Origin of the sequence: Candidatus Nitrosopumilus sp. (assembly GCF_028278985.1) — an archaeon.
In the GTDB taxonomy this organism is placed as follows: domain Archaea; phylum Thermoproteota; class Nitrososphaeria; order Nitrososphaerales; family Nitrosopumilaceae; genus Nitrosopumilus.
Map to the genome: position 1 here is coordinate 56,118 of NZ_JANQTA010000022.1, position 44,077 is coordinate 100,194.

Annotated in this window: 57 protein-coding genes (1 of these 57 running past the window's edge); 29 read left to right on the top strand and 28 right to left on the bottom strand. The window is 33.5% G+C overall.

The features are described from left to right. On the bottom strand, positions 1–434 hold the 5' portion of the coding sequence (gene cbiE / locus Q0941_RS07835) for a precorrin-6y C5,15-methyltransferase (decarboxylating) subunit CbiE (RefSeq protein ID WP_299292737.1). Its footprint begins 283 nt before the window's first position; 434 of the gene's 717 nt are visible here — the first part of the coding sequence; its start codon is at positions 432–434; the stop codon falls past the left edge of the window. A gap of 2 nt (positions 435–436) precedes the next feature. Beyond that, positions 437–928, bottom strand: a complete 492-nt coding sequence (locus Q0941_RS07840; RefSeq protein WP_299292739.1) for a hypothetical protein — start codon at positions 926–928, stop codon at positions 437–439. A gap of 75 nt (positions 929–1,003) precedes the next feature. Here Q0941_RS07840 and Q0941_RS07845 point away from each other — a divergent pair, with 75 nt between their 5' ends. After that, the gene (locus Q0941_RS07845) at positions 1,004–2,572 is read left to right on the top strand and encodes a peptidylprolyl isomerase (RefSeq protein ID WP_299292741.1); all 1,569 of its coding nucleotides are present in this window, start codon (positions 1,004–1,006) and stop codon (positions 2,570–2,572) included. A 9-nt stretch (positions 2,573–2,581) separates the two neighbouring features. Here the strand turns inward: Q0941_RS07845 and Q0941_RS07850 are convergent, their stop codons facing one another. Together Q0941_RS07850 and Q0941_RS07855 are read right to left on the bottom strand one after the other, a co-directional pair. Next, positions 2,582–3,940 (bottom strand): NAD(P)/FAD-dependent oxidoreductase, encoded by a 1,359-nt coding sequence (locus tag Q0941_RS07850; protein WP_299292743.1) that lies wholly within the window; start codon positions 3,938–3,940, stop codon positions 2,582–2,584. A gap of 67 nt (positions 3,941–4,007) precedes the next feature. Further along, a complete protein-coding gene (locus Q0941_RS07855; protein WP_299292745.1) occupies positions 4,008–4,673 on the bottom strand; it encodes an ACT domain-containing protein in 666 nt (221 codons plus the stop codon). A 104-nt stretch (positions 4,674–4,777) separates the two neighbouring features. Here Q0941_RS07855 and hsp20 point away from each other — a divergent pair, with 104 nt between their 5' ends. The 4 genes from hsp20 (at position 4,778) to Q0941_RS07875 (ending at position 8,202) form a co-directional block, all read left to right on the top strand. Then, complete coding sequence (hsp20, locus tag Q0941_RS07860) at positions 4,778–5,275, top strand: archaeal heat shock protein Hsp20 (protein WP_299292747.1); 498 nt, start codon at positions 4,778–4,780, stop codon at positions 5,273–5,275. Between the two features lie 28 nt (positions 5,276–5,303). Continuing rightward, complete coding sequence (locus Q0941_RS07865; RefSeq protein ID WP_299292749.1) at positions 5,304–7,445, top strand: CDC48 family AAA ATPase; 2,142 nt, start codon at positions 5,304–5,306, stop codon at positions 7,443–7,445. Positions 7,446–7,474: 29 nt separating this feature from the next. Further along, complete coding sequence (locus Q0941_RS07870) at positions 7,475–7,693, top strand: hypothetical protein (RefSeq protein WP_299292751.1); 219 nt, start codon at positions 7,475–7,477, stop codon at positions 7,691–7,693. A gap of 77 nt (positions 7,694–7,770) precedes the next feature. Continuing rightward, on the top strand, positions 7,771–8,202 hold the full coding sequence (locus Q0941_RS07875) for a hypothetical protein (protein WP_299292753.1): 432 nt from the start codon (positions 7,771–7,773) through the stop codon (positions 8,200–8,202). Between the two features lie 16 nt (positions 8,203–8,218). On the opposite strand, the gene Q0941_RS07880 is transcribed toward Q0941_RS07875, so the two are convergent. Both Q0941_RS07880 and Q0941_RS07885 read right to left on the bottom strand, forming a co-directional pair. Next, the gene (locus Q0941_RS07880; RefSeq protein ID WP_299292755.1) at positions 8,219–9,139 is read right to left on the bottom strand and encodes a transcription initiation factor TFIIIB; all 921 of its coding nucleotides are present in this window, start codon (positions 9,137–9,139) and stop codon (positions 8,219–8,221) included. Positions 9,140–9,316: 177 nt separating this feature from the next. Next, the gene (locus tag Q0941_RS07885) at positions 9,317–9,505 is read right to left on the bottom strand and encodes a hypothetical protein (protein ID WP_299292757.1); all 189 of its coding nucleotides are present in this window, start codon (positions 9,503–9,505) and stop codon (positions 9,317–9,319) included. A 128-nt stretch (positions 9,506–9,633) separates the two neighbouring features. Between Q0941_RS07885 and crcB the strand changes: the two genes are divergently transcribed. Both crcB and Q0941_RS07895 read left to right on the top strand, forming a co-directional pair. Then, on the top strand, positions 9,634–10,014 hold the full coding sequence (gene crcB / locus Q0941_RS07890) for a fluoride efflux transporter CrcB (protein WP_299292759.1): 381 nt from the start codon (positions 9,634–9,636) through the stop codon (positions 10,012–10,014). A 6-nt stretch (positions 10,015–10,020) separates the two neighbouring features. Then, positions 10,021–10,251: a hypothetical protein gene (locus Q0941_RS07895; protein ID WP_299292761.1), complete on the top strand. Its 231-nt coding sequence runs from the start codon at positions 10,021–10,023 to the stop codon at positions 10,249–10,251. Here the strand turns inward: Q0941_RS07895 and Q0941_RS07900 are convergent, their stop codons facing one another. After that, the gene (locus tag Q0941_RS07900) at positions 10,252–10,524 is read right to left on the bottom strand and encodes a hypothetical protein (RefSeq protein WP_299292763.1); all 273 of its coding nucleotides are present in this window, start codon (positions 10,522–10,524) and stop codon (positions 10,252–10,254) included. A gap of 39 nt (positions 10,525–10,563) precedes the next feature. After that, positions 10,564–10,773 carry a hypothetical protein gene (locus Q0941_RS07905; RefSeq protein WP_299292765.1) on the bottom strand — a complete coding sequence of 70 codons (210 nt, stop codon included), beginning with the start codon at positions 10,771–10,773 and terminating at the stop codon, positions 10,564–10,566. Positions 10,774–10,879: 106 nt separating this feature from the next. Here Q0941_RS07905 and Q0941_RS07910 point away from each other — a divergent pair, with 106 nt between their 5' ends. Then, the gene (locus Q0941_RS07910; RefSeq protein WP_299292767.1) at positions 10,880–11,179 is read left to right on the top strand and encodes a hypothetical protein; all 300 of its coding nucleotides are present in this window, start codon (positions 10,880–10,882) and stop codon (positions 11,177–11,179) included. Here the strand turns inward: Q0941_RS07910 and Q0941_RS07915 are convergent. After that, positions 11,176–12,126 carry a hypothetical protein gene (locus Q0941_RS07915; protein ID WP_299292769.1) on the bottom strand — a complete coding sequence of 317 codons (951 nt, stop codon included), beginning with the start codon at positions 12,124–12,126 and terminating at the stop codon, positions 11,176–11,178. The two genes, Q0941_RS07910 and Q0941_RS07915, sit on opposite strands and share 4 nt — an antisense overlap. A 128-nt stretch (positions 12,127–12,254) precedes the next feature. Between Q0941_RS07915 and Q0941_RS07920 the strand changes: the two genes are divergently transcribed. After that, complete coding sequence (locus tag Q0941_RS07920) at positions 12,255–13,160, top strand: TFIIB-type zinc ribbon-containing protein (RefSeq protein ID WP_299292771.1); 906 nt, start codon at positions 12,255–12,257, stop codon at positions 13,158–13,160. A 185-nt stretch (positions 13,161–13,345) separates the two neighbouring features. On the opposite strand, the gene Q0941_RS07925 is transcribed toward Q0941_RS07920, so the two are convergent. After that, on the bottom strand, positions 13,346–14,803 hold the full coding sequence (locus Q0941_RS07925) for a cation:proton antiporter (protein WP_367277484.1): 1,458 nt from the start codon (positions 14,801–14,803) through the stop codon (positions 13,346–13,348). Positions 14,804–14,908: 105 nt separating this feature from the next. On the opposite strand from Q0941_RS07925, the gene Q0941_RS07930 reads away from it, so the two are divergent. Both Q0941_RS07930 and cysC read left to right on the top strand, forming a co-directional pair. Further along, positions 14,909–15,451 carry a hemerythrin domain-containing protein gene (locus tag Q0941_RS07930; RefSeq protein ID WP_299292775.1) on the top strand — a complete coding sequence of 181 codons (543 nt, stop codon included), beginning with the start codon at positions 14,909–14,911 and terminating at the stop codon, positions 15,449–15,451. 37 nt (positions 15,452–15,488) lie between these two features. After that, positions 15,489–16,004, top strand: a complete 516-nt coding sequence (gene cysC, locus Q0941_RS07935; protein WP_299292776.1) for an adenylyl-sulfate kinase — start codon at positions 15,489–15,491, stop codon at positions 16,002–16,004. Here cysC and Q0941_RS07940 read toward each other — a convergent pair. The 5 genes from Q0941_RS07940 to Q0941_RS07960 all read right to left on the bottom strand — a co-directional run bounded on the left by Q0941_RS07940 (position 15,996) and on the right by Q0941_RS07960 (position 19,097). Next, a complete protein-coding gene (locus Q0941_RS07940) occupies positions 15,996–16,811 on the bottom strand; it encodes a 3'(2'),5'-bisphosphate nucleotidase CysQ (RefSeq protein ID WP_299292778.1) in 816 nt (271 codons plus the stop codon). The genes cysC and Q0941_RS07940 overlap by 9 nt on opposite strands. Before the next feature lie 8 nt (positions 16,812–16,819). Further along, positions 16,820–17,026 (bottom strand): hypothetical protein, encoded by a 207-nt coding sequence (locus Q0941_RS07945; RefSeq protein WP_299292780.1) that lies wholly within the window; start codon positions 17,024–17,026, stop codon positions 16,820–16,822. A gap of 40 nt (positions 17,027–17,066) precedes the next feature. Beyond that, positions 17,067–17,810 carry an SDR family NAD(P)-dependent oxidoreductase gene (locus Q0941_RS07950; protein ID WP_299292782.1) on the bottom strand — a complete coding sequence of 248 codons (744 nt, stop codon included), beginning with the start codon at positions 17,808–17,810 and terminating at the stop codon, positions 17,067–17,069. A 267-nt stretch (positions 17,811–18,077) separates the two neighbouring features. Continuing rightward, positions 18,078–18,509 (bottom strand): hypothetical protein, encoded by a 432-nt coding sequence (locus tag Q0941_RS07955; protein ID WP_299292783.1) that lies wholly within the window; start codon positions 18,507–18,509, stop codon positions 18,078–18,080. A gap of 36 nt (positions 18,510–18,545) precedes the next feature. After that, positions 18,546–19,097, bottom strand: a complete 552-nt coding sequence (locus Q0941_RS07960; protein WP_299292785.1) for a hypothetical protein — start codon at positions 19,095–19,097, stop codon at positions 18,546–18,548. A 154-nt stretch (positions 19,098–19,251) separates the two neighbouring features. Between Q0941_RS07960 and Q0941_RS07965 the strand changes: the two genes are divergently transcribed. Next, entirely contained in the window at positions 19,252–19,896 is a 645-nt protein-coding gene (locus Q0941_RS07965) for a hypothetical protein (protein WP_299292787.1), read from the top strand. Between the two features lie 17 nt (positions 19,897–19,913). On the opposite strand, the gene Q0941_RS07970 is transcribed toward Q0941_RS07965, so the two are convergent. Then, entirely contained in the window at positions 19,914–20,387 is a 474-nt protein-coding gene (locus tag Q0941_RS07970) for a transcriptional regulator (protein WP_299292789.1), read from the bottom strand. Positions 20,388–20,481: 94 nt separating this feature from the next. Continuing rightward, positions 20,482–21,162: a hypothetical protein gene (locus Q0941_RS07975; RefSeq protein WP_299292791.1), complete on the bottom strand. Its 681-nt coding sequence runs from the start codon at positions 21,160–21,162 to the stop codon at positions 20,482–20,484. Between the two features lie 306 nt (positions 21,163–21,468). On the opposite strand from Q0941_RS07975, the gene Q0941_RS07980 reads away from it, so the two are divergent. From Q0941_RS07980 to Q0941_RS08010, 7 genes are all read left to right on the top strand, one after another. Then, positions 21,469–21,756: a winged helix-turn-helix domain-containing protein gene (locus Q0941_RS07980; protein WP_297594131.1), complete on the top strand. Its 288-nt coding sequence runs from the start codon at positions 21,469–21,471 to the stop codon at positions 21,754–21,756. Positions 21,757–21,760: 4 nt separating this feature from the next. Then, positions 21,761–22,795 (top strand): MarR family transcriptional regulator, encoded by a 1,035-nt coding sequence (locus Q0941_RS07985; protein WP_299292793.1) that lies wholly within the window; start codon positions 21,761–21,763, stop codon positions 22,793–22,795. Beyond that, the gene (locus tag Q0941_RS07990) at positions 22,792–23,802 is read left to right on the top strand and encodes a hypothetical protein (RefSeq protein ID WP_299292795.1); all 1,011 of its coding nucleotides are present in this window, start codon (positions 22,792–22,794) and stop codon (positions 23,800–23,802) included. Before Q0941_RS07985 ends, Q0941_RS07990 begins: the two co-directional genes overlap by 4 nt. A gap of 41 nt (positions 23,803–23,843) precedes the next feature. Beyond that, positions 23,844–24,038, top strand: a complete 195-nt coding sequence (locus tag Q0941_RS07995) for a hypothetical protein (protein ID WP_299292797.1) — start codon at positions 23,844–23,846, stop codon at positions 24,036–24,038. Positions 24,039–24,080: 42 nt separating this feature from the next. Beyond that, the gene (locus tag Q0941_RS08000) at positions 24,081–24,794 is read left to right on the top strand and encodes a 7-carboxy-7-deazaguanine synthase QueE (protein ID WP_299292799.1); all 714 of its coding nucleotides are present in this window, start codon (positions 24,081–24,083) and stop codon (positions 24,792–24,794) included. Positions 24,795–24,855: 61 nt separating this feature from the next. Further along, the gene (folE, locus tag Q0941_RS08005) at positions 24,856–25,410 is read left to right on the top strand and encodes a GTP cyclohydrolase I FolE (RefSeq protein ID WP_299292800.1); all 555 of its coding nucleotides are present in this window, start codon (positions 24,856–24,858) and stop codon (positions 25,408–25,410) included. Between the two features lie 40 nt (positions 25,411–25,450). Continuing rightward, positions 25,451–25,711 (top strand): hypothetical protein, encoded by a 261-nt coding sequence (locus Q0941_RS08010; protein WP_299292801.1) that lies wholly within the window; start codon positions 25,451–25,453, stop codon positions 25,709–25,711. Here the strand turns inward: Q0941_RS08010 and Q0941_RS08015 are convergent. Genes Q0941_RS08015 through Q0941_RS08025 form a run of 3 tightly spaced genes read right to left on the bottom strand, consistent with a single transcriptional unit; the run spans position 25,708 to position 28,071 of the window. After that, a complete protein-coding gene (locus Q0941_RS08015) occupies positions 25,708–26,382 on the bottom strand; it encodes a 7-cyano-7-deazaguanine synthase (RefSeq protein WP_299292803.1) in 675 nt (224 codons plus the stop codon). The genes Q0941_RS08010 and Q0941_RS08015 overlap by 4 nt on opposite strands. A gap of 6 nt (positions 26,383–26,388) precedes the next feature. Next, positions 26,389–27,312, bottom strand: a complete 924-nt coding sequence (locus tag Q0941_RS08020) for a homoserine kinase (protein ID WP_299292805.1) — start codon at positions 27,310–27,312, stop codon at positions 26,389–26,391. Continuing rightward, entirely contained in the window at positions 27,313–28,071 is a 759-nt protein-coding gene (locus tag Q0941_RS08025) for an ATP/GTP-binding protein (RefSeq protein WP_299292807.1), read from the bottom strand. A 142-nt stretch (positions 28,072–28,213) separates the two neighbouring features. On the opposite strand from Q0941_RS08025, the gene Q0941_RS08030 reads away from it, so the two are divergent. The 3 genes from Q0941_RS08030 (at position 28,214) to Q0941_RS08040 (ending at position 30,292) form a co-directional block, all read left to right on the top strand. After that, positions 28,214–28,351 (top strand): hypothetical protein, encoded by a 138-nt coding sequence (locus tag Q0941_RS08030; protein WP_299292809.1) that lies wholly within the window; start codon positions 28,214–28,216, stop codon positions 28,349–28,351. 92 nt (positions 28,352–28,443) lie between these two features. Beyond that, positions 28,444–29,460, top strand: coding sequence for a lysylphosphatidylglycerol synthase transmembrane domain-containing protein (locus tag Q0941_RS08035; protein ID WP_299292811.1), 1,017 nt, complete (start codon positions 28,444–28,446; stop codon positions 29,458–29,460). A gap of 34 nt (positions 29,461–29,494) precedes the next feature. After that, positions 29,495–30,292, top strand: coding sequence for an SDR family oxidoreductase (locus Q0941_RS08040; protein ID WP_299292813.1), 798 nt, complete (start codon positions 29,495–29,497; stop codon positions 30,290–30,292). On the opposite strand, the gene Q0941_RS08045 is transcribed toward Q0941_RS08040, so the two are convergent. The 4 genes from Q0941_RS08045 to Q0941_RS08060 form a co-directional block, all read right to left on the bottom strand. Further along, entirely contained in the window at positions 30,293–30,688 is a 396-nt protein-coding gene (locus tag Q0941_RS08045; protein WP_299292815.1) for a hypothetical protein, read from the bottom strand. 11 nt (positions 30,689–30,699) lie between these two features. Then, entirely contained in the window at positions 30,700–31,011 is a 312-nt protein-coding gene (locus tag Q0941_RS08050; protein ID WP_299292817.1) for a hypothetical protein, read from the bottom strand. Between the two features lie 156 nt (positions 31,012–31,167). Beyond that, positions 31,168–32,403, bottom strand: coding sequence for a glycosyltransferase (locus Q0941_RS08055; protein ID WP_299292818.1), 1,236 nt, complete (start codon positions 32,401–32,403; stop codon positions 31,168–31,170). Between the two features lie 30 nt (positions 32,404–32,433). Beyond that, positions 32,434–33,549, bottom strand: a complete 1,116-nt coding sequence (locus tag Q0941_RS08060; protein ID WP_299292820.1) for a thiamine biosynthesis protein — start codon at positions 33,547–33,549, stop codon at positions 32,434–32,436. Between the two features lie 84 nt (positions 33,550–33,633). On the opposite strand from Q0941_RS08060, the gene Q0941_RS08065 reads away from it, so the two are divergent. The 3 genes from Q0941_RS08065 to Q0941_RS08075 are packed head-to-tail and all read left to right on the top strand — an operon-like array spanning position 33,634 to position 36,202. After that, a complete protein-coding gene (locus tag Q0941_RS08065; protein ID WP_299292822.1) occupies positions 33,634–34,359 on the top strand; it encodes a phosphoadenylyl-sulfate reductase in 726 nt (241 codons plus the stop codon). 1 nt (position 34,360) lies between these two features. Further along, the gene (gene sat, locus Q0941_RS08070) at positions 34,361–35,503 is read left to right on the top strand and encodes a sulfate adenylyltransferase (RefSeq protein WP_299292824.1); all 1,143 of its coding nucleotides are present in this window, start codon (positions 34,361–34,363) and stop codon (positions 35,501–35,503) included. A gap of 30 nt (positions 35,504–35,533) precedes the next feature. Beyond that, positions 35,534–36,202 (top strand): hypothetical protein, encoded by a 669-nt coding sequence (locus tag Q0941_RS08075; RefSeq protein WP_299292826.1) that lies wholly within the window; start codon positions 35,534–35,536, stop codon positions 36,200–36,202. Here the strand turns inward: Q0941_RS08075 and Q0941_RS08080 are convergent. Both Q0941_RS08080 and Q0941_RS08085 read right to left on the bottom strand, forming a co-directional pair. Next, a complete protein-coding gene (locus Q0941_RS08080) occupies positions 36,199–36,588 on the bottom strand; it encodes a DUF126 domain-containing protein (RefSeq protein ID WP_299292828.1) in 390 nt (129 codons plus the stop codon). The two genes, Q0941_RS08075 and Q0941_RS08080, sit on opposite strands and share 4 nt — an antisense overlap. Further along, entirely contained in the window at positions 36,585–37,739 is a 1,155-nt protein-coding gene (locus Q0941_RS08085) for an aconitase X catalytic domain-containing protein (protein ID WP_299292830.1), read from the bottom strand. The genes Q0941_RS08080 and Q0941_RS08085 overlap by 4 nt, the downstream gene beginning before the upstream one ends. A 54-nt stretch (positions 37,740–37,793) precedes the next feature. On the opposite strand from Q0941_RS08085, the gene nth reads away from it, so the two are divergent. After that, positions 37,794–38,450 (top strand): endonuclease III, encoded by a 657-nt coding sequence (gene nth / locus Q0941_RS08090; protein ID WP_299292832.1) that lies wholly within the window; start codon positions 37,794–37,796, stop codon positions 38,448–38,450. Between the two features lie 45 nt (positions 38,451–38,495). Here the strand turns inward: nth and Q0941_RS08095 are convergent, their stop codons facing one another. Then, a complete protein-coding gene (locus Q0941_RS08095; protein ID WP_299292834.1) occupies positions 38,496–39,227 on the bottom strand; it encodes a hypothetical protein in 732 nt (243 codons plus the stop codon). 76 nt (positions 39,228–39,303) lie between these two features. Continuing rightward, entirely contained in the window at positions 39,304–39,504 is a 201-nt protein-coding gene (locus Q0941_RS08100) for a hypothetical protein (protein WP_299292836.1), read from the bottom strand. Positions 39,505–39,586: 82 nt separating this feature from the next. Between Q0941_RS08100 and Q0941_RS08105 the strand changes: the two genes are divergently transcribed. The 3 genes from Q0941_RS08105 to Q0941_RS08115 all read left to right on the top strand — a co-directional run. After that, positions 39,587–40,282 carry a hypothetical protein gene (locus tag Q0941_RS08105; RefSeq protein WP_299292837.1) on the top strand — a complete coding sequence of 232 codons (696 nt, stop codon included), beginning with the start codon at positions 39,587–39,589 and terminating at the stop codon, positions 40,280–40,282. A 135-nt stretch (positions 40,283–40,417) separates the two neighbouring features. Then, positions 40,418–41,572: a glycosyltransferase family 2 protein gene (locus Q0941_RS08110; protein WP_299292839.1), complete on the top strand. Its 1,155-nt coding sequence runs from the start codon at positions 40,418–40,420 to the stop codon at positions 41,570–41,572. Positions 41,573–41,684: 112 nt separating this feature from the next. Further along, positions 41,685–44,077: hypothetical protein (locus Q0941_RS08115; RefSeq protein WP_299292841.1), on the top strand; the 2,393-nt coding region annotated here is incomplete at its 3' end.

Genomic DNA, 44,077 nt, shown 5'->3' on the forward strand with positions numbered 1-44,077 from the left:
AATGCCTTTTGCAGCTCTAGTTTTTTGTCCTCAATTGGTGTTGTGACATGCATTGTAATTACTTTGGATTTATCCAATGGTACTTGAGCTCTAGAAGCTGCAACTTGGATAGAACTAATTCCTGGAATAACTTCTATTTCTCCAAAAATCTCAATTAACCTATCAACTACTTCTGATTCAGAAAAGTTCACATCTCCTGTAAATGGAATTACTAGAGTTCTGTCTCCAAGCTCTGGAAGAATTTTCTGGTATGACTTTTCTTGATCATTCATTGTAATTTCGTAGATCTCTTTACCATCAAGAAGATGCTCAATTGTCTTTAGAGTATACTTGTAACCAATTACAATATCGCAATTCTGAACTATCTCTTTTACAATTTCTGTTACATATTTTGGAGAACCTGGACCTACTCCAACAGCGAAAACTTTACCCAATTTTACTCTGTAAAATTCTGTCTGTCTTTAATATATTGCACAAACGGTGCCCAGTCCACTTTCATGTACTTTGTTGGCTCTTTTGCTGGATACTTTACCCAGTCTTGTGCTATTGAATACTGGAACTTTTCTTTTTTCCCATCTTTTTCATATTCTAAATACAAAATGCTTCCCCAACTCTTCTCTTCATGAGTAATTTTTGAGATATCATCAAATGATATCTCTACATTTTTTTCAATATCCAAATCATCCATCAATTCTTTTTCTGTATATCCATCATGGATGATCATTGTACTTTTTGATTTTATTAAATTAATAACTTGTCTTGATGTAATTGCCTTCCACCAATTGGGATTGGCATCAGTTTTATGAATAAACATCAAATGCCTATCAGTTAGAACCAACATTCCTTCTCTTCCACCAATTGAGAATGTCTTTTTTGATTCTCTCCAAACAGAAACTAGATGTGCCTGAATATTTTCATCTGAATCCATAGTCGGTGATTTGTCCGTCTTTGTTAAAAACTAATACTCAATTGGCTTTTAAGTAGGCTAATTAGAAATTTAACATTGAATAAAATTTTTCTTGGTTTAGTTTTTTCTATATTAGTAATTAGCATTGGAAACTATGCATATGCACAAACTGTAGAGTTTAATTCAGTTCATTTCACTGATCCTGTAGTAATTATCGAAACAAGTCTTGGAGACATTACAATAGAATTTTTCCCAACTGATGCACCAAAACATGTAGAGAACTTCTTGAAGCTTGCCTCATCTGGATTTTATGATGAAACACTTTTCCACAGAATTATTCCTGGATTTATGATTCAGGGTGGTGATCCAAATACAATATCTGGTGATCAAAACACTTGGGGAATGGGTGGTCCAGTTGACAAAGATGGGAATCGTGAAAGAGTTGATGCTGAATTCAATCCAATAAAACATAATCGTGGAATTGTTTCTATGGCAAGATCAGCTGATCCAAACAGTGGCGGCTCTCAATTTTTCATTGTACATCAAGATTCAAACTTTCTTGATGAACAATATACCGTATTTGGAAGAATTGTAACTCATGAAAGTTTTGATACTCTAGATAAAATTGCTAATGTCCCAACTGGTGATAGAGATATTCCAATAAATCATGAAGCAGTTAGAATTCTCTCAGCTCAAATTGCAAATCGTGCAGATGTTCCTGAAATTCTTGAATTACCAGAACCTGAAAGAACCTTGTCAACTACTCCTATGGCTGGCAGTCAGCAATTTGAAAGCCCAGAGCACAACATCTCATTGACTGTTCCTGATGGATGGTTACTTCAAACACCTGACAAAACCATGCCTGATTCACCTGATATTGTTGCAGTTGGCCCCAAAGTTGGTGTGATGAATCCGGTAATTTCATTAACTGTTCAAGAAACAAAACAGAGATCATTTGATGATTTGATTAGAGAAAAAGATTCAGCACTCAAAGAAGCCATTGACTCTGGAAATCTAAAAATTATCGGAAAACAAAAAAAGACAATTAATGGATTTGAAGCATACGAGCTTAATGCTCAAGGATATTTTTCATCAAATGGTGAAAATGTAAATGTCAAATTCAAAGAAGTCATGTTTTATGATTCTGAAAAATTTTACACATTATCATATGCTAATGGATTAGATGATTACAACTCTCAATTACCTCAATTTGAGGACACAATTTCCACTTTTGCAATTTTATCTGATGACATTATTCCAGTAGATAATCTTGATACTGAGGAACCTGATGAAAATGGTGGATGTCTAATAGCTACTGCAACATTTGGTTCTGAGTTAGCACCACAAGTTCAACAATTAAGAGAACTTAGAGACAACACTTTACTTTCAACTGCATCAGGCACTGCATTTATGACTGGATTTAACCAGATTTACTATTCATTTTCTCCAAGCATAGCTGATTATGAGAGAGAAAATCCAATATTCAAAGAATTTGTAAAAATTGCAATTACCCCAATGCTTTCAACATTATCAATTATGGAGTATGCTGAATCTGAATCACAAGTTCTAGGATATGGAATTGGAGTAATTTTGATGAATCTAGGAATGTATTTTGCAGCTCCTGCAATAGTTGTTTTTGCAATAAGAAATCAATTTAGAAAATAATTTTCTAATTTACCAAACATCATCTACTTCATCAAGAACTTTGTATTCTTTCTCTTCTTCTTTCTTCATCAACTTCAATCTTGAAATATCTCTATCAAAGAACAGATCAATTGTCCAATCAAGAAAAACTCTAGTTTTCTTTTCTAATGTTGCCATCTTTGAAAGATAGACATTTCTCCAAATCAACCAAGCCCAAAATCCTGAAATATTCATGCCTAAAAATGTGGCAATTCCAGTTCTTTTTCCAATAATTGCCATCTGACCCTTTGAATGATATTCAAATTCCTCTTTTTGTGAACTCTCAATTAATGCAGCCAAATTATTTGCAGCAGTCTTTGCTTGAGCTTCAGCAATTTGTGCAGTTGGTGCATATGGTCTCTGAGTTTCAGGATCTATGAATAATGCACAATCTCCAATTGCAAAGACTCCTGGAAATTCTGGAACTTCAAGATATTCATTTACTACCATCTTTCCTTTGTCAGTTTTGAACATTGATCTTTTGATTGTATTAACTGGAGTTACACCAGCAGTCCAAACCAATGTCTTTGTCCTAATAGAATCAACTACCGAATCATCCACAGGATCACTAGGAGTCTCATCAAGTGATTTTGTAGTAACTTCATTTCCATCAAAACTAGTAACTGCTGTCTTTAGTCTAATGTCAATTCCTCTTTCTGTCATCTTGTCTTTTGCAAATTCAGCTAGTTTTTCATTAAATCCTGGCAAAATCATTGGTAGTGCTTCTAGTACAACAACTTTGAGATCTTCTTCAAGAATTGTTGGATAATGCTTTCTTGCATCAAGTAACAAGTCCATTAATTCTCCAGCAGTTTCAATTCCTGCAAAACCTCCTCCTACTACTACAAAATTAAGAAAACTCTTTCTCAAAATAGGATTTGTCTCATTTTCTGCCTGTTCTAGCATATCAATTACCCTATTCCTAAGCATGACTGCATCATTGAGTGTCTTCATAGTGTAGGCATTTTTCTCAACATCGGCCATTCCAAAGAAATTGGTTTCACTTCCCAATGCAACTACAAGAAAATCATAATGAATTGAAATACTACGTTTGTCCCCAGTACCCCACAGATTTACCAATTTTCCATGAGGATCAATGTTTTTGATTCTTCCTTCGTAAAATTTTGTATTATGACAAATTGCCCTAATTGGCAAAACAATGTGTCTTGTTTCAATCATTCCTGATGCCACTTGGGGCAGCATTGGTGTAAACAGCAAGAAATTATCCTCACTTACCATTACCAGTTCAATTTCTGGATTATTTGCAAACTTTGTCTCTAATTGTCTGGCACATTCTACTCCGGCAAATCCCCCACCTAAAATTACAATTTTTTTCTTGTTTCGTGCCAATCGTGTTCTACCAACAAAACGGGTGAATATATGCTATAAGAACAATATCCAGAAAAATTCTCTAGTATTACGCTCTCATAATATCTGAATGTAAGATATCATATGCTCTAGAGGCATCTCTTTCATTTAGAATAATTACGATATTTTCCTGGCTGAAAAATGCATTAACCAATTCAATACCATTTGCGTGAAGTACTTCAGCAACATAGGATACAACATCTGACTGATTCTGAGATGATGGAATTGAGATTCTAATTTTTGCAAGTCCCGTATTGAACATTTCATCGCGATTTGAGACATTATTGAAAATCTGTCTAATGTCATCCATGTCCTCTGCAAGGAACCTAAAGGAATCTGATACCCTGAAAAATTCATAGTTGTTAGTAATCTTTGAGAACTTGTCCAAAATTGCCATTGGATCCATTTCATTTGAATCCTTTACTGAAAACTTGATATCCATAATTCCATCAGTTAATGCCAATCTAGCATTTTTCAAAACTGGTTCTTCTTTGACTTCTTCTTTGACTTCAAAACTGTCTGCATAGCGTTTGATTGCAACAACTATGGTATTGAGATTAACAGAGTTTCCTAGAATTTTTTCAATTTCCGGTTGAATCTTTACTGCCAGAGCAGTGTAATTGATCAAATCCATCTTCATACAATCATAAATTGAACGATTTCGAGTGATAATTTCTCGAACAACCTCAGGCACAGATACGCTAGAAACCCTCATCAAGATTATTATATTATGTCAGTTATAATAGCATTATGTAAGAAATCAAAGAAATTACAATAATCTTTATATAATGTCATAGATATTACATTAGATAGGTGAATATGACAATGTTCTTTGATAGTGAATTTGATAGAATTTTCAAAAGAATGTCAAACTCTTTTTTCAATATAGACGACATCTTTGAAGAATTCAAAGGAAAGGATTCCGGTTCTGGACCTTATTGTTACGGTTACACAATGACTGTGGGTCCTGATGGAAAACCTGTAGTGAAAGAGTACGGAAATGTCAAACCAGGCCTTTTGCCAAACTCTGACACAAGAGAACCAGTTGTTGATACAATTGTTGATGAAAAAGAAAAGGTTGTAAAACTCATAGCTGAGATGCCAGGAGTTGAGAAAACTGATGTCAAAATTGTTGTCGACAATAAAGTTGTAGATGTTTCTGCCGAACATGGAGAGAAAAAGTATCATGCAAAAGTTCCTCTAAAACACAAAGTTGATGAGAACTCTGCAAAGGCTTCTTACAAAAATGGAATTCTACAACTTGTCTTCGATTTAGTAGAAGACAAACCTACCGGCAAAACAGTGGAGGTTGAATAAACCCCACATATTTTTTTGAGGTGAAATGATGAGCGAAATAATTTTAAAAATTGAAGAAATTCCACAACAACACGTTGGTAGAGGAAGAGCAATTATTGATCCAAAAATTATTGAGGATCAAAAATGGAATACTGGACAAATTATAGAATTAACTTACAACAAAAAAACTCATGTAAAACTTTGGCCAGGTAGTCCAGAAGAATATGGCTCTGGAATTATCAAAATTGATGGAATTACAAGACAAAATATTGGCGCCGGTATCGGAGACAAAGTATCAATAAAATCAGTTGAAGCAGTAAACGCAGAACAAATCGTTTTGTCACCAACTGAAAAAATTGCAGCTGAAGGACTACAAGAATACATGAGCTACAACTATCTGAATCATGTGTTTACAACAGGCGATTCTGTTTCATTGAATACCCAAATGGGAGGAAGGGTTCAGTTTATTGTAACTAGTACCAAACCAGCAAAGCCAGTAATTGTTACAGAAACGACAGTCTTCAAACTTGGAAATATGACAAAGGCAGTTGATGCTTCTGTTCCAAGGGTAACATATGACGAATTGGGCGGTCTCAAAAACGAAGTTCAAAAGATTCGTGAGATGGTTGAATTACCAATGAGACATCCTGAATTGTTCGAGAAAATAGGCGTGGAAGCACCAAAAGGTGTCCTACTTTATGGTCCTCCAGGCACGGGAAAGACTCTGCTTGCAAAAGCAGTTGCAGGAGAAACTAATGCGCATTTTATCTCACTTTCTGGTCCAGAAATTATGGGCAAATATTATGGAGAAAGCGAAGAGAGAATCAGAGAAATCTTTACTCAAGCTGAAGAAAACTCCCCAAGCATAATCTTCATTGATGAGATTGACTCGATTGCTCCAAAACGAGATGAAGTATCAGGTGAAGTTGAAAAGAGAATTGTCTCGCAACTTTTGACCCTATTAGATGGAATGAAATCTCGTGGAAAGGTTGTTGTAATTGCTGCAACAAACAGACCTGATTCAATTGACCCGGCACTTCGAAGACCAGGAAGATTTGATAGAGAAATTGAAATTGGAATTCCTGATGATTATGGAAGATCCGAAATTCTTTCAATTCATACAAGAGGAATGCCAATTGATGAAAAAGTAGATCTTGAGCAAATCTCAAAAACAACACATGGTTTTGTTGGAGCAGATCTTGAGGTATTATCAAAGGAAGCTGCAATGCGTTCTTTGAGAAGAATCTTACCAGAAATTGATCTTGATGAGGACAAAATCTCAGCTGAAGTTCTTCAAAAGATTCAGATCACAAGTGAAGACTTTAGAGATGCATTAAAAGAAGTCCGACCAAGTGCATTACGAGAAGTACAAGTTCAGATTCCTAACATTAGTTGGGATGATGTTGGTGGTCTTGAATCCCTCAAAGAGGAACTCAAAGAGGCAGTTGAATGGCCAATCAAACACAAAGAAGCATTTGATTATGTTGATGTAGAAACCCCAAAGGGAATCTTATTGCATGGTCCACCTGGAACAGGTAAGACTTTGATTGCAAAAGCACTTGCAAAGATGACAGAGTCAAACTTTATCAGCATAAAGGGTCCTGAACTACTTTCAAAGTGGGTAGGAGAATCTGAAAAAGGAGTCAGAGAAATTTTTAGAAAAGCCAGACAAGCTGCACCATGTATCATCTTCTTAGATGAAGTAGATGCACTTGTTCCAAGACGTGGAAGTGGAGGTTCTAATTCACATGTTACTGAAAACGTGGTATCTCAAATCCTAACTGAGATTGATGGGTTAGAAGAACTCCACAATGTGTTGATAATTGGTGCCACCAATAGATTGGATATTGTAGATGAAGCACTTTTGCGACCAGGTAGATTTGATAGAGTCATAGAAGTTCCTAATCCTGATCAAAAAGGTAGAAAACACATCTTTGAAATCCATACCAAAAAGAAGCCTCTCTCAAGTGATGTCAAGATTGACAAGATTGTAGAGTTGACATCTGGATTCAGTGGTGCTGAAATTGCTGCAGTAGCAAATCGAGCTGCAACATCTGCACTAAAGAGATACGTTGGTGGAAAATCCCAAAACATCAAAGACATCAAGATCACGCAGCAGGATCTTGTTGATGCAGTGGACAAGGTAAAGCCTCGACAAAAAGAGGCTCCACTCACTCATTCCATAAAATAGTCTAAATACTGAAGATGATGATGCAAAACATGAAACTCTATCTGGACTTTGAACCATGTGCTGAATGTAAAGAAATGATGGCAGCATTAAGTAGTCCTGAAATGTTGTTTGCAGATGAGAAAACAAGAGCAGACGAATCTGCAAAGTTTCTCAGACATCTTACCTACAATCACACTGAGGTACTACAAGCTGTAATGGAAGATCTTCCAAAGCAAAAAAAAGACCAAGAACCTGATTTTTATCAGTAATTCCTCCTTTTCCTTCTTAGTAATCAATAATCATATTCAAATACAAAATTGTTCTAAATTATATCGTGAATTAGTAAATGAAAATTTCTCTAATCTTTACAGTGTTTTTAATTTCTCTAGTTGGCTTGCCATCATCTTTTGCAATTGAAGCAGAACAAGAACCAGAACCTCCTGCAATTCCTGGACCATCACCAGAACCTGAACCAATCAAAATGCCTGATCCAGAACCAACACCAGATCCCTTTCCAGGAGAAACCGAATCTGAAAAAATTAAACGTCTAACTGAAGAAAACGAAAAACTACAACAAAAAAACACAAATCTCCAAGGTGAGATCTCTTCTCTAAAAAAAGACAAGTCTAGACTGCAATCAGAGATAACTGAACTAAATGATACTATTGGTGGATTAAACGCAGTCATAATGGAACAAATTCGAGTAATTATGGATTTGACAAATAAACTAAAAGATATCTTATTTGAAAAAATTTTCAATCCTACATTTAGCATGTAGGATGATCTTGGAATTTTCACTCATCAAGCTTTAGGGTTTTCTTAATCAATACTGCTCTGTTTCTAATTGTAACATCGCTTACTCCAGATTCTACTGCAAATCTCTTTTGACTGATTTTCTCACCATTTAGTACACATGAAATGTACAAGGATGCAGCAGCTTGTGCTACAGGATGCTTTCCTGCAGTGATCTCTTTATTTTCACATTTTCTTAGAATCTCAAATGCATCTCGCTTTGTTTTTTCTTTGAGATTCATGTTGTTTGAAATTTTTGAGATAAACGATGCAGTATCGTATTGGTTAAGATTCAATCCTAGCTTTTTGATTATGGTTCTCAAATCTCTAGAAAGTATTCTTCTCTCTATATTACCTGCACTTGCAATATCATCCAAAGTTCTTGGGATGTTATTTTCTCTGCATGCAGCATACAATGAGGCTGACACCAATGATGCCATTGTTCTGCCTCTTGTGAGCCTAGCACTAGCAATTTTTCTGTAAATATAGGCTGCATTTTCAACTACATTATCAGGAATTCCAAGTTTAGTTTTCATTCCGTGTAGTAGCGTGAATGCCTTGCTTAGTGTTGCAGTTTTTCTTGATTTACTTCTTTGATCCCAAGTTCTTAGTCTGTTGAATTCATATTTTGTTTTACTTGGTAATGCATTTCCTGAAGAATCTCTATTAGCTCCAATAACAGTTGACAATCCCTTATCATGCATTGTCAATGATATTCCGGGACCTGTTCTTGCTAGCTTCATAAAGTCTTCTTGAGTGTAACCGTTGTTTTCAGATGATGTGTCAAGCATGTTTTGCACTAGAATAAGACCGCATCCCCCACAAAAAATTTCTCCTCGTTCAGAATCAGTAATTGCGGGGTAGGTTTTGCAAGCATGTGTTTCACACTTGACATCATAATCACTAGAAATATTCTCTACCACTATTAACTACTATAGGCAATTAAAAAATAAAAATAATTTGGTTCAGGCAATTTTGTAATCAGTTTTCAAGTTTGCAAACAAAAAATTCCTATTATTTTATGAAAAATATATTTTCTGAAACTAGTACAATACACATTGTATTAAATGTTAAAAATAAAAATAACAATTGTTAAAAAATTATTGTTTCATTGATTCTAATGAATGTCCACGATTTGTAAACATCTGGATTACTGCTTCTTTTGAGTAGTCAATTCCATGTTCTTCTTCCATGTGAGATCTGAATTTCTCAATTACTTCGTCTGCTTCTCCGGTAATTTCGAGATCATCTTCAAATCCATAGTCGCTGACTTTGATTTTGAGGGTCATCTGGCATGGACAAAAAATCAAAGATATAAAAATCATGTACCTTCTTTTCAGCATAAATTTCATTGAGCTTTTTGAGCCTAAATTGGCCCCAAATAGCACAAATAATCAGGAATTTTCTAAATTATTAGATGAAGGGTCTAGAGTTTGTATTTCTAGCAGGTGGCTCTGTGTTTGGAGCTTTTCTAAGATACAAAATAACCGAATCTCCATTACTCTTTAACACATTACCTGTCAATGTTCTGATAGTAAATGTAATTGGCTCCTTTATTCTTGGTGCATTTGTTGTAATGTCACAACAATGGAATTTTGATAGTAGATACTCTTTGTTTGCTGCAGTTGGTTTTTGCGGATCTCTAACTACAATGTCTGCCTTTGCGTTGGATTCAACAAATCTTCTTGAAAACAGTCAGTATGGAACTTTGGCAATCAATATTCTTGCAAATGTTGGATTGTCTATTGGTGCGTTGATAGGAGGAAAATCCTTAATGAGTGCCATTGTTAATAATTAGTTAGAAATGGTATACTCTTATCAAGTCATAAAGTTTCAAACAATTTCCCTTGTTCAAGGAACACATTGGTCACAATCAGTAGGAGATAAAGGAATTTTGTATAAATCACTAAAAGATCCTTTTTCAAAAATTATTATTCAAACTGCAAATGGTTCCAAAAAACTATACCATGTTCCAAAGGATAGAACTGTAGTAGTTGCAAATGACACTGTTCACTTTCTAGGTGAGCTAGCTTAATTATTTGAAGAATTGATCAACTTGATCTCTGTATTTGAGAGCAATTTTTCCAAAATCTGCAAAATCTTCTGCAGTTGGATATTTCATTCTCATTGCAAACTGATTTACAAATACAGATAGTGCACTACCAATTATCAAATTGTATACACCGTCAGCAACATTATTTGAGTATGGAAATGCGACTTTGATAAATGGCAAATAGGTTTCAGTTTGAGAAATCATTAGTTTGATATGCTTTTCAACAAATTCTTCAACTTCAACAGGAATTGCCATGATCTTATTTGTAGTGATTTCTTATAAGTAGATCATACTCTATCTAGCAATTTGCTCTAGATACTTTTCTTTTCCTTTTCTACTTCTAGGAAGACACCTTAACTGTCGATTACAACATGGACATGAAATCCCATCAAAATCTACAAAAATTTCACAATAATTGCATCTTTTTTGTCCTGCTGCATATCTTCCAATTTCTGTTGGTTTTTGTGCTTTGTATTGAGTACATTTTCCTATACAATAAGCCATGGTACAGTGAACAATTATCAAAAGATAAAACGTTTGATTGCACTGCACTCACTTTTTCAGATTAAAATAAAATTGAATTTATAATCGAACTTTTTGATTTCTAATATTGCTTGAATTAGACAAAAAAGTATTCGGTGAAATTACAACCAAAGAGATTATTGGTGCAGATCCACCTGCAATTCCTGAAACTAAAGAACGATTAGAAAAAGAATTAGAAAATTTGTTATCTCAACTTGAATCTATTCCAAAGGAAAATCTAGAAAAACTCTTAGAACAACAAAACGACTTTGATTCCCATATTAACAGCAGACCAGGAGCAATGGCACTTGCACAAAACAAAATTCAACTATACAATGACTTTAGTGGTAAATACGTAGATGCTATAAAGAAAAAATTGGAATCCTAGACTTTTTTCTTTCGTTTACGTTTTTTGCTTGAATTTTGCTTTTTTCTGATTAATAGTGAAAATAATGTGCCTGCAGGAATTCCAATTATTGTTCCAAGACTTACATATGGTGCAATGAAAAAGTCTCCAACCCAAATTCCTCCATCTGTAGTTAATTCCATGAATGTTCTAGGTCTTAGTACTACTGAAACTGTTTGAGCATCAGTTTTTTCTTCTCCAACATCATCAGTATATTCTACAATTATCTCAAAAGGAAGCTTGTATTCTGTATTTACTTCTTCAGAAGGTGTGATGATTCTTGATGTAAATGCTACAGGTATATTTTTTTCAATTTTTGAAAAAGTGTGAGATGTTTCTCCTCTAAATTCAATGTCTGCTGGTGGAATTATCTTTATGTTTACATTTGTAATGTCAATATCTTGGGAAATAACTTCAACTTCAATTGGAAATTCAGCATTTGTAAAAATTGATTCTGGAGTTTTTGTGTAAATGGTTACTCCTGGATCTTCTTTAATCAAAATTGGAATTGCAATATCATGAAATGTTGCAGGTTGTGGAGTTTCGTTGTTAGCAATTAGACTTTGAGAATATTTCAAATTCAGAAAATGTTTTCCTTCATTTGTTGAATCTGGAATTTGCACTTTGATATTTTCTCCAAACGATCCTCCTTGTGCTAGTCTCTTAATTACGATAGGATCTGCTGGTTCTACAATGAATTCAGAGGTTTCAGAGAATGTAAAGTCAAAAACGATATCTTGCTTGTCTTCCCATCCGTTGTTTTGTACTAGAATGGAAATTATTCCTTCTCTACCCTTAACAATATCGTCTGGATATGTAATTTCAACATCCATTCCACCTTCAAAGTTTTGAGTTATGGTTTCAGCATGTACACTTGGAAGTAATGCGAATAATCCTAGAACAATTGGTATAATCCAAATCTGCTTCATGCCTCTAACCATAAAATACATCATAATGATTATTCTGTGTTATTATCAGGCTCAGATCGGACAAAATTGATACGAAAAAAAGTTGTTGATTCATAAATACCAAGCAACGCAGGATTCCAGAAAGAATCATGGTAAGTAAAACAAAAGAATTGTGCCCAAGATGTGCACAGGGAAAATTAGTTACTGATAATGAATCAGGAGAAATGTTCTGCTCCAAATGTGGTTTTGTAATGACTGAAAAATTACAAGAATCTGGACCGGAATGGAGATCATTTACACAAGATGAACACGGGGATCGTGCAAGAGCAGGAGCTCCTACATCATTGACAATGCATGACATGGGTCTTGCAACAATTATCAATCCTGTAAACAAGGATGCATCTGGCAGACCACTAACTGCATCAATGAAAAGTACTATTGAAAGACTCAGAACATGGGATAGTAGAAGTCAAGTTCACGAACCAGTTGATAGAAACTTTAGACAAGCATTTAGCGAATTAAACAGACTAAAAGACAAACTAGCAATTTCAGATGCAGTTATTGAAAAAGCAGCTTACATTTACAGAAAGGCACTTGACAAAGGTCTTGTAAGAGGTCGTTCAATTTCAGCTCTTATGGCATCAGCATTGTATGCTGCATGCAGAGATACTGAAACTCCAAGAAACCTCAAAGATGTAGAACAAGCAGCTAACATCAAAAGAAAAGATATTGCAAGATGTTACAGATTATTGGTCAAAGAACTTGATTTGAAGATGCCAGTTACTGATTCAATTCAATGTGTTGCAAGAATTGCAAGCAGAATTGGAATTGCCGAAAAAACAAAGAGATATGCAGTCAAAGTTCTAAAACAGGCTCAAGAAAATGAAGTTTCAGCAGGAAAAGACCCAATGGGGTTGGCTGCTGCTGCTTTGTATTTGTCTTGTGTAAAAAATGGCGAGGATAAAACTCAACGAGATATTGCCGAAGCTGCAAATGTAACTGAAGTTACTATCAGAAATAGGTACAAGGGCCTCAAAGACTCTTTAGATCTTTAAAAAAATCCTTCTTACGCACATGCGTAAGTAGAAACTTTTTCATTAATTTTAAAACTAGATTCTTCTATCATCCAGCTTAGGCCTTGAATATCTTCCCAAGATAGTTTTTGATTAGAAATATTTTCCATATTTCTAGAAATGAAATTTTGCATATAAGGCCCGCGTAGAATTGATAAGTTGTTCATCTATTCATTTGATGATTTTTTTGTAACAAATCCACCATCTGAAGTTTCATCTGCAATTTCATGTTGTTCGCCAGAATCTTCTTTTGGTTCTTCAGGTGGCGGTTTTACAAATCCTCCTTCAGTTGATTCAGGTGGCGGAATATTCTTGGATCTTCCAAGACCTATTGTTGTAATAATCACTGATGATAAGATAATGAAGAAAATAATCTGCGGATAAGCTTCAGCATTTGGCAATCCCATTGTTATTGGATAAGTTGCAAGAACAGCTGCCGCTAATCCTCTTGGTATCATTGAATTTGTAACTGCTCTATCAAGCCGAGAGAATCTCTTTGTCAGAGTAACCTTTCCAACAAACATTCTTCCAAAGTATACTGCAACTGTTATCAGAATTCCAAAGATAATGTATTCTATTTGTCCAAAGCTTGCCATCAATCCTACAAATACGAAGAAAAATGATCTTACCAAAAATGTAAGTTGATTGTGTGTTGGATCATCCGTTTCAATTCTTGGAAGCTTGAATTTGAGAATTCGCGAAAGATGACTCTTGTTCCCTAACATTAATCCAAATACAAGTGCAGTCAAGGCTCCTGATTCTCCAAATGAATTTGCCAAGAAGAATAACACAAACAGTATTCCAAGCGTAAGCATGTAGGCATGTTGAGCATTTCCAAGTTTTGTTGAAACATACATCCATGGAATTCCAACACCAAATCCCAAAACAAGACCAACAACTACAGCTCTTCCAATAGTTTCTTGCAATGTGTTTAGATCAAATGTTCCAGCCATTACTGCCTCAAACAAAATGAACGCTACTATTGTAGCCAGGATATCTGTTAATGCAGATTCAAAACTTAGCATTGATTTGGTTTCTTCAGAAATTTTGATGTTTCTTACAAGACCAAATACTATAGCTGAACTACTTCCTCCAACAATTGATGCTAATAGAATACTTTCTAACCAAAGCCATCCTAATGCATAATGCGCCGCAAGTGAGATTATTACTACTGACAAAATGAATCCCAGAATTGCTAATGTGACAGAAAAATGCGCAGTTTTTACAACATGTTTGATATCTAAATTCAGTCCACCATCAAACATGATGATAATTAATGCAAGTGCTGCAAAGTATGGTACAACTGCAATTACAGCTTCAGCTTGAATTAATCCTAATACTGGACCAATAATTACTCCTAAAACCATCAAAAAAGCTACATCTGGAATTCCAGTTTTTTTGAAAAATGCTTCTCCTGCAACTCCAAGAAAAATTACAACACCTGCTGCAAGTAATATTACATGTGCAGGTGCAACTACTCCATCTTGAAATGAAAGTGTTCCCAACGAATTTTGAAAGTCAGAAAATTTTTCTAATATCATTGTTGTATCAAAATTTGAAATTGGAATTGTTTCTCCGGTTTGCCCTCTGATAAGACTCAAAATTGAAAAAACCACTGGATTCATTATTGTCTGAACGTGGTTTCATATGGTTAAAAATTAAACTCGAAATTTTAGGCTCTAATTATTCTGAGATACACATTAAATCTACCACGCTCTAATCTCTGATGCTTGAGTGCAACTGATGCTTTACGTGAAGATCATAAACAAATTAGGCGACTAGAAAAAGTGATTTTAAAGTGCTATACAGATCTTCAAGCAGGTAAAGACATTCCCTTATCTGATATTGACAAAATCACTGTAATCATTGAAGAATTCCTAGACTCTATCCACTATTCACGTGAGGAAGATTCGTATTTTCCATGTGTTGCAAGCTATGATCACCTAAAACAAGAGATTCGAGGTTTGCTAATCGAACATGAATTTTCACGGAGAATTGCAATTCAAATAAAAAAACACCTCAAGCGATGGAAAGATGGTGAGGATGCAAGAGAACCTGTTGCAAGGTATCTAAAAACTTACTACATTTATCTCCAAGATCACATGTCAAAGGAAGAAGACTTTTTTGATAAAGCCGAAGCTGAAGTAATTTCCAAAGAAGAAGAGATGGACATGTATGAGCAATTCAAATCCGTAATGACAATTTCAAAAAAATTAGAAGACATGATTAAAGAAATTGAAACTTTAGAGAATAGCATCTGGTTCAAAAATTAACGTAACCTCTTTATTGGAATATTTGAAAAATTTAATCATGAAACCTTTTGTTCTTTGGATGACTGGTCTTCCTTGTTCAGGTAAGACTACCATCGTAAAAGATCTGCAAAAAGATATACCAAATTTGGCAATGCTTGATGGAGACGAACTCAGAGAATGGTTTTCTCCAAAAGATTTTTCAAAAGCAGGTAGAGATGAGCATAACAAAAAAGTCGCTCATCTAGCAAAACTTTTGCTAAAACACGGAGTTCCAAGTGCAGTATCTCTTGTTTCTCCATATCTTGAAAATCGAGAAAATGCAAGACAAATTGTTGATGCAGGTGATCAATTTGCAGAATGCTATGTAAAGTGTTCATTAGAAAAATGTGAAGAACGAGATGTCAAAGGCATGTATGCCAAGGCTAGAAAAGGGGAAATCAAAGGATTTACAGGAATTGACGATCCTTATGAAGCTCCTGAAAAAGCTGATCTAATTGTTGACACAGAACATGAACCCCTTTCTGATAGCGCAAATAAAGTAAAGGACTTTCTTAAAGGAAGAAACCTACTCTAATTTTTTAAACTCTTCAACTATTTTATTATGAATTATTCCGTTGGTGACAAGAATTCCATTTTGATGATAGACATCTTCCTGATTGTAAACAATTTCATTTCCTAACATGTCAGTCATTTTTCCTCCTGCTTCAGCTACAATACAATAAGAAGCTGCAGTATCCCATTCTTTCATTTTGTTTGTAGTTGTAATGTATGCTTCAGCTTCTCCCGAACTAATTTTTCCAACCTTTAATGAACTTCCAATGCTTGTAAAATCTTCAATTCCTAATTTCTTGATAAATGATTTTTCTTTATCAGACAAGTGATGTCTTGAACCTACAGTTCTACATTTTGGCAAGTCTGATGTTGATGTAACTGAAATCTTATTCCATTGATCATTTGCAAATCTAAAAGCACCTTCTCCCTTTTGCGCAACAAAAAAGTTTTTTTCAGTTGGCCAAGCTATTACCCCAAGTACAGGTTTTTTGTTTTTCACTAGAGCAATCATTACAGTAAATTCTCCAGTTTTATCGATAAAATCAGATGTTCCATCTAATGGATCAACTATCCAAATTGTTTCTTTTGATAGTCTTCCAAGATCATCCTTATCTTCTTCAGATAAAATATGATGACTTGTTTTAGAAAGATATTTTTTAATAATTTCATTACTTTTCAAATCTGCCTCTGTTATGGGCGATTCATCTTGTTTTGTTGATTCTGTGAATTCGCCCTGATAGATCTCTAAAATTGCATTTCCAGCCTCATTTGCAGCCTCCAAAGCTACATCCAACTCGGGAATTTTATTTGAGATGGGAATACCTATCATTTTTCCATCTATGTTGTCAGTTCAGGTTTTAGTGTCCAAACAATACCTAGCATAATAAATGGAATTGACATTATTCCGATAATTCCTAAGATTGTGTTAAACTGAGATTCTGATACTTCTGGATTATTTACAATCCATGGCAGTGGTAGTGTAACGATTATCCAAATAATTCCTAATAGAATAATTAATTTTGCTTTGGCTTTTCTATCTTTCACTATTCTTTCTCCTCCATAGCTGTATTAAATCCCTGTGAATTCATTTAATAGATTCTCCCCCATCAACTGTCAAAACGGCACCTGTAGTCCAAGATGATTCATCTGATGCAAAGTATAATGCTGCATTTCCAACTTCTACTGGCTGCCCAATTCTACCTATAGGATGCTCGTTATTCATAAACTCAATATCTTTTTCTGTTTTCATAAATGGTTTTGTCATATCAGTATCTACAACTCCAGGACAAATACAATTCACTCTAATCTTATCTTTGGCATATTCTAATGCCCAGCATTTTGTTAAAACAATCAATGCAGCTTTTGAAGCAGAATATGCGTCTGCATTAAATCCTTGATATGCCTTTAGTCCTGCATCAGAAGAAATATTGATTATTGAACCAGATGTCTTTTGCAAATAAGGAATTGCTTCTTTTGTAAATCTGAATTGTCCAGTAAGATTTACATCAAGAACTTCATTCCATTCATCTTCATCTATTTCATGTAATCTTTTTATTTTTGGAAAAATTCCTGCATTATTCACAAGAATGTCAAGCTTGCCAAATTTCTCAATTGCTTTATCAATCACATTTTTGACCTGTTCTTTTTTTCTAATGTCTGCAACTATTCCAAACGAATTTGGAATTTCAGATGATGCTTTTTCCAATCGTTGAGAATCTTGTGATGTGATTACAACTTTGGCACCATTTTCTGAGAAGAGCTTTGCAATGGCAAATCCTATTCCTCTACTTCCACCTGTTACCACCACTACTTTCTCAGATAATTTCATGAGCTTACAGCTAAGATTTCGTAATTTATAGATCCATAAATTGGAATACAGGTATAAAATATTTCAAAAAATTCATTATAATTATATAATTTATTACCTGAAATCTTAAATACTTAAAGTTCCTATAATAAATAATGCCGAAGGATATAATTCCTATCGACTAAACCTGCGTAGCCCCGCAGAACGAAAAAGGCAATCAGACGTAATGACGTTCTGACAAAGAGAGGAAATCTCTCAAAGTTCTGCAGTTAGGGGGTTGCGCCTTCCTTAATTTTCTAAAATATCTACCGTCACAGATCCCATCTCATTTCCATTTGGATTGATTGTGATTTTCACTTGACTTGATTCGGCTACCGAAAAGAATTCAACTCCATCATAACTCCATGTATAATATTCTGAAATACCAGTTTGTTGCAGTTCATTTTGTAGTTCAAAATTCTCATTAAATTCAAAATTATTTCCTATAATTGAAATTGAAAGAATCTCAGGACTGCTTCCGTTTGGTACAAATCTAAAGTAATAATCTCCTGCATCAATCATAAAAGACTCTGAATAAACTCCATTGACATAAAGTTCCGGGTCAGCCAATGTAGCATGAAAAATCACATCGTCTTTTTCTGATGGAGAATCAACAAATGAGATCCCTACAAAAATTCCTATAATTACCACAATTGGAATGATTATGATTTTTTTATTCATTTAGAAATCATTTGTTTTATGTTATAAAAATAAATTTTAATTTTCCCTAATTTTCTTTGTAACTAATTCTATCTGGTTTAATTGCTCTAAAACCCATCCATCATTAATCATATCCATTATTTCCTGCATCTTGAAGAGTTTTGGAACAGTCTTTCCTTCTTCAAAATCATATAGCATGATTACTCTGTTTTTCACATTTTCTGATTCTATTTTTTTATTCTGAGCAAAATTATGTGCAAAGTCATTTCTAATAATTCTGATTTCATTTAATTTTTGTTGAAGTTGGACTCTATTTTTTTCATCTATCTCCTTTTGAAATTGTGAATGACTTTTAATGATTCTAGATAACCAGACAATCTTTGTACCAAACGAAGCAGTACGATCTTCATCAAAGACAGTTTTTGCCCATAATGGAAAATCATCTTTGTCTCTCAAAAAGAAATCTGTGATAATTAGCGTAAGTGTGGAATCTAAAACTGAAACATAGCTTAGAAAATTTCCTCTGATTCTGTTTACCAAATTGACATACTCTTTGTCAGTTAACTCCTTTGATTCATCAGGCAGCTCAAAGCCAAAATTTTCACTCATAGATTCATGCCTAGAAAAATCCATTAAAAGATTTTGATATCTTTCCTAGAGCCTTTTTTGGTGTTCTTCAGGCTCGGTCAGGTTAGTCATTTTTTATGTACTGTGAACCAATCTTTACACCTGAAATTAAGTACATATTCTAAAAGAAAACTCGATGGCAAATCTACACAGCAAGTGGTCAAAACAACCACAGCCTGGAATTGGAGAGAAGATTAATGATACTCTAAAACCAAAAGGCGCCTTAAAACCACGAGTTCAAACAGCTATCAAAAAATTACAATTACAAATCAAAAAATTAGATTCAATGCTCACCAATCTCCAAGATCGTGATGCAAAGTTATTCCAAAGAATTGTCGAAGCCACTCAAAAACATGATACTCAAACAAGCAAAGTTCTAGGAAATGAACTTGCTGAAGTAAGAAAAGTTACCAAAATTCTGAGCAGCGCCAGAATTGCTTTAGAACAAATTGAATTAAGATTAACAACATGCAGTGATCTTGGCGACACTGTAGTTGCCATCATGCCAACAATGGGCTTGATGAAAAATCTCAAATCTTCATTAGGAAAGATAATGCCTGGAGCAGAACAAGAAATTGGCCAAATGGCAGAAATGCTAGGAGGCTTTATGACAGAAAGTTTCTCCGGAGATGCAGCATTTGGAGTTGATGAATCATCAAGTGCAGAATCTGAGGCAATTCTCAAAGAGGCAGCAGCAGTTGCAGAAAGTTCTGCTGGTCAGATGTTCCCATCAGTTCCAACATCTACACAAGAATCATCTACTACTGCAAAATTCCTTTAATTAGAAAATAATTATCTCTAAAGAGATTCTCTTGTTTCTTTAACCTGCTTTACCCTACTACCTTCATCATCGATTACTTTGTCGATGCTAGATAGTTTGTCCCTTAATGCATTAATGATAGAACCTACCTCATCGGCCTCATTTTCAACCTGTTTTCTCTTATTTGCTAGCTCTTGAATTCCCCTATTTTCCTCATCAATATACTCGCTGACTTTTTGTAATTTTTCTTTAAGATTTTTGATATCTACTGATTCATCCTCAATATCTTTTTCAAGTAATGTTCTCTTGTCTTTGAGATTCTTTATCATTAATCCTACATAGTCAATGGCTTCCTCTAACTTGGCACGTTTTCCCATCAACTCTCCAATACCAATCTCACTTTCAGTTTCAATTGTTGAAGTTGTTTCTACAGTTTCTGGTGTTTCCTCGTTCTCCATTTTCTCTTCTACCATTTCTCCACCTTCTTCCTCTTTTTTGAACTTATCAAACATTTTATGATTTTCTTTCCAAAATGGGAATAAAAAGTTATTATGAATCTCAAAGCTGACCTTGTGAATGATTTTTTGTCAATAAAGAAAAAGGTGATTATCTCACCGATACGGATTTTCTAAATTCTTGGATAGAATTTGATTTTTCTGAATTAATGGTTAATTCTCCAATATGTTCAAGTTTTATGGTTTGACCTGTCTCTACATTTTTCAAACCAGAATTTACTATGGAAATAGCATAGATGTTCTGATCTTCTGTTTCAACAAATTTCCCGGAAAATATGATTTTGTAATTTAGATTGCCTTCTGAGGCTATACCATGTAATTTTACATGGGAACCATTGGATTTTCCACTTAATTTTAGGTCAAATTGTCTTTCTTCTAGATTTAGCGTTCCATTTGAAGAAATTTTCCATAAATTATCCCCAATTTTTGATGCTTTTCCATCAAAAAGGACAATTCCTGATTGGTAAGCCTTGTAGTTGACATATGCCCATCCTGATGTCTCGCCATCAAAGGATAGCATTCTTTGCATATCCTTCTCATAAATATCATCAGGCAGACTGTACTGTCGGAGCTCTAGCTTTCCATTAACCACTTTTTCAGTCAGAATTGCCCTTAGAAGCCTCTCTTTTTGTTGACTTTGAGAATTTTCTTGTTCGTTTTTGGCCTGGAACATTTCAGTTTCACCAAATGAGTATGTTACAGATAGTGGTGAGAATCCAAGCATCAAAAGAATAGCAATTCCTCCAATAGTTCTGGGTTGGTATTTTACCATGTTTTTGAGAGTGAAAAATGATAGTTTAGGAACGGTCAGGAATCGTTCTGTTCCTTAAATACTAAAATTCTCCAATTTCCCCATTTTCAATCAATTTTTCTCAAAAAAATCATTTTGAAAAATTTTTTCTCAATTTTTGGATTTTTCTATGATTTTTTCAGGCATGAACTTTTTTGGTATTTTTCTCCCCGCATCATTTTTTTGCAAAATTTCCCGTTTTTTTGCTCTGAAACAGGTGTTCCGCTTTGCGTTCCGCTATGAAGTTTCAAAATGTCCCTCATTAAGCTAAGCAACGTATACTATTGCATGTCAAAACAACAATACAGGTCCGAAATGGGCATAATGGGTGATATCTTAGATGTAACCGCCGATGGTGGTCGCAATGGAGTCATTGTATCTGCAATCTCTCGCAAAGCCAACCTATCTCACTATGCAGTACTAGACAAATGTGAGAAACTGGTAGAAGCTGGCTTAGTCGAATCCGTCAAAAATGACCGAAATAGAGTCTTTTTGATAACTGAAAAAGGACTTCAGTTTTTCCAGGAGTTCAAGAGATTTCAGGGACTCGTGGAGAGCATGAATCTAAGGTATTGAGCATATGATTCCACAAATCGTACCAATGCATAGGAATGAATCTCTTCGAGATGATGGAATGCTTTTTGTAAGGACTGAGGGTATCCTCGATACAATGGTTAATGCACCACTTTTAGTAGTTGGTTTAATGGTTGTAGCTTTAACGGTACCTCTTCAGACCTCATTCGGATCAACTCGAAGTCTAGATCTTACTCTTTACTCTGATGGTTCAGCACACATTTCAGCTGAGATTGATGTGGATCCTCTTGAGCCAGATTTTGAGGTAGATCTTTTTGGACCATCAATTGATAACTTTGTTGCAGTTGGTGAGAATGGATTTTTGTTATCTAGTGAAATTATTGATGACAAAGTAACAATTGATACTTTTGGTTCTTCTTCTATTACAATTGATTATGATATTCACGATTTAATTTCTAAAGAGGGAAGAATTTGGACATTCTCCCTTGATTCTCCTTCTGATTATTCATTGTTAATGCCATCTAACTCTATTATTGTTGGAATGAATGCACTTCCAACCAATATGGATATTGAAAATGATCAAACTAAATTGGAATTGGGTTCTGGTCTTTCTGAAGTAAATTATATTTTCGGAACTAGCTCTCCACCAGTTACAAACCCACCAGTTACAAACCCTGAAGAACCATCAACTGATCTTCAGTATCTTGCAATTATTGGTGGTGGAGTGGCAGCAGCTGCTGCAGGTGGAGTACTTGTTATGAAAAGAAAACAAGGAAAATCTTCTCCAGTAATTCAAACAGAAACTGTATCTAAACCAAAACCAACTGGTGATGGTCTTGACACTGAAACAATTTTCAAAATGAGACCAGAAATGCGCGATGATGATAAAGAAATAGTGAAATTTATCTCTGAAAATGGAGGAGAAGTTTTTGAAAGTGATTTGAGAAAAAAATTCCTTCAACCAAGAACTACAATGTGGAGAGCTGTAAAACGACTAGAAAGACAGGGCGTGATTGAAATCACAAAGAAAGACTTGCAAAATCTTGTCAAATTGAAAAAAGAATTGGAGGAAGAAGAATGAAAACTATTACCACATTTGCATTACTCTTGCTTGTAGCCAGTATTGGTTTAGGTGGAATTACAAATTCCGCTTCAGCACAAGATGATCCAGCAATTTTGCTCAAACTAGCAAAACGTGCCCAAGATCAAATTTCCAATCAAATTTCTGAAAACTCTCCTGATAAAATCAAAAGAATGTTCAACCAAGGCGTCCATCATGTCGAATCTTTGGAAAAAGCAATTCGAGCAGATGATGTAGAATCTGCAAAAGAGCATTTCCTTTCAGCAATGAAAGTCTTTAAAGAAATTTCAAGAAATCTTTCAGCATCAGACTCTGTATCCCAAGCTGAATCAACTGCTGCAGCTACGGACGTAAGAAATCCAACAAGTGATCTAAAGAGATTATTTGCATATGTTGAAAGCCTCAAGAATATTGCAAAGAAACACGATGCAGCCATTGATTTTTCAACATTAGACAGATTATTCACTACTGCAATTCAACAAATTCGCTCAAACGAATACCAACTCGCATTTGAAACACTTCATGAGATAAAACAAGAAGTAATCGAAGTAAAAAAGGAATTACGTGATAAAGCTTCACAACAAGAATCTGAGCGAGCCAAACATTATGCCCAAAAATATCTTGAGCAACTTGATAGATTGATTGAACATGCCAAAAAACAAGGGGTTTCTGCTGAAATCATTGAAAAATTAGAAACTGCAAAAGAGAATCTCTCATCAGCTGATAATCCTGCTGAAATTGTAAAAGAAATAAGAAAAATCATGTCCATTAAGGATCAGTTTGAATTAACAAAAAATGATAGACTTGAATCTAGAGTTTTACAAGTTGAGAAAATTATTTCAAGATTAGCACAAGTTGATGGAGTAGATACAGATCTATTAGAGGACGCAAGAAGCACTCTTCAATCCATCAAGAACCTCTTGGCTGATGGAGAATTTGATGAGGCAAATCAGCAATTAAGAGATCTAGCAAATCAATTGAAAGAAATCAAAAATTCAACACGCTAGTTATCATAAACTTCATATACATTTTCTAAACAGCATTGAGCATGGCATCAAAATCAATTACTGTTGGTGTAGGAATTCCAATGATAGTAGTTGGTGCATTGATGGCATGGCTATGGGCTCCAGTTGAAGGAGTTTATCAGAACCAAGTTGAACTTGTAGGAAGTGCAATTGGAATTCTAGGAATTTTATTCTTTATTTCAGGTTTGGTCTATGCCAAAGAACCTGTGACGCATTAGAAAACTCATTGAATAAATAATGAACAAATTTACAATTATTGCTTGAAAATTAGATTATTTGAGATATTCACATCAGTTGAAGGTGAAGGAATTCTTTATGGAACAAAGACACTCTTTGTCAGACTAGCTGGATGTCCATTCACGTGTTTTTATTGTGATACAAAAGAATCACTCCCTCTTGATTCTGGAGATGAGTATTCCATAGAAGAAGCAACCAAACTAATTGATTCAAACTTACAACATCAGACTTACAAGGTAAATTTTACTGGAGGTGATCCATTAATTCAACATCAAGCAGTAGCAGAACTTGCAAAACATGTACAATCTAAAAAAATTCCCACTTACCTTGAATCTTCATGTTTTGATATTGATAGATTTAATCATGTTTTACCGTTTATTGATATTGTAAAAATTGAATTCAAAACACGTGATTCTGATTTTGTTGATTCACAACACTATGAAAAATTAATTGGACATGCAATCAAATGCCTAGAGTCTTCAGTAAAATCAAAAAAGACAACCTACATCAAAATTGTTGTAAGTTCCAAAACCAAAGTAGATGATTTCAAAGAATTAGTAAATCAAATTTTCAACTCTATATCAAAAGATGATATTGATGGATTTATCATTCAACCAACTTATGGAATTTCAGAACCTTCTCTAGAATTACTGCTAGAATTGTATGATGTAGTTTATCCAAATTATGTTGACGTTAAAGTAGTTCCTCAATTGCACAAGTTTATCGGTGCTCCATAGCTTAGCACCTGCGTAAAATTCTGATTAGGTTCAAATACAAGAAAAAATGTGTGTAATTATCATGGATGATGAAAGAGTCAAAAAACTTGTCCGGGAATTAATCATTGAAATTGGTGAGGACCCAACTCGTGAAGGACTGAAAGGAACTCCAGAACGTATTGCCAATATGTACAAAGAGATCTTTAGTGGCTACGATTCTGATTCAGAATTATCAGTTCAATTTTCTGAAGATTCTGATACTGTCATTGTACGTGATATTCAATACTATTCAATGTGTGAACATCATATGCTTCCATTCTATGGAAAAATTAGCATTGCTTATTCGCCTAATGGTAGAGTATTTGGAGTCTCAAAATTAGTTAGATTGGTAGAAAAACATTCTAAGCGATTACAGATCCAAGAACGCATTACAAAAAGTGTTGCTGATGAACTCTACAGTCAAGGTGTAAAAGGAGTTGCAGTTGTTGCAGAAGGAAATCATATGTGTATGCAGATGAGAGGTGTTAGGAATGATGCTAAAATGACCTCTAATGCATTTAGAGGAGTCTTTCAAAATGATGCTGCAAAGACTGCCATTCTTGCTATGATTAGGCGTACATCAGAACCTTCCTACTGATATCTGAAAAATTAAATACTGATTATATTTCAAAAAACTCATGCATGACGGTAAAAAAATTGCACATGTACCAAAAGAATCATGGCCAAGCTGGACTTGGTATGCAATTGAATTTGGAATCGTCCTTGCAGTATCAATGCTTGTTTCAAGAGAAATAACCAACTCAATTGTGGACTTAGCTCCTGATTTACAGAACTATGTCTTTATGGGAACAGTTGGATTGATCTTTTTGGCATGGTATATTGGAATTAGAGGATTTATTCTCAAAAAGAAAATTTTACGAAATAGTTACGAAAACTAGGAAAGATATTTTGTCTTATCATTGATGATTGCTTTTGCAAAAGCTTTTTTTCTGTTTTGACATGACTCACAACTTCCGCAATGGTATTTCTTATTAGCATAGCAACTCCATGTTTTGAAAATTGCATCTCCTAAATTTTTCATTCCAGCTTTTAGTAAATCACTTTTTGACAATCCTTGACGATATGGAGACCAAATCTCAATATTTTTTCTTAATCCTGATTTTATTCCATCAATTTCTCCTTGATTAAAAGCTGATTCTAATTTTCGTGCAAATGCCGGTCTGCAATCAGGATAGTGCGTGTCACCTGTATGGGCCCCATAAACCACTAGAGATGCATTAAGTGTATATGCCCAGGCTGATGCAATAGACAAAAAGACAGCATTTCTGATAGGAACTACAATGGAATAATCAAATGTACTTGGAATTTTCTTTTTAGAACTTGTAAGTACGTTTGAATCTCCATACAAATTTTTCATAAATCCAATATCGATAATTTTATGTTGTTTCAGGCCTAGTTTTTTTGCAAAGGTCTTTGCAGCAGCTACCTCATTGTTTGCTTTTTGACCATACGAGAATGTAATTCCATACAGCTCATACTTTGATTTTAAAAAAGAAACTGCGCAAATAGAATCTACTCCTCCACTAAAAACAACGACTGCCTTTTTCATATCAAATCATTTTTTCATGCTTATTGCACCTATACTAGGTTTGCAAATTACAGTTTGTGATTCTATTTTTGCAGATGCAAATCCTCTTGACATTGCTTTACTGATTTTTTTCAAATCTGATTTATTTGATGCAAATGCAATAACAGATGGACCGGCACCACTAATTGTTACTCCTATTGCCCCAGCTTTTAGGGCATTTTTTTTAACTTGATCAAAACCTGGAATCATGTGTTTTCTTGCAGGCTCTACAATAACATCCACGATTGATTTTCCTATTAGGGATGGGTCTTTAGTCATAAATCCTGCCACGATTGCTGAGGCATTTGATAAATTCAAAATACTATCTGATAATTTTATTTTCTTTGGAATTACTCCTCTTGATACTTTGGTTTTCTTTTTAGGAACATCCAAACTAGGAATAGCAACACACATTCGTAGATTTGTAGGAGGCTCAACTTTGATTACGTTTAGTGGATTTGTTTTAACTATTACAAAACCACCTAACACAGATGCTGCAACATTATCATAATGAATTGTTCCAGCACTAGCTTTTTCTCCCGAACCTGCAAACTCTACAAGTAAATTATTATCTAATTTCAAATTAAACAACTTGTCAAAAGCTACTGCAGCTGCAGCTGCAGATGCTGCACTACTACCCATTCCAAATCCCGCAGGAATTCCTTTTTTGATTTTAATTTCTACTCCATCTTTAATCTTAAATTTTTTTTTCATGTTTTTTACAACTAGTCCAGCAGTATTGCTATTGGGATTTTTTGGAAGCTTGTATTCTGTCACAATGGAGATTCCTGATTTTATTTTTGAAAGCGTAATTTCATCAAAAAATGCATCAATTGCAAGACCAAATACGTCAAATCCTGGACCTAAATTTGCAGTTGAGGTAGGTGCTTTGACTGTAACTTTGGCTGCCAACTAGTCTTCTACCTCCTCACCCAAGTTAAGAATTCTGCTTAGAGAACCTTCTAAATTGACTAGTCCTTCTCCAGTAACATTAGAAATTGGAATCAGACCTTGTGCAAATCCACTGAGATTTAATCCTCGTAAAATATTGGTTGTAAGTGTGTAGGTATCTCCATCTGCATCTTTAGCAATTGCATTTTCTAAAGAGTTCAAACTAGTAGACCATTGTAAAATATCTTTTAATTTATTTCCTATAAGATCAGTCTTTGTTACTGCATTAATTGTTGGCAAATTCAAACGTAGTCTAATTGAAGTAGCAAGCAATGCAATTGAAACAAAATTTACAGGAGTTGTAATTAATGCACCATCAAAAAGAAAAATATTTGTCTTTTCTTCAGATGCCAGATTTTCAACCAAGAAGCGTCCGCTGGAACGATATGCAAACAGTTCAATTTGCCCTGGTGTATCTACTATAAGATAATCTGGATTTACTCTATTAACTTCATTTTGAACATCATCAATTTTTGATGCGATCAAATCATTTGCCATAATTAATGCTCCATTTGGTCCGAGGTCATATTGTTTCATAATAGATACAATATCTACATAGTCTCTAACATCTACATCACAAGTATAAGGAAGATTTTCAACACCTGGATCCAAGTTTAGTACTGCAGTAAATGCTCCATTTTTTGTATAGTACTCGTAGAGTTTTGATGTAAGTAATGATTTTCCTGAACCCGCCGTTCCAGAAACAAAAATTGATTTCATCTCCTATTTTCCTTCATTTCTCATATTTCAAACTAGCTTGAAAACTTTCTTGGTATTTTCCAAAATGGAATTTGATATTGACAAAATATTCCAACTTATCTTTAACCATCAAATTCATACCTCTTTTGTGTTAGAAAATACGTTGGAAAAAGAAGATCAACTCAAAGATATGGTCTTAGAATTGCTCAAAAAAAGGGAATTATCTGATTTTGAATTATTAGATGCATTATTTTCTGATATCAAAAAAGAACTAGAAAATCAACGAATTTCCAATCTTTAGCTTGAATTTTGTGCCTAGAATCTATACAACATTTTTTGTGAATAATTATGGTGCTTAACTTTCATATTTGATTCATCAAAAAATTTAATCAAATGAACTGGAGATTAGTCGTAATTCCTGTAACATTAATTCCAATCTTCATAATTGCCATACAATTTGATATACAATTTGAAGATGTTTTGGCAATTGGATTGTTTCCATTTTTAGGTGCAGTTATCGCAATGATGATTAAACTAGGTCTTCAGGGAGTCAAATTTGCTTATATCACTAGACAGTATCTCGGACAATTTGATTCATTTTTGAAATTAACAGGAGTAAGAGTTGGTAGTGAATTTATCAAATTTACAACACCAATGTTTATTGGAGCAGAATTTATTGTAATTTACTATCTTCACAAAAAAGGAGTAAAACCTTCAAAATCAACATGGATTGCAATTATGGATATTGTAACTGAAGTGTTTGCAGGAGGTTTATTATCAATTATGGCTGGAATTATTGCTTTGCTTAATGGTGCATATGTTGTTGCAGGAGTCATTCTTGCTACTAGTATAACAATTACGTCATTGTGGATGATACTGTTCTTTTTATCATCAAAACACACATTTCAAGTTCCAAAAGTTTTGTCCGCTCTTGTACAAAAATTTGGAAAAGAAAAAGGAGCAAAATATATCGAGCAAACAAACTCCTGGATGGAAGAAGTTTGTACAATGAGTCGTGAAAATCTTAAAACTTCCGAATCAAAAAAAGTTTTTACAGTATCTTTCTTGTTTTCTCTTGCATCTTGGTCATTTTATGGAATTTCGTTTATGATAATTGCAATGGGTACTGGTTACATCGTAAATGCATTTGATTCTATTATGGCAGTAATGGGTGCAAACGCTATTGCCAATTTACCAATCACTGTTGGTGGTTCTGGACTTGCAGAATTTGGAATTGTTGCATATTTGAATAATTTAGATCCATTCAACTTTGACATTCCTGAAGGAACTGGAGCCTGGGATGCAGTAATTGGATGGAGAATTGCTACATATTATGTTCCAATTGCAATTACATGGTTACTATTAGTAAAACTGGCTTTAAGTAAAATCTCAAAACCCCAGGCATCATAGAAAGTACTTTATCTCTAAATAATTTTGTTATTTTGTGGATTTTAAAAATAAAACTGTTCTAATCACTGGTGCATCATCAGGAATTGGTAAAGTTACTGCAATCGAATTTGCAAAACTTGGAGCAAATATTGTTTTAGTTGCTAGAAGTAAAGAAAAATTAGAAAAAGTAGAAAATGAATTAAAAAAATTCAATGTTAAAACTTTGATTTGCATTTGTGATGTTTCAAATAAAGAAAATGTTATAGAAATGTCAAAAGCAGTTTTTGAAAAATTCAATTCTATTGATATTTTAGTAAATAATGCTGGTTTTGCAATTTATGATTCTGTTAAAGAACTTTCAATAGAAGATATAGAATCTCAAATGAAAACCAATTATTTTGGAATGATATATTGTGTGAAAACATTCTTGCCCATTATGCTAAATAGAAAATCAGGTCATATAGTCAATGTTGCTTCTTTAGCTGCTAGTTTTGGTCTTCCAGGTATTGCTTCGTATTGCGCCTCAAAATTTGCAATGTTGGGATTTTCAGAGGGACTTAAACATGAACTAAAAGATACTGGAGTAGGTATTACAGTAGTAAGCCCAATAATGGTTAGAACAGAATTTTTTGATCATCCTTCTTTTGAAAAAATGCCAAAGTACTCCCCCACTTCACTTGATCCAAAAACTGTTGCTAAGGCAATTCTTCGAGCATCTAATTCGTCAAGATTAGAAATAACTGTACCTTCTGTTTCTCGAATTGCCGTTTGGTTAAAACACACTTTTCCATTTTTTATTAACCCAATAATGGGAAAATCATTCAAAAATCAATTAGATTCTTCTAAAAAATAATTATTCTTCATCATCGTCATCTGCAGAATCTGAGCCTACATCTAACAATTCTAATGATTTTAATTCAAACTGGTATATTGCTTCCATTTCAATTTCTTTTTCTTTTGCTAAAAATTCTGAAACTTTTTTGCTTAATGGTGCTTTGTGTTGATCAAATACAAATTCATAAACTTCACCTTTTAGCAAATCATCTATCTTGATACCTTTAGGAACATCCATTGTAACAATATGTCTTCCATCTTCAACAGGATCATATAGTTGAGTATCAATTTTGTTGTCTTCATAATAAAATTCTAAAATGTATCCTGATTTTTTTAACTCTTCAGGCTTTTTGAATTTTGCATTTTGTATTTCATCAGAAACCCAGTCAGGAATCTCATCTTTCTTTTTTACCATAGTTTATCACTCTAGTTTTCAGCTTTTTCTTTTTTGCTTTTTGACCACCAATCTAGGTAATCATCATGTTTATCTTCTCTAGTCTTTTCCTTTTGATTTAATCTGAATCTAATATCTGAAATTTCTTCTCTAGTTGCATACAAACCACATGTTTTACAGATAAAATGTCGTCTATTTTTTTCATCCATCTTCATTGGTACATTAATTTCATCAAATAGTTTGAATAATTCTTGCTTGTCTCTATCTTCTTCTGCTACTTCAGCTTCATATTTTGCTTGAATTTTCTTTTTCTCTCTTGCTACACATTCTGGACAGTTAGGCACTGATGATTTGGCTTAATTTTTTCCATAAAAGCGTTCCCAAAATCCAAATTGATCGATATAATATCTGACACGCGGATTTTTTCATCATCCCTTGCGGTCCGTTCGCCCATCGAACATCCCGCGTGCCAGATGTGAGAAAATTGCAAAAATAATGTATTATCTCTTTTCTTCTAAAATCTCTGCAGAAATTTTTGCTGAATTTTCTGCTCCAGTAGGCATAAAATTTTTTGAAAAATCCCTCAAATTTCCCTCAAATTCTTCGTAATTTTCTTTAATTTTGGATATTGCCATAGTTACTTCCTTGGTTTTTGTTGCTAAAACTCCCAGGCTTTTTTCATCGGCCCATCTGATATTGTTTGTATGCTCATCATAAATTGGAATTCCTATGATTGGTTTTGATTTCCCACCCATTATCTCGCCCATTACAGTATGGGATCCATTTACAACAGCATATTTACATAAATTCAAAATTGTATCTTTTTCCTGTTCTGAAAGAAAACCAATATCAATTTGTATCCAATCAATTTTTCTCTCTAAAGCTTCTGATACAGAATATTTTTTTCCATCTATTCCGATTACAGAATCAATTGTGGGATCATTTCTTGCATGTGAAATGATTCTTTTTTCCTTTTTCATTTCATTTTGATGAAATACTTCTTCATATCTTTGTCCAGTACCATCATTTGTAGACTTGTTTCCTGTTCTCATCCAATACCCAAATTCATTATTCTGAATTAATTTCTCAAGATCTGATTCATTTTCTTTAGTAACCTTTTTTGAATTTGTAAAATGTCCAACATAAACTACTTTATCTTTCACTTCCTCAATGAAATTCAGATTATATTCACACATTGTATATGGAGGCGGTGAATCTGCAACCAAAATTTTTGATGCCTTTGCAATTTGTTTTGCAACAAAAATTAATGATGGATAAAGATATGATCTTGTGTTGTAGAGTTTTGGTCTGAATTGATTTGTAATAAATAAACTAGGGATATTTCGATTTTTTGCAAGAATATTTGAACCCATATCTCCATCATTTATGACAAGATCAAATTTTTCTTCATTGTAGAGCTTTCTTTCTTCTCTCAAGTAATTTGCAATTTGTCTGACCAATGGGGGATTTTTTGAAATTGGTAATAATAAATTCATTAAAGACATTGAAACACTTGGGCCAAATTTTCCATCAATTGGTGTAGGCATCAAAATTTCATGAATTTTCTCTTTTTCGTCTGGAAATTTTTTCAATAATTTTTCATAAACATGATCTTTACTTGAGAAATGTACTTCAAATTCTTCCTTAATATGATCTCTAAGTACATCATTAAGTCTCATCATTCTAGAATAATGACCACTTCCCCACGGGTAGATGAATTCTCCTATTTTGAGCACACTTTAGAACAAAATATGCGGTTTAAATTTTCAGTGATCTGTCTCTAAGGCGTCTAAAATATCATGAACATTATTTGGTCCAACTGTGACTGAGATGATTTTTTTTGTCTTTATAGAATCATCAATAATTTTTTTTGAGATTTGAGGGATTTTGTCTGTATTGATTCCAATTATCTTCTCTAATTTTTTAAAATTATTCTCAAAGCCTAGTTCTCTGGCACTTTGAAACAATTGCATGTCAATTCCTTCAAGTGGTAGGATTGGTAATTTTTTTACAGAAAAAATCTTCAATACAGAATTTTCTATAAATTCTGATGAAAAAATAAGTGGTGATAGTGATAACGAAATTCTAGATTCTCTTTGTTTTAGCAAAATCTCCAATATTGAATTTAAATAAATCAAATAATTTTTGTTTCCACTTGGATTAATTTTCAAATTAAAAAACTCAATATCGATTGTACTTTTAATTAATCTTGGAATAATTTGATTAATGTATTTTATAAGATTCATTAATTCAGTTTTTTGTCTGTAGCAAATAATTATTCTAGTATCATATCCTTGTTTGATTGTTTCATAACATGATATTGCTGAAATTTCATCAAAGACAGCACAAACAGTTTTTTTCTTTTGTTCTTCAAATGGAATTCCGCCATTACCTTCATCAATGAAAATACAAATGTATGCATTATTTTTTGTTAAATAAGTATACAGTAATTTGTCATATTTTCCATCAGTTCCAGGTTGAGCTCCAAGATTTGATTTTTGTTCAATAATATTTGATGTTACAGCAATTTCAATGTCTTTTGTTAAAAATCCAATCGATGTTCCTTCTACTTTAACTAGAAATTTTTCTCCTTTAAGTAATAGGTTCCCACCTATAGATGTAATCTCTGAATTTATTATCTTAAAATCATTTTTGACCTGTCTTGCAATTGCAGTTTTCTTAATCCCAAATAATAGATTGATTGCTGATGATACAAAAACAGGATCATTTGCATCAACTAATATAATATCTCCATCACGTTTTACAGATTTGAATTCTTGATTTTTTATTTTTAAAATTTTTTTGATATTTGAAATTAACTGAGGAATTTTATTTCTTGAAAATATTGTTGGAAAAACAATAACATATGCTGTTTCATTCATATTTTTTAATTTGAAATCTACTTGTTTATAATTTAGGATAAAGATTCGGGTAATCAATATAAAACAAGTACTATAACTGAAACTGTGACTAAATTTACACAAGAACAAGTTGATGATCTTAATTCAAAAATTAAGACTACTGAAGAAGCTCTTCAATGGGTATCAGACAATCTCCACCCAAAAGTTGCAAAAGCTTCAAGCTTTGGAGCAGAAGATGCAGTTGTCATGGATATTATGCTAAAAATCAATCCAAAATTTAGATTCTTTACTTTAGATACTGGTAGACTTCCTCAAGAGACTTATGATATAATGGATATTGTTAGAAAAAAATACAATGTAACAATTGAGGTATTATTCCCAGATTCACAAGAAGTTCAAAACATGGTGAATGAAAAAGGTTTGAATCTTTTCTACGATAGTGTTGAAAACAGAAAATTATGTTGTGAGATTAGAAAAGTGCATCCTATGAACAAAATGTTAGCAACATTAGATGGTTGGATAACTGGATTAAGGCGTGATCAAACAAAAATTCGTGAAAATGTATCAGTGTTCCAAATTGATAACGGGCATGGGGGAATTCTAAAAATTAATCCTATTATTGACTGGTCATGGGATCAAATTCAAGAATACATCAAAAAGAACAACTTACCTTACAATAGCCTACTTGACAAAGGATATCCAAGTATTGGATGTGAACCATGTACTAGACCCATTAAACCTGGAGAAGACCTTCGTGCAGGTAGATGGTGGTGGGAGCAAGGTGAGCACAAGGAGTGTGGCCTTCATATAGAGCGTAAAAGGACGGATTAGCATGTCAGAAAATAATTCAATTAAACCACATGGTGGAGTTTTAGTAAATAGACATTCTAAAGTTGATGCTTCTGGATTGTATTCAATTACAATTTCAGAAGATCTTGCAAATGATGTTGAAAATATCGCAGATGGAATTTTTAGTCCTTTAGAAGGATTTTTGGGAAAAAGTGATTTTGAAAGTGTAGTTTCTAAAGGAAGATTATCAAATGATTTAGCTTGGACAATCCCAATTGTTCTTGATGTTGATGAACAAACAGCTTCAAAAATGAAAGAATCTGTAGATGTTTTATTACAAACACCACAAGGTGTTGGAATTGCAGTTATTCATGTAGATGAAACATATACTTTTGATAAAGAAAAAACTGCTCAGGGAGTTTATGGAACAACTGATGCATCACATCCTGGTGTTGCAAAAACAATGGGCATGAAAGATTTTCTTGTTGGTGGAAAAATTGACTACATTCAGAGACCAGACGAGACTGAAATTAGAAAATATAGACAAACTCCAACACAAACAAGAGAAGCATTTGCACAAGCTGGATGGAAAACAATTTGTGCATTTCAAACCAGAAATCCTCCACATGTTGCTCATGAAATGTTACAAAAAACATCAATCACAACTAGAGATGGAGTTTTTGTAAATCCAATTATTGGAAAGAAAAAATCAGGAGATTTTGTTGATGAAGTAATTGTAAAATGTTATGAAACAATGATTAAACTATACTATCCAGAAAATAGATGTCGTTTAGGTACATTACATACTGAAATGAAATATGCAGGACCAAAAGAAGCCATTCATCATGCTATTATGAGACAAAACTATGGATGTACTCATATTATTATTGGAAGAGATCATGCAGGTGTTGGAAAATTCTATGATCCTTTTGCTGCACAAAAGATCTTTGATGATTATCCAGAACTTGAGATTTCACCAGTATTTTTCCCAGCCTTTTTCTATTGTAAAAGATGTCTTACATACACAACACCAAAGGCATGTCCATGTGGTGATGATGAAAAAGAGCAGATTAGTGGAACAAAGCTAAGAGAAATGATTCAAAATGGACAACCCCCATCAAAATATATTCTAAGACCTGAAGTTGCCAAAGTTATCTTAGATCATCCAAAACCCTTTGTTGATTAGATATTTATTCAATCAAATTGGTTTTAGCTTGTGAAGTACCTGTTTGCTGTAATTTTATTGGCAGGACTATCTATTACTCCAGCATTTGCTCAAGATCTAAAAAATCCTTCACTAATTATCAATAATATTGAAATTCCATCTGATGAATTTAACAGAATTCAACGCGATGCCCCTATTGTAAAATTGGATGAAGTTCATGCAGTAAGCTGGCAGGTAACAATTGATAATAATCTACTCTATGCAAATCCTAATGGAAATGCTGTTTTGAAATTATATGATGCTGAAACTCATGATGAATTCATTGAAGTAGGAATGGGTTCACATCCTGATAACAAATTTTGGGTTGCAGTTCAAACTCCAAAAGAAGGTTACATTGTGGTGCACAGGGATTTGGATCGTGGATGGTATCCTCAAGCAAAATCTATTGTATCATACACAGACCGTGCAGGATTAACTGTAAACAACGGTGCTAGAATTGTTGTAACTAACTTGGATATTGGAGTTTTTGCAATTGATGCATACTCTACTTATGGAATGGAAGGATCAACTGAGCCTCCAGCAGTAAATTCAGGCTCGATGCTTGTAGAATTTCTCTCAGGTGATCCTTCAAAGAATGTATTTGCATTGTTTCCATTCTTTGTAGCAGCTGGGATTGGTGCAATTGTTGGATTCTTGTTTATTACAAAAAAACGTACTTAGATTTTTGTAATTACATTTTCTGATTTTGTATCAATAGAAATTTTTTGACCATTTTCAAGTGATGAAAATTCTTCATCAGAAATTATAACTAATGGAATATTTGCTAGTGCACAACCAGTTGCCACAGTTAGATCGGCTTTTTTACAAATCATTGCTATTGGTGATGAATTGTTTGATTTTATAGAATAAATCGTGTATGCACCTACACTACTCCCAATCCCTGATGGAAATAATAAAATTGAATCTTTAATAGATTTTTCAAACAATTGATGATTTTTGTCACTAATTATTCCAGTTTTTTTATCAACTGTACCCAAAAAATTAATTGGCATTTCTGTTTTTAGAATACTTCCCTTTACATTTCCATTAACAAGAATTTTCTTCATAATGTTTCATCTTCTATAATCTGTGATAATGATTTTAGATTTACATCTACTCCATTAGAATTCTTCAAGTAAAATGCACCCTTAATGCTATTTGTTGTAACTGCATCTACATTGTCTTTGTTGATTAGTGGTGTTAAACATGTACAACAATCTGCAAGAATTTCACAACCTGCTCTTTCTAATTCATTTATGTATCCAATTTTTTTTGCTTGTTCTTTTACCGTTCTTGGAGTAAAAATCATACATCGTTTTTGAAAAGATCTACCCTTTAGTTTTTTAGTCAAGTCTGAAATTTCTTCTAGTCCTAATTGAGGACTACCAAGAGTAATGATATCTCCTTTTTCTGCAGTATTCAATTCATCATGAACATTTTGAACTTCTTTTTCATCAAAATCTATCTTTTCTACACCTGGTTGACCCTCTCCAAATAGAAATTTTGCACAAGTTCCCGAAGTCCCCATTCCTCCACACATTGCTTTACACTGACGAGTATCCATTTCACCTAACCCTGAAATTCTTACTGAAGTATCTCCAACTTTTCCAGCAAAAAATCCCAACATTCCATATGTTAGCTCGTTTGGATCTTTTACTTTCATTTGTATTGTGAGATTTGGTGAATCTTCTTTTCTTAATGATGAATATGGACTTTTTCCTGTAATTGCACTTGCAAGTGCACTAAAAGCACTTTCTTTGTTTGTTTTTAAATTGTCATATGAATTTGCATGAATTGCTGCATTACTTTCTGCAAATGCTACTTGAGTATCTTTCTTTGGAATATCAAATATCTCATATGGAATACATGAAAATGACGGTGTAACTCCCATGGTTTCATAAGATTTTCTAATTGAGAGTTGTTTGGAAATAAAATTTTCATCTAGTCCATAATTTGAAACATTATCAGCATCAAAACCCATTGGGTTCAAAGTTGTTTTTACTTTGACTCTAGCATCTTTACTAATACTAGATAGAAATTCTTCCCCAGCATCACCAATGGTGTTGTAATTTACTCCGGACAAATGTGTCCATTCAATTGGAATTAATTTTTCTGCATCAGTAGCTTCACCAGTAGCAACTAAAATCCTGTATGCCATCTCCATAATCTCACCATGTTCTCCTTTTAGTGCAGATTCTTCTTCTCTTGTTAATTCCACTGAGCAAGTTACTTGGTACAGATATAATACTTGTACGTAGATAATCATGTCATAATGCAAAAAATTCTTCGTGGAATGATGAATACAATGAATTCAGTAAAACCTCCTAGGATGACTGCACTAAGAGAACTTCATGAAGCTGAAACTGGAGGTCCCTTTAGTATTCTAATTGGGACAATATTGTCAGCTAGAACTAAAGATGAGAGTACAACCAAGGTTGTAAAAGTTCTATTTTCAAAATACAAGAACGCAAAAGCACTGGCTAATGCAAAAATCAAGGATGTGGAGAAAATCATCAAGCCAATCGGATTCTATCATGTAAAATCCAGAAGAATTATTGAGGTAGCCAAGATTATTGACTCAAAATACAAGGGAATCGTGCCTGAAGACTTGGAAACTTTGGTAAAATTACCAGGAGTTGGAAGAAAAACTGCAAATTGTGTTTTGGTCTATGCATTTGAGAAACCTGCAATTCCAGTTGATATTCATGTTCATAGAATTTCTAATCGGCTAGGTTTAGTTGAAACAAAAACTCCTGAAGACACTGAACAAGCATTAATGGAAAAAATCCCTAAAAAATTTTGGATTGATATTAATGATACATTTGTAATGTATGGTCAAAATATCTGTAAACCAATATCACCAATGTGTAATGTATGTAAAATTAAAAAAAATTGCAAGTATTATGAAGAAAAAACTTTGAAAAAATAAAATAAAAAGAGACTAGAAAGATTTTTTAAAAAATATCTATTCTATCTACTGTACGGTAATAGTCCACTTTACTGAAAGGCTGTCGCCGTTAGTAACTGTGATACCATCTTCGTTGTTTAGATCTTGGATTGCAAATGCATCAGCAGTTCCAATGTTACTACATATATTTTGGTCACCGCCTTTTGCAGCTTGTGTTGAAGCAGCGTTAAAGATTCCTGATTGCATTACATCTGTAGCATTGTTAACATCAAATGTAAATGGATCTGAAAGCTCTAGGGTTACAACTGTATTTCCACTACTTTCTGCAAATGTTGGGTCTACTAGTCTTCTAGACATTTCACCACCGTGTGTTGGGTTTGGTGAAGTACCTCCACTTATTGCACAACCGTTACTTGCACTTCCACCAGCTTCTAATGCTTCTAATGATTCAGCAGGAGTACCAACAGATGAGAAGTTTCCGATTGAAATGTATTGGAACTCAGCAGTACCAACAGTACATGTTCCTCCAGTGACAGAGTCAGCGGAGTCAAATATTGCTAGTGCTGCACAGTTTAATCCATCTTCAACTACAACATTATCGCCTTGAATGTATTGCTTAATTGCACCGCTTTCATCTAGTACGTTATATTCTACGTGACCTATCATCCCAAATTCTTCTTGGGTTTGTGGTACTGCAGATACCATAAAAGATGTTGCAGATTGGCCATTAAGAGCAACTGCTCCCATAGCTATTGCAAAAATGCCAGCAAACAATCCGATCGTATTGAGTCTGTTCATTAATGATCCAATATCATTGTGTATTATAGGTAGCTTGGCAAAAAATGCCTAACTAATGGATCCATTTTGGTATTATTCAGTTCCCTTCGAGGCCCAAATTTTCATTCAAGTCTACAGTCAACTCTCTACCTTGCTTAGGCTCATCAGATGATGGAGAAGATTCATTGATAGTATCAAGATTTGGGGTATTTTCCGGAGTTTGGAGAATTGAATAGCCTGAAACACCAATTACAATAATTGCAAATATAATTATCCCAATAGTGATTCCATTATTCATAAGATTAACCAGATTTTGTTCTCTATAAACATGATGTAACAAAAGATTAATTTTGTTAATACTGTTTTTACAAATTGTGAAAATGAAAATAATAATTTTATTTCCTGCATTGATATTTCTAATACCATTTGTTACAGCTAATGCTGATTCAGAACAAATCTTAATTACAAAATCATTGGCAATGAAAGATATTATTTTTGATGGAAAATGGACAAATCTAAACGAATGGAAGCAATCAAGCCATAATCATATTTCATATGATAATGAAATGAATTTTCACTTACGAACTGCACATCAAGATGGATTTTTTTATGTATTTATTGATACAATAGGAGATAAAACATTAGATAAAAATTCTGATAGAGCAACTGTTTGTATAGATGGAAAAAATGAAAAAAATTTAATTGCTGATCAAAATGATTATTGTTTTTCAGTCGCATTTGGACAAAAGCAAGGAAGAATCTTTCAAGGCGATTCAATAATAAAATTAAATGGTAATTTTCAAAGAATTCATAACATTGAAAATTTTATTGCATTAAGCAATGTTTCTGATGAAAATGATCGTTACTCTAAAACTCCTCACTCAAGTTATGAATTTAAAATCCCACTAGATTTGTTAGAACGTTCAGACAATTATGGATTCTATGTTTCTGTTTATGATTCTAGTATCAACGCTTACTATTCTTGGCCAACAGAAATTCATAGGGAATACAATGCTATTCCATCTCCAAAGAGCTGGGGTAACCTAATTTCACCTGACAAATCAATGGCAAATTGAGATTTTTTGAATCTATTTTTGGAATAGGTTTTAGGTTTGATTCAGCTATCAAAATCTAGTTAAGAAAAGATTAGCTAGGCATAAAATTTGTTATAAATTAATATTAATTTGATTTAGGCATTGAATTTAGTAGATATGAAAGCCAATTCTCCTCAAGTATCAATTATTGTTCCTACCTATAATGAGTCTCAAAATATCGTAAATATTCTAAAATCAATTAGAGATAATATCCCATCTGGAATTTATGCTGAAACCATTGTGGTTGATGATAATTCACCTGATGGAACAGGAAAAATTGTTGAAGATTATATCTCAAACATCAAAAAAATTGCAGAAAATACTATTGATGTGATTCATAGAAAAGCAAAGAACGGTCTCTCTTCAGCAATTTTAAATGGAATTCAAAATGCTAAAGGAGAAATGATTGTTGTTATGGATTCTGATTTTTCTCACCCTCCTCAAATAATCCCAAAAATGATTGATGCATTAAAGCAATACCAATGTGATCTTGTAGTTGGTTCTAGATATATCACTGGAGGAAATATTCAAGGTTGGACTGCAAAAAGAAAATTAATTAGCAGAGTTGCAACTTTGATTGCAAAAAAAGGATTAAATGTAAAAACTAAAGATCCAATGTCTGGATTTTTTGCATTTAAAAAAAATATTATTAAAGAGTTGAATTTTGATGCACTTGGTTACAAATTTCTTTTAGAACTATTAGTTAAAACTAAAGAAATCAATGTTAAAGAAATTCCATATACATTTGAAGATAGAAAATTTGGTTCAAGTAAACTTGATAGCTCTACTATGATTGAATATTTACGTGCAGTTTGGAAACTCTACAAAAATGAAAAAATAAAAACATCTAATGAAAAACGTTCATCAGTTAGATTCCTTTCAAAAGCAGCACGTTTCTTTACTGTAGGAGCATCTGGTTTTGGAGTAAATTATCTTGTATCAATGTTATTTTCATCGGGATTAACTGACTTTTGGTATGTCCATGCAAATATTTTTGGTATTATTGCATCAATTTCTACAAACTTTTTCCTAAACAAAGTTTGGACATTTGAAGATAGGGACTTTTCACGTCGAAAAACACTTTCTCAATACGGAAAATTCGGTTTATTCAGTTCCTTAGGTGCAATTGTTCAACTAGCAATGGTCTTTTGGTTAGTTGATTCACATAATGTCTCGTATCCATTTGCCTTAATCTTGGCAATTGCAACTGCTGCATTTAGTAATTTCATTTTGAACAAAAAATTGACGTTCAAAGAAAAACTTTGGAATTAGAGTCATATCAGAGCATGAATTAATTTTCCCATTTTTGGGAATTTCCTAATTCCGTATTTTTCATAAGTTACATTTACATAATTTTATATGAAATTCCTCATTCTACAAGTTGTTGGGTAGCAGAAGAGTATTCTTATTGTTAGTATTGTTTACTATCTCAGTTTCATTGTTTTCATTAAATGATGTTTTTGCAGAGAAACTAATTGTTGGATCTGCTGATGAAGAACCTACTCAGTTTTCTGGTTTAGATAAAACAACAGGAAATGAAATTCAACTTTATAGTTCATCTTATGACGGATTTGTAAATGGATTAGATTTTTCTTTAGATGGAAAATTAATTGGAGCTGCATTTGATGCTCCACCAGGTGATCCTGTTATTTTTAGAGTTTCTCTTCTAACTGATAGTGGTAATCCATTTACAATTTTGTCTGCTATTCCAGGTTTTGAAAATTTTAAAGGATGTAATGATATTTCCACTTCATCTAATGGAATAATTTATTGTAGTATGAAAAATGAATTCACTCAATCTGTTGATTTACATCAAATTGATATTGAATTAGGACAAATAATATCCACTTGGGATACTCAAATTACTTTTTCAGAGGGAAATGGAATTGCTATTGATGATCAAGATACAATCTTTTTTGGAAATCAGAATGGACTCTTTACATTAGATCCTAATTCAAATTCTGCAACTCAAGTCAGAGTTGGAAATACAATTCCTCAAGGATTTGAGAAATGTAAAGCAGAAGGAATGGATTTTGATGTTGAAGGATTCTTGTATACTGCATTCAAATGTACTTTTCCAAGCTCTGATGATGGAGAATCTTTCTTAGGAAAAACTGATCCTCAGACTTTTGAAATTTTATCAATGGAACCAATTACTAGAAATCCTAGCCTTTCTAACCTTGATGAAAATATGAGAACCGGAGCAATAGTTTTCACCAATAAAGAAATTGATTTTCTAGTTGATTCATCATATGGTAAAGTCAATAGTGGATTTGATTCTATATCCGTACAACAAGATACCATAAATGGTGAACCTGCTTCAAGAATTTCAACCCAGGCAAATTCTGAAATAATGATTTGTGATGATACTACTATCCCTATTGACTTTGGTGATGAATTAACTATAAAATGTGATGATACAATTATCGCGTTAATTTCTGGAGGTGTTACTCCAACTTTTCAAACTTTAGATGGTCAAATAATTACTGCTGACCTGGTTACAGGTGATCTTGTAATATTTGACTCTGAAAAATTTGCTTTATCAAATGTTGGTCCTAATACCATTGTTGCTACAGTAAATGGTATTGATTATAGTATTCCTCCTGGCAAAACATTACTTGAATCATCTTCTGAATCAGTACTTCTTTATTCTAAATTTATTGGAAAACACGATGATCAACATTGGAAAACATATGGCTACTTTACTGTAGGTGATGAAAAGTTTAGAAAGGTTCTTGGAACTGGAACATTTGAGATTGTTGAAACTGAGCCAGAACCTGAGCCAGAACCTGAAGATTCTGTTCAAGAATTAAAATTAGAAATTATAGATCAACTAAACGAAAAAATTAATGATGCTCAATCTAAAAATACCAAAAAACAATTAGATAAAGCCATCAAGCATATTGATAATAGTCTAAAATCAAAGTATTGGCTAGATAGAAATACATTAGATCCTAATGATGGTCACAAATCAATTGATGAAGAAGAAAAAGCTGTAAAAGATTTAATGAAAATCACTTCAAAAGATAAAGAATCAAGTTCATTTATTGAAATGATTCAACATGAAATTGATTCTATTGTTAGAATTGATAGAAACTTCGCACAAACAGCAATAGACGTGGCATCAGAATCTGTAGATGATAGAAAATCCCAAAAAGCACTTGACAAGGCATTAAAAGAACTTGAAAATGGAGATCAAGACGTAGCTGATGGTAAATTTGACAAAGGAATTAATCATTATGAAAAAGCATGGAAGCATGCTCAAAAATCACTAATGTCTGACAAAAGTCATGATGATGACGATGATGATGGAAACTATGAAAGAGACGACGATGACGATGATAATACAAAACACACCAAGCATGATAAACTTCAAACTTGTCGAATGATTACAGGTGAAGGTGTTTTTGACTTTAGAAATTCAAATAAACTAAATGTAGAATTTTCTGGTGATGTATGCCCTCAAAAACATCATAGTTCAGGTGATCTTGTGTTGACTATTACTGGAGGAGAAGGAGACTTTGCTGATGCAACTGGTGATGGAGATGTTTCGTTAGTTATTGGCAAGAAATACTTTGCAGGAAAACTTGTTGCACAAATTGGTGGTGATGCTGATCTGATAGTTACTGATTGTGAAGAATGTATTCCACAACCAAATCCACCACAATTAATCATCGGAAAAACTACCAACTTAGATGACACCTTTGACTTTACTGTAACTGGCCCAACTACAACACCAGTTTCAATCACTACTAATGCAGGTACAGGTACATCTAG

Coding starts and splice junctions, on each gene's coding strand:
- Q0941_RS07915 (WP_299292769.1), bottom strand. CDS start 12,126: ATGAAGCAGATTTGGATTATACCAATTGTTCTAGGATTATTCGCATTA.
- Q0941_RS08025 (WP_299292807.1), bottom strand. CDS start 28,071: ATGAAATCAATTTTTGTTTCTGGAACGGCGGGTTCAGGAAAATCATTA.
- Q0941_RS08105 (WP_299292837.1), top strand. CDS start 39,587: ATGAAAATAATAATTTTATTTCCTGCATTGATATTTCTAATACCATTT.
- Q0941_RS07990 (WP_299292795.1), top strand. CDS start 22,792: ATGAAAACTATTACCACATTTGCATTACTCTTGCTTGTAGCCAGTATT.
- Q0941_RS07950 (WP_299292782.1), bottom strand. CDS start 17,810: ATGAAATTATCTGAGAAAGTAGTGGTGGTAACAGGTGGAAGTAGAGGA.
- Q0941_RS07895 (WP_299292761.1), top strand. CDS start 10,021: ATGGTATACTCTTATCAAGTCATAAAGTTTCAAACAATTTCCCTTGTT.
- Q0941_RS07980 (WP_297594131.1), top strand. CDS start 21,469: ATGTCAAAACAACAATACAGGTCCGAAATGGGCATAATGGGTGATATC.
- Q0941_RS07840 (WP_299292739.1), bottom strand. CDS start 928: ATGGATTCAGATGAAAATATTCAGGCACATCTAGTTTCTGTTTGGAGA.
- Q0941_RS08045 (WP_299292815.1), bottom strand. CDS start 30,688: ATGGTAAAAAAGAAAGATGAGATTCCTGACTGGGTTTCTGATGAAATA.
- Q0941_RS07955 (WP_299292783.1), bottom strand. CDS start 18,509: ATGAATAAAAAAATCATAATCATTCCAATTGTGGTAATTATAGGAATT.
- Q0941_RS08015 (WP_299292803.1), bottom strand. CDS start 26,382: ATGAAAAAGGCAGTCGTTGTTTTTAGTGGAGGAGTAGATTCTATTTGC.
- Q0941_RS08035 (WP_299292811.1), top strand. CDS start 28,444: ATGAACTGGAGATTAGTCGTAATTCCTGTAACATTAATTCCAATCTTC.
- folE (WP_299292800.1), top strand. CDS start 24,856: ATGGATGATGAAAGAGTCAAAAAACTTGTCCGGGAATTAATCATTGAA.
- Q0941_RS07900 (WP_299292763.1), bottom strand. CDS start 10,524: ATGGCAATTCCTGTTGAAGTTGAAGAATTTGTTGAAAAGCATATCAAA.
- Q0941_RS08060 (WP_299292820.1), bottom strand. CDS start 33,549: ATGAATGAAACAGCATATGTTATTGTTTTTCCAACAATATTTTCAAGA.
- Q0941_RS07855 (WP_299292745.1), bottom strand. CDS start 4,673: ATGAGGGTTTCTAGCGTATCTGTGCCTGAGGTTGTTCGAGAAATTATC.
- Q0941_RS08095 (WP_299292834.1), bottom strand. CDS start 39,227: ATGAACAGACTCAATACGATCGGATTGTTTGCTGGCATTTTTGCAATA.
- Q0941_RS07985 (WP_299292793.1), top strand. CDS start 21,761: ATGATTCCACAAATCGTACCAATGCATAGGAATGAATCTCTTCGAGAT.
- Q0941_RS07925 (WP_367277484.1), bottom strand. CDS start 14,803: ATGAATCCAGTGGTTTTTTCAATTTTGAGTCTTATCAGAGGGCAAACC.
- Q0941_RS07975 (WP_299292791.1), bottom strand. CDS start 21,162: ATGGTAAAATACCAACCCAGAACTATTGGAGGAATTGCTATTCTTTTG.
- Q0941_RS07865 (WP_299292749.1), top strand. CDS start 5,304: ATGAGCGAAATAATTTTAAAAATTGAAGAAATTCCACAACAACACGTT.
- sat (WP_299292824.1), top strand. CDS start 34,361: ATGTCAGAAAATAATTCAATTAAACCACATGGTGGAGTTTTAGTAAAT.
- Q0941_RS08110 (WP_299292839.1), top strand. CDS start 40,418: ATGAAAGCCAATTCTCCTCAAGTATCAATTATTGTTCCTACCTATAAT.
- Q0941_RS08010 (WP_299292801.1), top strand. CDS start 25,451: ATGCATGACGGTAAAAAAATTGCACATGTACCAAAAGAATCATGGCCA.
- Q0941_RS07960 (WP_299292785.1), bottom strand. CDS start 19,097: ATGAGTGAAAATTTTGGCTTTGAGCTGCCTGATGAATCAAAGGAGTTA.
- Q0941_RS08080 (WP_299292828.1), bottom strand. CDS start 36,588: ATGAAGAAAATTCTTGTTAATGGAAATGTAAAGGGAAGTATTCTAAAA.
- Q0941_RS07870 (WP_299292751.1), top strand. CDS start 7,475: ATGAAACTCTATCTGGACTTTGAACCATGTGCTGAATGTAAAGAAATG.
- Q0941_RS07970 (WP_299292789.1), bottom strand. CDS start 20,387: ATGTTTGATAAGTTCAAAAAAGAGGAAGAAGGTGGAGAAATGGTAGAA.
- Q0941_RS07995 (WP_299292797.1), top strand. CDS start 23,844: ATGGCATCAAAATCAATTACTGTTGGTGTAGGAATTCCAATGATAGTA.
- Q0941_RS07965 (WP_299292787.1), top strand. CDS start 19,252: ATGGCAAATCTACACAGCAAGTGGTCAAAACAACCACAGCCTGGAATT.
- crcB (WP_299292759.1), top strand. CDS start 9,634: ATGAAGGGTCTAGAGTTTGTATTTCTAGCAGGTGGCTCTGTGTTTGGA.
- Q0941_RS07920 (WP_299292771.1), top strand. CDS start 12,255: ATGGTAAGTAAAACAAAAGAATTGTGCCCAAGATGTGCACAGGGAAAA.
- hsp20 (WP_299292747.1), top strand. CDS start 4,778: ATGACAATGTTCTTTGATAGTGAATTTGATAGAATTTTCAAAAGAATG.
- nth (WP_299292832.1), top strand. CDS start 37,794: ATGCAAAAAATTCTTCGTGGAATGATGAATACAATGAATTCAGTAAAA.
- Q0941_RS07940 (WP_299292778.1), bottom strand. CDS start 16,811: ATGATAGGTATTCCCATCTCAAATAAAATTCCCGAGTTGGATGTAGCT.
- Q0941_RS08100 (WP_299292836.1), bottom strand. CDS start 39,504: ATGAATAATGGAATCACTATTGGGATAATTATATTTGCAATTATTGTA.
- Q0941_RS07905 (WP_299292765.1), bottom strand. CDS start 10,773: ATGGCTTATTGTATAGGAAAATGTACTCAATACAAAGCACAAAAACCA.
- Q0941_RS07885 (WP_299292757.1), bottom strand. CDS start 9,505: ATGACCCTCAAAATCAAAGTCAGCGACTATGGATTTGAAGATGATCTC.
- Q0941_RS07875 (WP_299292753.1), top strand. CDS start 7,771: ATGAAAATTTCTCTAATCTTTACAGTGTTTTTAATTTCTCTAGTTGGC.
- cysC (WP_299292776.1), top strand. CDS start 15,489: ATGAAACCTTTTGTTCTTTGGATGACTGGTCTTCCTTGTTCAGGTAAG.